This window comes from Rufibacter aurantiacus (assembly GCF_017916345.1).
GTDB classification, from domain to species: domain Bacteria; phylum Bacteroidota; class Bacteroidia; order Cytophagales; family Hymenobacteraceae; genus Nibribacter; species Nibribacter roseolus.
The window spans coordinates 173,015-230,685 of sequence record NZ_JAFMSV010000003.1; the positions used below are offsets into that span (position 1 = coordinate 173,015).

A 57,671-nucleotide genomic window follows, 5' to 3' on the forward strand; every position below is an offset into this window, starting at 1 on the left:
GGAAGCCATTCTAATTTAAATTAGGAAATATTTGAACCGTAATATAAAACTTTTTTTTATAAGAGGCTTAATACTATATAAATAAACATTTTAAAAGATATTATTTTAGAATAACGTTCAATTTATGAATATTAAAAACAGTCACTTTTTATTTATTTTTATAATTTCTATATTTTTTACTTTTTGTAAAGACAAATACGAAGATATAAAACAATATAACGCCACTTTTATAGTTCAGCAAGAATCAAATTATTTGCACAGTGATGTTGAATTTGTCGCCACTGATACAGTAAAAGGTATAAATTACAACTGGAATTTTGGAGATGGTACATCATCTGATGTCGGTTATAAGGTAACTCATAAGTATACAAAGGCAGGAAGTTATACTGTTACCCTAAAAGTAGGAAATAAGAGTAGCTCTAAAGAAGTGCAAATATTCCCAGGTACGTTAAGTTACCAAATAAAAAACGGCAGCCGGAGCGAAGTGAATCTTGAAACTTATATTGATAATCCAGAAAATTTTGGTTCAGTGAGCCTTAACCTTGCCCCTGGAACTACCTCTGATCAAATCTTTTCAAAGTCTAATTTTATTGGTGGTCTCAACGGAATAGCCTTAGCAGGTATTATCCTGACTTATAATAATATAAAATATATTAATAGACCCTCTATTTGGCTGAAATTATTCCAAAACCACGTGATAGATTTGAATAATGATTCAGAGTTCCTCAAAATGTCTGGCAATGATGTTGGGCCGGATAGAATAAAATTGGGAGAATTGTAAAAAAGTTTAGTTGGCTATTGTCCATATTAACTTATAAGAGTATTAAACAATTGCTAAAACTCCAAAGTATTTGTTTAAACAAGATGTTTGTCTCTCTGAATTAATCATCAAGTTACATTTGATTTAAAAATACCTGGTTGAAATCTTTATTTGATTAGGCGTTTTTAATAACCCAATTTTACCTAAAGCAACTCTGCCAACGGATCAACACCGTTCCAGGTGCCTTGACTGGAAAGAGGCCTAAAACGCGCGAACAGTTCCTCTGAGTACCAGCCGCGGGCGCGCGTGTTTTTAATGACCTCTCGGTGAGCAGCCATCCGGTAAGCATACTCTTTCATGCTGGCTTCATCGCGCCAGAGGCTGAAGGTGGCTTGCCGTAGAAAGGGAGCCTCGCCTAAACCGATGGAGGCCAACAAACCTTGGGCATGATCTAAACTGGCACTAGCTTGGGGTACGTGCCGCCAGAAATCAATGGCTTTGGTAATCCGGATAGAGGCGCGGGTTAATACGGCAATAGGGGCATTGGCAGGGGCCGGTATGGTTTGGGTGGTAAACGGATTTTGGCCGCTCCAAAGGCCGTGCGCCTGCAGCGGTTGTAAGGTGAGGTTGTACTGTTCAAAGGTGTGCTGCCGGTATTCCTCTAATAGGGGATGGCCCATGTAAAAGTCCTCAGCCGCAGCAGGGCTCTCCCAGGTGGCCATTAGGCCGTATCGGTACCAGTTGGGTTTCAGGCTGAAGCCCCGACCTTGTCCGCTGCCTAGCAGCTTGAAGAAATTCAACCCTTTTACTTTTTGTAACGCAGGTACCGAGGTGCCCATTTGGGCCAGGCCCCAGCGCCAGTGACCGGGCTTCACGCCGAATAAGGAGAGGGTAGTATGCGCAGGAGCAGAAGGTGAGGAAAGTGCCAAGCCGGAAATAAAGATGATGGTTTTACGCCTGTTTTCTTAAATGTAGCCCAAAAGCAGATGCGGCACAAGCCTTAGTGCGGGCATGAAAAAAGGGAGCCGAAACTCCCTTTTCCTTAATAACTAAAGATTGATCTTTTTGTTTTCGCCGGGCCTGGCAGGCTCACCCGTGATAGCGGCTTTCACCATTCCATACAGATGGACCACTGCGCTGCTCGGTGAATCCCAGTACTCGGCCTGGTCAATGGTCACTTTCAGCAATCCGATGTTCGGGTCATCTTTGCCCTCCGGGAACCAGGCTTTCATGGCAGGGTTCCAGAGCTCGTCTATTTTCTGCTGATCACGGAGTACTTGTGCCCGTCCGGATACCGACACGTATAGCTGGTCACCTGGTTTGGAGTAACTCAGATTTACGTGGCTGTCATTTCTGATCTCGTGGGTTTTAGCCGAGTGGTGGCTGTTGAAGAACCAGATCACCCCGTCTTCGGCTACCTGCATGTGGCGCATGGGCCGGGACCGGATGGTGCCATCAGGCTCCACCGTGCTCAGCATGGCCGTGTCAATGTCTTTGATCTTGTCTATAAGGGCCTTTAAATCGCCCTGGTTTTGGTTTTGTTGATTTTCCATAGTTTAGATGAGGTCGTTAAACGCTTTACAGGAATACGGGTGGTCCCCGGATAGGGTTCTTTTTGGGGCCAATCGTAGTTTCATAACCAGAATACGTACCTTTGGTTTAAACCCGATGCTTTGAATTACCTGGCCCACTTATTTCTTTCCGGTGACGATGAGGACCTGCGCCTGGGTAACTTCATTGCCGATGGTGTGCGCGGTGCCCAGATCCTGCTCTACCCGGCGCGCGTGCAGGAGGGCATCAGGCTACACCGCCTCATAGACTCCTTCACCGATTCTCACCCCGTAGTCACCCATACGAAGGAACGTCTCAGGCCCAAGTTCCGGAAGTACGCCGGCGTGGTCGCTGATGTCTTCTATGACCATTTCCTGGCCTCTGATTTCCACCTCTACAGCCAGGTTTCCTTACAGCACTTTGCCGCCGAGGCTTACGCCCAGATCCAGGCTAAACCAGACCTGCTGCCCGAGCGGGTACAACATTTCCTGCCGTACATGGTCACCCACAACTGGCTTGTGTCTTACGCGCAGATCTCCGGCATCTCCAAAGCGCTGCGCGGCCTAAGTAGCCGGGCCACCTTTGAGTCGGGCATGGAAAAAGCCGGCGAGGAACTGGAACTCAATTACCCTTTCTACCGCCAGGATTTTGAACAGTTCTTCCCTGAGTTGCAGGCGTATGTTGCCCAACAAATTGAATTAAGAATTAAAAATTAAAAATTAAATTTTCTTTGACCCTTCTCTTTGACGCGGTAGTTACATCCGTGCCTTTCCAACTTAAAAATGTCTTAAAGGAGAATTTAGATCCTGAAAGGTTTATCAGCTATAGTTAGTATGAGGCTTATGCCTCATGGAAGTTGCAAACTTACTGCAATTTAGGTCCAAGTTATAAACTTGAACCAGGGTCGTCTGAGAGGATTAATTTATAGGGTAGTGTAAAGGAAATAATTAGATTATTGGACCTTTTTCCAAAATACGCCCAAAAACAAAGGCCGTCCCACGAGAGACGGCCTTTGTTTGATATTAGAAAAGAAGAAGTCAATTCTTAATTCCTAATTCTTAATTATTAATGATGGTGTCCGCCTTCGCCGTGCACGTGGCCGTGGGCGATTTCTTCCTTGGTGGCTTCGCGTACGCTGATCACTTTGCCTTCAAAGTGCATGTCCATGCCGGCCAGGGGGTGGTTGAAGTCCATGAGTACGTGCTCTGGCTCTACGCTTACAATGCGGCCCTGCATGTGGTTTCCTTCGTTGTCAGACATGGGAATGTAGTTGCCCACCTGCACCATCTCCTCGTCAATCTTGCCGTCTATCTCAAACACATTCTTGGGTACCGGTACAATGGCAGACTCATCTAGGTCGCCATATCCTTCATCAGAGGCCACGGTGAATTTGAACGTATCGCCCGCAGATTTGCCTTCCAGTTCCTGCTCAAATTTCTCGGGCAGGCCGCTCACACCAAACAAAAAGACCATTGGATTTTCTTCGTCGGCAGTTTCCACCAGGGTGTCTTCGCCTTCTTCGTCGGTAACACGTAGCTCGTAGGTGAGCGACACCACTTTGTTCTCTTCTATTTTCATTTGGTGAACCGTTTATGGTTGATAGATGTAAAGGTAGAAATTCAGCGGAAAGTATCACGCATTTTAGCCGGAGCCAAAAGGAGAGACCAGCGTTTATCAGATAGTTTTGTAAAAAGCCTCTTTATTGCCTCTAACGTGGCAGAAGCGCCAAAGGATTTATTCAGTATCGGTAGAAATCAGCTCCCAGGCGCTGCGGTAAGCCCCAATGTTCTCGGCGTAAGCCAGGAATTCCTGGTAGAAGGGGTGTTGCCCCAGTGTGGCACTGTCGCCCACAATCACCATCTTCTTTTTAGCCCGGGTCATGGCCACGTTCATGCGCCTGATATCCGCCAGGAAACCTATCTCACCCTCGGGGTTGCTGCGCACCATGCTGATGTAGATGATGTCACGCTCCTGTCCCTGGAAAGAGTCTACGGTACCCACTGAGAGTTGCCGACGGGCTTGCATAGCCGCCAGTTTGGGCTGATGCTCTACCTGGTCATTGAGGTAGTTGATCTGGGCCCGGTACGGCGAGATGATGCCAATGCGCAGCGGTCTCTCGGGTAGTTCCTCGTCTTTGCCAACGGGTTCATACGGCATAAGCAGGTTCACCAGGTGCTTGATCAGAATATCGGCTTCCTCTGGGTTGGCGGTGGAACTGCCTTCGCCAATGGTCTGGTCGTTGAAGCCGCAGCCGGCCGTGTCAATGAACTCCACAATGAGCCCCGGCTGAAACACCGGGTGCACATCCGGCAGGGTAGCCGAGGCCACACTCTCGTGAGCCTGCAACTCGCCGCGGTAGAACTGACCGTTGGAGAAGCCCATAATGTGCTCATGCATGCGGTACTGGGTAGTGAGCATCACAGCGGTCTCCGGTTGGCGTTCTATACACTTCTCAAACAGGGTTCTGGCCAATCCGCCACGTTCTGCGGCTATGGATTTGACAGTGGGCGGCAACTGATGGTGGTCACCGGCCAGCACCACGCGGTTAGCCCGGGTAATGGGAATCCAGCAGGCAGGCTCCAGGGCTTGCGCGGCCTCGTCAATGAACACGGTGTCATACTGCAGGTGGCGGATGGCACGGTTCGCGGAGCCCACCAGGGTGCAGGTAATCACCTCCACGTGGTCCAGCAGATCCTCGGTAATGTAGTCTTCTATGTCATCGGCCTGGGACAGGATGCGCTTGCTTTCCTCTTTCATGAACTGGCGCTGCTGCCGTTCCTCGTGCCCGAAGTTGCGCTTGTATTGCCCGGCCATGGCCTTGTATTCCTGGGCCTGTTTCCGGAGTTTCTTCAGTTGTTTGTAATCGCGGTGGTGCATGATTTGGGAGTCCAGCGTATGCTCCAGCAGCACCTCAGACACCCTTGACGGATTCCCGATGCGGATGACGTTTACATCCTGCTCGGCCAGTTTTTCGGTGAGCAAATCCACAGCCGTGTTGCTGGGGGCGGTGACCAGGAGTTTGCGCTCGCCGGCGGCCAGGGTCTGCAGAATGGCCTGCACCAGGGTAGTGGTTTTGCCGGTGCCCGGAGGTCCGTGGATGATGGCCACATCTTTGGCTTGCATGATGTTCTTGACGGCCGCATTTTGCGAGTCATTGAGCGCCGGAATAGGAGAGAAGTCGCGCTCGCGGCGGAAGATGGCAGGCTCAGCACCCAGGATGATATCGCGTAGTTGGGCCAGGCGGGATTTCTCCGCTTCCATCACCTTCATAAGGGCAAACTCCATCTCGCGGTAACTCACCTCGTCAAAGGTCAGTTCCACGCCCAGGCGGGCACCACCTTCAATCCAGTCGGGGAGGTCTTCTCGGGAGGTAGCCAGGCGCAGTTTGTTGCGTTTCACTTCCAGTACCACGCCATTCAAAGAACCGCCTTCGCCATTAGTGAACAAGGCCGCCGAGGAGCCAGCCTGGAACATGTGCAGTTGGTCTCGGCCCGAGATACGCTCCAGTTCCACCACCATCTTGTTCCCGAAACCCACCTGCTGTTTGATCACGTTCACCGGATACCAGCAGATGCCGAGGCGCTTACGCTCGGTGATGCTGGTCTGGGCGTTTTTGAGTTGGTATTGCTTGCGGTCCTCGTCCTGCTCCAGTTTCAGGAGCGCCCGCACATCTAATAATTCGTTCAGAATTTTATCCATGTAAAAGGTTAGACGCTAGATGTTAGAATTTAGATGTTAGACTTGTCTCAATTTTAAGTTTTTGGTCTTCGTCTAATGTCCAGCGTCTTGTTACTTATTTTTTAGGCGAAAAACGAATGGCCACAGTCCTGGCATTTGTACACGGTGGTGCCGGCATACACCAGCTTTTTCCACCAGGCCAAATCGCGCTCAGGCCATACGTATACGGAGCCGCAGTGGGGGCAGGTTTGCGCCTCTTCGCTGATTTGGGCTTGTTTTTGGGAAAACTCCTCTAAAACGGGCTGGGCCGTTTCGAGGTCTTTTTTCTGGAGCTGAAGCTGGTAATATAACCCATCCCCGAAGGGAAGACTGGGCGGTCCACAGGTTTTAACCAGAGCCACCACGCCTACCTGGGTGAGGGCATTGTACAACCCGATGGCCTCGGTATAGGTGAGGTATTTGGCCGCGGGCACCAGGCGTTCACTCATGCTTTCACGTGCTTCTGGTCACGTATGTTTGTCAACTGGCCTCTTAGCCGCACAATATAACCTACCAACACCAGGCACAGCATCGCGAAGAAAGCGGCAATGGCGTCATGGTCAAACTTGGCATCTTTAGACGCTTGCAGTTGCTCTTCCAGGTCTTTTATCTTGCGGTCTTTGTTCCGGAGCAGGTTCTGGGCGTTGGCCAAAGAGGTTTTAAGGTCGTAGATGTTGTCGGTGATCACGCGTTTGTCGCCGCGCACCTGGCTGTTGAGTTTCTTGGATTCGGCCTCCAGTTCGGCGGCCCGTTTAGCCACGGCCCGGCGGGTCTCCAGGTTTGACTGCTCTACCGCCTGAATGATCTGCTCATCTTTCTGCAACACCTCTTTCAAGGCATCCACCACGGCCAGCAAATCCTCTTTAGAGGCTTTACCCCAGAAATTGTTGCTCTGGGTTTTGAGGTAGTCATACTTAAGCACCAACTGCTCCCGCTCAATAATAAGCCGGTCTACTTTGCTTAACCTCTGGGTTACCGCAGATGGTTTGCTGGCTGCCGCCGTGGCCTCCGCTCCAGCCGCCGCGGTAGTGGGGTTGGTCTGGCCCGCCGGGGTCTGGGTAGTAGTGGCTGCGGAAGTAGACACTGCCGTACTTGGCTTAGCCGGAGGGGTAGTAGTCTGTGGTTTCTGGTTCTTTATAATAGCATTCACTTTAGAACCCAGATTAGAGTCTTGCTTCTTAGAGGCAGGGGGCTGGCTGCTGGCCGGAGGCGTAGCAAGGGTTTGGGCCACGGCCGATCCAGCGGTTTGCAGCAAACTCAAAACGATCAAGGCAGGGAATACGATCTTCATAAATAAGAGATGCTAATATAAATGCTTGCACTTAAGGTGGTTATCCGTTTTCCAGCTTCCTGGTTATGGATTGAATTGGTAAAAATACGCCAAAAACGATAGATGACTCACATTAATCCTGCCAGATCTTACTTCAGGTGCTACAACTTACCAGTTTGGAGACCTTAACTAGGAACAACACTTCCTTGGCAGCTTATGACACACTCTTTGTAAATGAATCTAATATATGAAAATATTTCAATTAACAGCTGTGAATCATCTGCCAACTCCAGAGGCAGTTCTAACGGGTTCAACAGTACCCTACATTTTTGTTTTTCAAATAAACAGGTAATCTGCAGCAGCGTGGGGGAAGTGCCTACCTGTATTCTCTTCATACGGAAAACGCACGGCAGGCGGATAAATATGATAGGAAGTTTAAATAGCCGCAGAAACAGCCAAAAACCTTTGTTCAAACCTGGGATGAAAAAAATAAAAGCCTGCAGAGAGGTGTCTGCAGGCTTTTAGATTGATAGTTCATGAGATCAATGAACCATGATTAGTTTGACTGGATTCTGGATTTACTTTTTCTAGGATTTCGCCCAGTTGTCCATTTTCTTTTCCAGTACACTCAGCGGCATGTTTCCGTCTTTGAGTAGTTCATCATGGAAAGAGGAAAGCTTGAACTGTTCGCCTAATTCTTTCTCGTACTTGTCACGCAGTTCCCTGATCTTCAACTGCCCGATTTTGTAGGAGAGGGCCTGCCCGGGAATGGCCATGTAGCGCTCAATCTCGGCAATGGCGCCTTCCTCAGAAATGGCCTCGTTGGCCATCATGTACTGGATGGCTTCCTCGCGGGTCATGCCTTTGGTGTGCATGCCTACGTCTACCACCAGCCGGATGGCCCGGTGCATCTCGTCGCCCAGGGCGCCCATGTATTGGTACGGATCGGTGTAAAGACCCAGTTCCTTGCCCAGTGACTCAGTGTAAAGCGCCCAGCCTTCGCCGTAGGCCCCGTACCAGTTGAAGCGGCGGAACTTAGGAAGATTCTCGTTTTCCTGCTGCAATGAGATCTGGTAATGGTGGCCCGGAATGGCTTCGTGCAGGAACAGTGACTCCATGCCCGAGGTGGTGTTGAACTTGGTGGCATCTAAGATGGGCACGTAGAAGATACCAGGACGTGAGCCGTCCGGAGAGCCTTGGTTGTATTCAGCCGAGGCGGAGGCGGCCCGGAAAGCCTCGGTTTGCCGAATCTCAAACGGGGTTTTAGGCGTGCGGCCGAACATCTTCTGCAGGTTGGGCGCTATCTTGGCTTGGATAGATCGGAAGGCGTTCAGAACCTCCTCCGGATTCTTGTAAGGCGTGAATTTGGGGTCGTTGCGGAGGTAGGTGAAGAACTCCTCCATGTTGCCCTTGAAGCCCACCTGGTCTTTCACCTTCACCATTTCGCCGTGGATGCGCTTCACTTCCTGCTGACCGGTTTTGTAGATTTCGTTTGGTGTCTGGTCAGTGGTGGTCCAGTACTTCACGTAATAGGTGTACAGGTCCTTGCCTCCGGGAATATCCTTTATGCCAGTATTGGTGCGGGATTTGGGTAAATACTCCTGCTGCAGAAAAGTGGCCAGTTTCTGGTAAGTGGGCACTAACTGCGTGCTGATGGCTTGTTTGTAGGCCTGGGTCAGGCGCTGACGGTCCGCCGCCGGAACCTCCGCTGGGAAATTCTGGATAGGCCCGTAAAACAAGCTTTTGGTAGGATCAGACACCACCATGCTTTTCATCTGCGGGATCATCTTGGTCACAAGGGGTTTGGGCAGTACCACACCCGCCGCCATGCCTCTTCTGAGATTGCTGATGGCGCTATCGGCCCAGACGGTGAAGCCCTGCACACGGCCTAACCAGTTCTCGTAATCTTTGGTGTTTTTGAACGGCTGGTTTCCGGTGCCCGAGCCCAACTGGCCCATGGTAAGCGGCAACCCCCAGAACTGTTGGAACGGGATCATCCAGGTGTTAAGCTTAAGCCCTTCCAGCCGGGTCTTGGTTTCGTATTCGAAGATGTCGTAGCTGATCTGGTCGTTGGCGTTCAGGTCCTCTCGCTTGAACTGGTGCAGCTTGTCCTGGTACTGCTGGTAGAAGGTTCTGAGGCTGTCCCTAAAGGCTTGGGTATTATCATTGGGCAGGAGGTGGTTGTACCGGTTATCGCCCTGGGCGGTGGCCTCCAGGGGGAAGAACCGGGCATTCTGATCCCAGTACTGCTCAAACATTGTGGTAAGCTGCGGGTTATTGGCCACGTTGGCCGCGGTGGAATCTGCCTTTTTCTGACAGGAAGAAAGCAGCGCTCCGGCCAATACAGCCGATAGCATCAATTTTTTCATAGAATCTTTTTTGTAGTTGGGTAAGGGCTCTAAGATAAGTAACAAAAGGCTTGGCACGCTACTTCTCCCACTAAGCCGAGGGAAAATTTAGGTTCTACGTTTAAACCCTCTGTTTTTGAGGTGTTTTCCGGAAAATGCCTTTAAAACAGGTTGAAGTCAGAGGGCATTTATAGGTTCTCCTTTCACAGGACAGGAGGGAGCACTTTTAGAGTATCGGCTTTGGGAATGGTCACTTTTTGCTATCTTCAGGCTTATAATCACTATTTCCTAATTGCCATTTCTTTTTGATCATATGCAGGCTTACCTTGATTTAATGCGCCACATTCTGGACAACGGCGTGAAGAAAGAAGACCGTACCGGCACCGGTACGCTGAGTGTGTTCGGTTACCAGATGCGGTTCAACCTGCAGGAAGGCTTTCCGCTGGTGACTACCAAAAAGGTGCACCTGAAGTCTATTATCTACGAGCTGCTGTGGTTTCTGCGTGGGGAAACCAACGTTCGCTGGCTGCAGGAGCGGGGCGTGAGCATCTGGAACGAGTGGGCCGATGAGAACGGCGATTTGGGTCCGGTTTATGGGTCGCAGTGGCGCTCCTGGCCAACTCCGGACGGGGGGCACATTGACCAGATCACCCAGGTAATCAACCAGATCAAAAACAACCCCGACTCCCGCCGCCTTATTGTAAGTGCCTGGAACGTGGCCGAGGTCAACAATATGAAACTGCCGCCTTGCCATGCGTTTTTCCAATTCTACGTAGCCGATGGCAAACTTTCCTGCCAACTCTACCAACGCTCTGCCGATGTGTTCCTGGGTGTGCCTTTCAACATCGCCTCTTATGCGCTGCTCACTATGATGGTAGCCCAGGTGTGCGACCTTGAACCCGGCGAGTTCATCTGGACCGGCGGCGACACGCACCTCTACACAAACCACCTGGAGCAAACTGAGTTGCAGCTTTCCCGAGAGCCGCGGCCTTTACCTAAAATGAAATTGAACCCTGAGGTGAAAGATATCTTCGGGTTCTCTTTTGAGGACTTCACGCTGGAAGCCTATGAGCCTTGGCCGGGCATAAAAGCGCCGGTGGCGGTGTGACCGAACTGACAGAACAAAGCGTTTTGGGTTTGTACGCTTCGCCAGGGTTTTTCTCATCAGAGCCTTCGTTCATGGCACACTGAGAGGCTTGGCGCAACCAGTACTTGTGAGACCAACTGACTGTTTAAGATTATTTAAACGTTTAATAATGCTCACATGAACCCAAACCTAGCCAGAAAATTCAGGACCCTTGGCTTAATCTGCCTCTTTACGAGTTTTGCCGGGGTCCTTTACCAACTCATTGATGAGGAGCGCCTGGATTATAACAGCGTCATGGTTGGTTTCCCGTTAGGCTTGTTTTTTGGCCTTCTGGAACTGTTTATTTTTCCAAACGCCGAGACCTTGTTCAGGCGGTGGTCCTTTACCACTATTCTGGTGGTCAAAACCGTCCTTTATACCGTAGTCATTTACATGATCACCATTGCACTTCTCATTGTATATGGTTTATCTGAAGGGCGTGAATTTAGTGAGCTCCCGGGTGCTTTGGCCTCTTTGCATCAAGCAGTATTAGTCATTTATACCCTTGTCATCTACGGGCTGCTCGTGTTCTTTCTTCAGATCAACCATTTGTTGGGAGAAGGTGTACTATGGAAGTTCATCAGGGGCAAATACCACCGGCCAAGGGAGGAGGAGCGGATCTTTATGTTCCTGGATATGAAATCTTCCACTACCATAGCTGAGAAGTTAGGGCATGTGCGTTTTTACAAGCTGTTGAATGAGGTATTCCATGAGATTTCGCAACCCGTTCTTCAGACCAGGGCCGAAATCTACCAATACATAGGCGACGAGGTAGTGCTTACCTGGAAGGTGGCGCATGGCCTGGAGAACTCTAATTGCCTCAAGGCATTTTTCCTGTTCAAGGAAAGGTTGCAAAGAAACAGCGAGTACTACCTCAGGGATTTTGGCATCAATCCGGAGTTCAAGGCCGGTCTGCATTTTGGGAAAGTCATCAGCGCCCAGATTGGGGATCTGAAAAGGGAGATCGTGTATAACGGGGATGTGCTCAATACTACCTCCCGCATCCAGAATGAATGCAATAAATATCAGCGGGATTGCCTCGTTTCCGGGCTTCTCAGAAGCCAACTTGACCAAAGGAATGGTTTCCATTGGGAGAAATTGGATACTGTAATCCTGCGGGGTAAAGAATCTGAGGTTGAGCTTTTCAGTGTGATGGCAAGCTAATAATGGAAGGCCGCTTTCATCTTGCCCTAACATTTGGATGATGATCTGCGACTAAATCTTATTTCCTTTTGATAGCTGTTTTCTCTTCCTGTAAAGCCGCCAATTATATAGATGATCAAGCAGATGCCTTGGAAATCAGCCTAAATCACCAGAAAAGATTTAGATGGGAAAACTTTCGGAGAGGATTTAATACGGAGGGGATATCTCCTGGTAAACAGGCCAAAGAAATAAACGCAAGGCAATGGGCTGCCGAGTAGTTTCTGGTCAGCCCATTTTTATACATTTGGGCTGGAATCAAGTGCTAGCCATTTCAAAAGCGATGTGGTACCGCATAAATTGCTTTCCGCATTAACCCCAACAGCCATTTGAAGCATCCGTCACCAATAATTTCAAAACGCATCCTCCCTACCATCGTGCTGGCCCAGTTTGCCTGCACCTCTTTGTGGTTTGCGGGAAATGCCGTGCTACCTAATCTTATTCCGCTGTTTCATCTGGAGGCCAGTTCTCTGAGTCATTTAACATCGGCGGTGCAGTTTGGCTTTATCTTGGGAACGCTCGTTTTTGCCGTTTTTACTATTTCTGACCGCTTTTCGCCATCCAAAGTTTTCATGGTGTGCGCAGTGGCAGGAGCGGGATTCAATTTGAGCCTTCTGCTGGCCAATGGTTTTCCGGCCCTGGTGATTTCCAGATTTCTGACGGGCTTTTGCCTGGCCGGTATCTATCCGGTGGGTATGAAGATAGCGGCAGATTACCACCAGAAAGGTTTGGGAAAAGCTTTGGGATTTTTGGTAGGGGCATTGGTATTAGGCACGGCGTTCCCCCATCTGCTCAAGAGCCTTACCCAGGGACTGCCTTGGCGATATGTGATCTGGGCCACCTCAAGCTTAGCCGTGCTAGGCGGGTTCAGTTTGTTTGCACTGGTGCCGGACGGACCCTTCAGAAGCCGCAGCAGCCAGCCAGATTTCAGGGCCTTTTTCCAGATCTTCAGGCAAAAGGAATTTCGGGCGGCCGCCTTTGGGTATTTTGGGCACATGTGGGAGTTGTACACGTTCTGGGCGTTGGTGCCGGTCATCCTGACCCTCTACGCCGAGGCACACCCAGGAACGCCCCTCAACAATCCTTTACTCTCCTTTACCATTATTGCGGTGGGCGCCCTTGCATGCGTGGCCGGTGGTTATCTGGCCGGGACCATCGGGAGCGCCAAAACGGCTTTCGGGGCATTGGCGGTTTCCATGGGGTGCTGCCTGTTATCACCCTGGCTGTTCCAGATGTCCTTGCCGTTATTCCTGGGCTTGTTGTTGGTGTGGGGGCTGGCCGTGGTCATGGATTCTCCGCAGTTCTCCACGCTGGTGGCCCAATTCGCCCCGGCGCAAGTTAAAGGCACGGCGCTGACCATCGTGAACTCCCTGGGGTTTGCCATTACCATCGTGAGTATCCAATTCCTGCGCAGTCTGCAAGCCGAGGTTTCTCCCCGGTACTGGTTTCTGTTCCTGGCCCTAGGCCCGCTATTGGGTTTGGTGGCCATGCGCCATCTGTTAAGGAGAAAGTAAGCTAAGTGAGAAAAGACAATGTCAACTCAATGCATGCTTCTGCGATTCTGTTTTAAAGCTGTTTTTGTAAAAAGAGGCTGAAAAGGAAAGCATTACCTGTATGGAAGAACCTACTTTGAGCTCAGGTCAGTGACCGTAATGGTTTATAAGGATTCATTTTTTAATCTGAAACTCTCCTGAACTTAGCTTCAAATTCCCTCTACCTTTCCTTGGGCTGTCCCTTGTCAGCCCAAAGCAGCACACAACTCTTTTTGGAAAGGTTTCGGTATGTCAGGGTACACACCGATGTAGAGGAATTGCCGTTTAAATCTGATAATGAAAAATTGGACCCTAGCCGGAGGCATCTACATCCGTGCCAGCTTACGGATCTTCCAACTTATATAGCCCTTGTTTGCAGGGTGTCTTCTAGCCCATTAGCCTTTTCTCATAAACCTTTCAAGTTAAAGGTGGTTTAGAAAAGAGGTCTGTCAGGAAGGCAGGCGTTTCCTGTTTCATTTAAACTAGATAGTATGTTTCCCCTAGACAGACTGTTGAAACTGGTACCAGATGAATTCACCCAACCGGTAAGCCGGAAAAGTTTCCTGCAGATGGCCGGCAAAGGCATGGCTGCCGGCGTGGTAGGAGGGCTCATGGCTTCATGCCAAACCACCAAAACGGCTCCCTCGGGGCAAGCCACCGGTTCAGGAGGTAATGCCACACCCACCGACCAGAACGTACCCAAACTCCCCGCGGTCTCACCCCCGGCGCAGGTACCTTCCAAGCCAGACGAGCCCATCAAATTGGAAGCCTGGAAATCAGACGCCGACCGGCAGTCCGGACCCACGCCTACGCCTATGCCACCTGATCAGCGGGTGGGCTATGCCCTGGTAGGACTGGGCCATTTAACTTTGGAAGAGTTGCTGCCCGCCTTTGGGCAGTGCAAGAAATCAAAACCGGTGGCGCTGGTGAGCGGCAGTCCCGAGAAAATGGGCAAGGTAGCCCAGCAGTACGGCATCAAACCAGAGAACTGTTACAGCTACGAGACCTACGACCAGCTCAAAGACAACCCCGAGGTGCAGGTCATTTACATTGTGCTGCCCAACGCTCTCCACGCCGAGTACACCATCAGGGGCGCCAAAGCGGGCAAACACATCCTCTGCGAGAAACCCATGGCCAACTCCTCGGCAGAATGCCAGGCTATGATTGACGCTTGCCGTAAAGCCAACCGCAAACTTATGGTGGCTTACCGTATCCAGTACGAGCCATACAACCGGCACGTTCGGCAGTTGGTGCAGGACAAGAAGTTTGGCGAAGTAAAGTTCATCGAAGCCTTCAACTGCCAGAGTTCGGCCAACCCAGAACATTGGCGGCACAAGAAAGCCTTGGCCGGGGGCGGGGCCCTGCCCGATATCGGTTTGTACTGTCTCAACACGTTGCGTTTTTTGCTAGGCACAGAACCCACTGAGGTCTCAGCCTACCAATACAGCACGCCGGGTAACCCGTTGTTCAAGGAAGTGGAAGAGCTGATGTCCTGGCAGATGAAGTTCCCCAATGGCATCTACGCCTCTTGTGCCACCCACTACAACACCCACGAGAGCCGCCGTTACCGGGTGCTCTGCGAGCGCGGCTGGATTAACATGGACCCGGCTTTCTCTTATACCGGCCAGCAAATGAAAACCTCCCGCGCCGACGGAATGCTGGTCCGGAAAGAAGACATTGACATAGCCCACAAAAACCAATTTGCCACCGAGATGGATCATTTCTCTGAGTGCGTGCTGAAAGACCTAACACCCTACACCCCCGGCGAAGAAGGTCTGCAAGATCACCGCATCATGGAAGCTATCTATCAATCCGCTAAAGAAGGCCGCCCGGTAAAACTTCCTGCCGTAGCCAAAAAAGACGCATTCAGAGGACCAGAACCGAAGTTGGAGTAAATTGCAGGAACTTTGGCCTTGATATAAAACCTGTTTTCGTAATCCACCCCGAAACTATGCTGAGCACGCATTCCGTCCCCCTTTGAAGGGGGTAGGGTGATGAATATTCCTGCTGATAACAGAAATTGAAATGAAGGGGCAAATCCTTGTGGTTTCCCTTAAGCTTTATAACACCAACTCCGGCAGATCTATTTTGGTAACAAGCTTCATGTTTTCTGATCAGCAAAGCCGGTTTGAGCCTTTCGCCTCACGGAAGTTGCAAACTTGCGGCCATGGTAGGTCCAAGTTGAAAACTTGAATCAGGTTTTTTGGAGGAATGAATCACCTTAGGCCTGTAAAGAGGAAGGTATGAGAAGGCATTCCCGTTTTAAGCCCGATTTATTTAAAGAACAGGAAAAACGAGGTGCCTTTGCCTTCTTCAGACTGTACCTGGATGGTGCCTTTGTGCAGCATGATGATCTGTTTGCAGAGGCTAAGGCCAATGCCGCTGCCGTTTTTCTTGCTGCTGAAGAACGGAATAAAGATTTTCTCCTGCACTTGCTTTGACATGCCGCTGCCGTTGTCGGAGATTTTGAGCACTACTTTTCCCTCTGAGGAAGCATAGGCAGACAGGGTGATTTCGGGGGCGGGTTGTTCTTTTACGGCATCAACGGCGTTGACCAGCAGGTTGATCAGTACCTGGTCCAGCAGGTTTGGATCTGCTTCTAAGGTTAGGTTTTCGTCCTGGAGAAGTAGGTTAAGCTGGATGTTCTTCTGGGCCAGGGAAGGCAGCATAAGGCGGCGCAGGTTCTGGAAAATGTCCTGTATTAAAAGGCGCTCTTTGTTCAGGTGCGTGATCTTGCTCAGGTTGCGGTAGGTCTGCGCGAACTTCAACAATCCCTGACTGCGGTATTTGATCGTACTGATGCCTTCTTCCAGATCCTCCAGATCAGTGGCCGAGACGCCGTTGGATACCGTGATTTGCAGCCTATCTTTCAGGGTATCAGCTAGGGAAGAGATGGGCGCGATGGAGTTCATGATCTCGTGGGTCATCACGTTCAAAAGCTTCTGCCAGGCTGCCGATTCGGTTTCTTCCAGGGCATCGTTCACGTTCTGGAAAGCCACCAGCTTGTACCTTCTGCCTTCATTCTGGAAAACCGTGGCCGAGAGCATGAACTTGTAGGTGCTTCGTTCCAGGCTGGGCGTTTGGATAAGGGCAATCTTGGGGTGACCCGGCGGCAGGCTCTGCACCTCGGCGTACATGCTGGGGTCCCGTCTCTCCAGCGCATGCACCGATTTCAGGAAAGGCATCTGCAGGAGCTTTTTCAGGGATTCGTTCATCAACACCACTTCGCCGCTGTCAAGGTCATAAGACATGATGCCCGTGTCTACCAGCTCCAGAATACGTTGTAGGTGCTGGTGTTGGGTTTCTTTTTCCTGGTTAATGGTCTTGAAGGTGGTGTTGATCTGGTTGAAGCCTTTTCTCAGGTGCAACAACTGCGGCGAGGTAGGCTTCTCACTGAAGTAGCGGTTAAAGTCGCGGTAGTGGATGGCCTCAATGAACAGGTTCAGCTCTTCCTGGGCTTTTTTCAGGAAATGGTACAACTCGTACACCTGGTAGAGTAGCAGCGGCACCAAAAACACCAGCAACTCGGACCAACCTTTGACAATGACAATGGAAGGCGTGCTCAACGTCAGGAGCAGCAGGAAAACCCGCAGCAGCAGCTTGGCCTCAAAATTCTTAAAGCTCATACTTGCCTAGTCTTCTATACAGCGCGGTGCGGGTGATACCCAGTTCCTTAGCGGCTTTGGTCATGACCCCGTTGTGTTTCTCCAGTACCCGGATGATGGTGGCTTTCTCCAGTTCCTCCAGGTTGGTAGCAGTAGTTTGAGTGCTAATCTCAGGGGCCGATTCAATAGGGGAGAAGATGATGTCCTTTGCGTCTAAGGCGTGGTCATCGGCCATGATCACGGCGCGCTCAATGGCGTATTGCAACTCACGCACGTTGCCGGGGAAAGGATAACTTTTTAGTTTCTCTATGGCCCGACTAGTGAGGTCCAGCTGTGGTTTCAGGTACTTTTCTGAGTAGACTTTGATGTAGTGGCGGGCCAGCAAGATCACATCATTGCCCCGTTTGCGCAGGGGCGGCACCACAATCTCCACGGTATTGATGCGGTAGATCAAGTCTTTCCGGAAACGGGCATCGCTGGCCAGGTCGGCTAGAGAAACGTTGGTGGCGCACAAAAGCCGCACATCCACGTTGATGGGCTCGTTGGAGCCTACGCGTATCACCTGCCGGTTTTGCAGCACGCTCAAAAGTTTGGCCTGCTGCTGCAAGGAGATGTTTCCTATCTCGTCCAGGAAAATGGTGCCTTTGTTCGCCGCCTCAAACCTGCCTGCGCGTTCTTCCCGGGCATCGGTAAAGGCGCCTTTCTTGTGCCCGAACAACTCACTTTCAAACAATGACTCGGTGAGCGCGCCTACGTCTACTTTGATGAACGGCTGGCTAGCCCTGAGAGAATGTTGGTGCAGTGCCTTGGCGATGAGTTCTTTGCCCGTACCATTTTCACCCAGAATGAGGATGTTGGCATCGGTGGGTGCTACTTTCTTTATCTTGTAGAAAATGTCCTGCATGGCCTCCGACTCGCCCAGCAGTTCCATTCCAAAGCCAGCGTTTTTGTCTGGATCCGATGATTTGGACGCGCCTTTCACTTGTCCGCTTACCGCTTCCTGCAGGGTGTTCAGGAGTTTTTCATTGTGCCAGGGCTTTACTACAAAATCATAGGCGCCTTCCTTGAGCGACCTGATGGCCAGGTCAATATCGCCGTAGGCGGTGATCATGATCACGGCGGCGCTGGATTTGAGGCGTTTTATCTCTTTTAGCCAGAAAATGCCCTCGTTGCCCGTGTTGATGGAAGAGGCGAAATTCATGTCCAGCAAGATCACGTCAAAGCTGTGCTGCTTTAAAAGGGAGGAAATGTTCTCGGGGTTTTTATCAACCACAATCTCTTTTACCTGAGGCCGCAGCAGGAGCCGGACCGCGGTCAGCACATCGGGGTCATCATCTATCACCAGAACGGAGGCCTTCTTCAATTGCATAGGTAAAAGGTATAAAGGGTAGGTAGGTTTGTCATCATCAGATCGCAGTGGTTATACTGCCCAGGCATTTGCTGGAAGAAGTTTGTTTACAGGCTCATTTCAGGAAAACAGGCCTAAAACAGGAATCCGGATGGCGCATGTTTTAGAAAGGAAATCCAACCTATCTTCTGCCAGACGAAAAAACGATAATTATGCCACTCTTACAACTGCCTGAAAGTGAATGTTTTTAGGTAGAGGCCTGGCTACAGCACGTGCGAAATCGCACACATTGGGAGCGAATTTGCACGCGCGGTTAGTGCGTTTAATGTGTAAGTAGTTGAAAATGTGCGAGAAGCGATTCTGGCATTTGTTCTGTATATTCTGAGGTAGGAATCTCAAACCAGACCTACACCTATGATACAGACCCAGAACTTAGAGAAAGTGTACCGCACCGATGAAATCCATACAACCGCCCTGAACAAGGTGAACCTGGAGGTAAAAGCCGGAGAGTTTGTAGCTGTCATGGGCCCCTCGGGCTGCGGAAAATCCACCCTGCTGAATTTGCTGGGCTTGCTGGACGATCCCGATGCGGGGAGCTTGGTATTCAACGGCACCGAGGTAGCCCGATTCTCAGAGCGCCAGCGCGCCGATCTACGCAAACGCAGCATCGGGTTTGTGTTCCAGAGCTTCAACCTCATTGACGAACTCACCGTGTTTGAGAACGTGGAGCTGCCTTTGATCTACCTGGGCATGAAGAACCCAGAGCGCCGCCGCCGGGTAGAGGAGGTGCTGGAGAAAGTGCAGATCACACACCGCATGAACCATTACCCGCAACAGCTCTCGGGTGGGCAGCAGCAACGGGTGGCCGTGGCCCGGGCCGTGGTGAACCAGCCGCCGCTCATCCTCGCCGATGAACCTACCGGAAACCTGGATTCCAGCAACGGCAACGAGGTCATGGACCTGCTCTCTGAACTCAATCGTCAGGGCACCACCATCATTATGGTCACCCACTCAGAGCACGACGCCCGTTATAGCCACCGCATCATCAGAATGCTGGACGGCCAGACCATCATGACCGAAGCCACGGTTAGCCAAGCCCAGGCATCCATGGTTCTGTAGAATGCTTCAGCCCGATGGAAGGTAACAGAACTACCTCTACCTTTACTAATCCCTACTTATTTTCTTTACAAGACCCTTTGAAAGACCAGTTATATGTTCCAGAACTACTTTAAGATAGCCTATAGAAACCTGCTGCGGCACAAGGGTTTCAGCTTCATCAATATTGCCGGGTTGGCTTTAGGCCTTACGGCCTGCCTGCTGCTGGGTTTGTTTGTGTACGATGAACTGCAGTATGACAAATTCCTGCCCCAGGGCGACCGGGTGTACCGGGTCTACAACAATGTGACCTCTGAGGAATCTACCGACCAGATCACCTGTGTGCCGCCTATGTTTGGTACCACCATTCAAGAGAACTTCCCAGAGGCCGAGACGGTCCTGCGCATCATTATGCAGCCGTGGGAAGGAAAGAGCCTGGTGGAGTTTGGTGACAAGCGGATGTATGAAAAAGGCGGTTTGATTTCTGACCCTACTTTCTTCCAGGTGTTTCCGCTTAAGTTTATTTACGGCTCCCCGGAGAAAGCCCTGGATGATCCAACCTCAGTAGTGATCTCAGACAAGTTCGCCGGTCGGGTGTTCGGGAACGTGGACCCAGTGGGCAAGAAAATCTCCATTGACAAATCCTCCTTTCTGGTGAAGGGGGTATTTGAAAGCAATCCCAAGTTTCATATACCGGTTAACTTTGTGGTGAACCTGGCCATTATGCAGCTTGAACCGGAACGCATGAAAAGCTGGGGTTGGCAACAGTTCTATACTTATGTTAAACTGAAGAAAGGTGCCGATGCCAATTTGCTGCAAACCAAGTTCAGGGCGGAGGTTAAAAAGCAGATTGACCCCGAGACCCATAAGCCGCACAACTATGAGCCGGTTTTCCAGCCTCTGCGGGATGTGCACCTGTACTCGGCCAGTTTCAAATTTGACCAGTCTATACGCGGGAACATTACCTATGTGAAGGCATTGAGCGTGATTGCCGTTTTCATCCTGGTCATTGCTTGCTTTAACTTCGTGAACCTTGCCACCGCCAAATCTTTGCAGCGGGCCAAGGAGGTGGGGGTACGCAAAACCATCGGCGCCAGCCGCGGACAGCTCATGCTTCAGTTCCTGGGCGAGACCCTGCTGCTCACCTTCATCAGTGTAGTGTTCGCGGCGGCACTTACCTCTCTGCTGTTGCCTTCACTAAATGCCTTCACCGAGAAGGAAATGAGCTTCAATGTTTTCACCAGTCCGGGGCTGTTGCTGTTGTTGCTGGGTCTTTTACTGATTGTAGGCATCCTTGCCGGCCTATACCCGGCCCTGGTGCTGGCGAACTTTAAACCGGTGAGCGTGCTCAAGGGCGGCCTGGCGAGTACGAATGGTCCGGGTAAAACGCCCTGGTTACGCCATAGCCTCATTGTGCTGCAGTTCTCCTTGTCTGTGTTCCTCATTATCTGCGCCGTAGTGGTGTACCAGCAGGTGAGTTTCCTGCACAACAAAGACCTGGGGTTCAACAAAGACCAGATCATGTTCTTTGAGATGCGGGGCAATAACATGTACCAGAACTATGAGACTTTTAAAACCGAGTTGCTGAAAAGCCCGGATATAGCGAGTGTCTCTATCGGGTACGGGTTTCCGGGCGATGCCACTGCCGGCGATGGCATCTACATCACCAAGGATGGCCAACGGGTGAACCATTCCATTACGCACCTGATGGTAGACTATGATTACATCAAAACCCTGGGGCTGGAAATGCAGGCAGGCCGCTGGCTATCAAAAGACCACCCAACCGACAAAGACGCGGCTTTCGTGATCAATGAAACCGCGGTGAAGGAACTGGGATTCGGGACCCCGGAGAAAGCCCTGGGCCAGAAAATGGAATGGCCTATCTGGGGAGCCACCCGGAAGGACTCCACCAAAAAAGGCGAGGTGATTGGCGTGGTGAAAGACTTCCATTTCAAGAGTCTTTTTGACAAAGTAGACCCCGCCATCCTGCAGATTTTCCCGGGCGCCAACTGGAAAGTGGCCGTGAAGATGAAAGGCGGCAACGTGGCCGGGGCCATCAACCACGTGAAAGCAGTTTGGGACAATTTCTCACCCGACTACCCGGTGGAGTACAAGTTCATGGACGATAACTTTGAGGTGATGTACAAGGCTGAGGACAAGCTGAGAACGCTGCTCTGGATCTTTACCGGCATGGCCATTTTCGTAGGTTGCCTGGGACTGTTCGGGTTAGCGGCTTACGCGGCTGAGCGCCGGAAAAAGGAAATCGGCATCCGGAAAATCCTTGGAGCGGAGACTTCTTCCATTGTCACCCTGCTGTCCAAGGAGTTCCTGAAACTGGTACTGATTGCTGCGGTGATTGCCATGCCTTTGGCCTGGTATGCCATGAGCAAGTGGCTCCAGGATTTCGCTTACCGCATTGATATTCCGCTATGGGTATTTGGGGCCGCGGTGATATTGGCCGGGGTGGTTGCTTTCCTTACCGTCAGTTACCAGGCCCTCAGAGCCGCCACCCTCAACCCAGTGAAAAACCTGAGGATGGATTGATTTCTTTATTCCGTTTCTCTGATTCGCTCCAAATTCAAGGCTCCTGTGTTTTGGGTCTGTTTTCCAAAAAACAGGCTTAAAACGCGGGAGCCTTTTTGACGTGGCTTTCTCCTTGTTTGCATTGAACCACTGTGGCGGGTAGTACTTCCTTTAGCCTTTTCCGTACATCCTCAGAACAGCCGATGCTCTTTCATCACCTCGGCTTATAACGTAAGACAAGGTTCAACAAAAAGATAAACGATGGCAAAGGAAAGCAGAATTCTGAAAGCAATGTATGCCCTGGTGAAAGACCAGGAAAGTAAAACGGGCTGGCCAATAAATGCCGCAGCTGTTTCACAGCAAACCCCGGGCTTGTCACTAGGGGAGATTGAGCAGGAAATGCGGGATTTGCAGATTAAAAAACTGGTGCAGATTGACCACGCCCCAGACATGAGCCTGTTCTGCCGCCTCACCGAAGCTGGTTTAGAAGAAGCCGAGAAAGCAGCCCGGCACTAAGGAAAAGCTTTTAGGGAGCTGCCTTTATTCTGTTTCTAGGCAGATGTAGACAAAACGGCCCTGAAACGAAGTACGTGTTTTGGGGCCGTTTTTTATTGGAACGATTCCAGCGGAAGGGGCAATTCCTCGCCGGTCATCACGAAGAAGAAATTCTGGAGTTGGTGCACGTATTCTACCGGGGCGCTGGTGGCAATGTAGCCGCCGTTGAAGACAATCTCTTTATACTCGGGGTCAAGGGCCCACTGGCTTAGCTGCGGGAAGGTGAACTCGTGCTCCAGGGGGTTATAGGAGGCACCAGACAGCCATTCCTCCGTGAGGGGCATAGGTTCAAAAGCCGACCCGTCGCCGCTCAGGATAGAAATCAATCTGGGAGCATCCAGGGCAACTGGTTTGCCCGCTTCCAGAATTATGTTGCCCAGCCGTAGTTCATTCGCAAACATGCTGCAATATAAGATTAAAACCTCTTTGGCCCTCTGACATTTGCAAGGCCGTGCTTGGAGGAACAGTTTTGCCTCAGCCGCTGGCCGGTTTTAATTAAGTTGAAGAATACGATTAGGAAAACGGAAATAAGGGGATAAAGGTATTAGGGCTTGAAGAGATTGTTCTTGCTAAAGATGTAAGTCATTGTCGGTTTGAGAAATATGAGTGGTTATTTATCTCTAAATAATTTTTGAGGTTCTCCTTAATACAATAAAAAACGCCTGCTTCTAAAAGAAAGTAGCAGGCGTTTTATTGGGTGTTTTTAGACTACTACCCCTAAGTGCGGTTTACTTCATCAATACTGTTTTGGCGTTTAGGATCAAATTTGGCGCCTCGGCTGAAATTATACCGCAGGTTGATGCCCACGCTTCGGGCCCGGAAATACTGGTCAAATTCATTGATGTTGCGGCCAATGGTTCCCACCTTGATGCGCTGACCTTTGAAGATGTCATTGGCATTCACGCTCAGGTCCAGCTTGTCATCCAGGAAGCTTTTCTTGAAGCCCACGTTTACCCACCACTGACTATAGACCTCGTACAAACCATAGGCGGCCGGACCACGATAACCCGCATTGATCTCCATTTTCAGTTTGGCCGGCAGCAGCAGGTTGTGGTTTGTTTGAAAGGAGTAGAACACCTGGTCATTGGTGGCTTTTTGTTCGCCAACCATGGTCATGTATTTGCTATAGGTTACTAGTGCGGTATTCTGGGTATCCCAGTTCTTCATAATTTTCACGGGGATGTTGGCGGTGAGGCTGAGGTTATGGCCATCATCTACGTTGCCGATGGTATAGATGGTGAGCGCCCGTTCTACATCTAGGATTGGGATCTCGGCCATCACGTCTCTGATCAGCTGGTAATTGGCCACCAGCGAGTAATCTTTCTTGAACGTCTGGGTTACCCCGAAAGCGTGGGTGTACTGGGGCCGCAGACCGGGATTTCCCTGCCAGTAGGTGTAAGGGTCACGATAGGCGATGAACGGATTCAGGTTCCCGTAGTTGGGGCGCTGCAACCGGCGGCTGTAGCTATAGTTGATCTGGTAGTTCTCACTCACCTTCTGCTGCAGGAACAAGCTGGGGAAGAAATCCAGGTAGTCGCGTTTGTTCACCTGGTCATAGGTGAGGGACTCGCCCCGGGAAACGGTCTGCTCGGCTCGTAAACCCGCCTGAATGCTGTACCGCTCGCCTAACTTGCTGCTCCAATTAGCATACAGCGCATAGATGTCTTCGTCGTAAATGAAATGGTTTGTGCGTCTTGGGTCCAGAACCAGAGCCTCTGAGTTGTTGAAGTAGAAGCGCGAGTCATTGTCTGAGGCTACCCGGCTGGCTTTGGCCCCGAACTCCACTTTGCGACCCCTGGAGAACGGGTGGCTGTAATCTACCTTCGCAGAGTAAATGTTGTAACCGTTGGGCGTATCGGTGTAGAGGAAGTCTATGCTGTCGCGCTTGGTGCCGGTGAGGTCAAAATAGTAGTTGTAGAAGTTGGCATCGCCGCGGTTCGTGATCCGCACAAAGTCCAGGTTCGCCGATAGGGTAGTGCCGGCGGTATCCAGTTTGCCTAGGTAGTGCAGGTTGGTGGTAAAGTTGGTGAACCGGTTGGTATTGTAATTATTGGCATCGATGTACTGCGTGGCTGCATTAGGAGCCCCGCCAATGTACGTATCAGTAAGGAAGTCTCCATGCAGCTTGTTCGTGTTGAAGTAGGTCATGAAGCCGATGCTGTGCTTATCGGTGAGGTTATAATCGGTGCCCAGCCGCACGGCCGGCGGACCCTGCACCTCGAAGTTTCCGGTGGCCACCTGGTCAAAATACGTGGTGTTCTGCTCGCCGTAAAAAACACGGGTAAAAGTGGCTTCGCGGCCACCCACACGCCGGGCCACGTCCAGGTTCAGGAACGAATTCCAGGGGCCGGTTTTATAGTTGAAGGTACTGCCTAGCGTGAAGCCCACCTGCTTGAAGTTATACGTAGAGCCGCCGTAAATACTGCCGTTCATGCCCTGCACCTCGTTCTTCCTCAGGTTAATGTTCAGAATACCAGAGGAGCCTTCCGCGTCAAACTTCGCCGAAGGGTTGGTGATGATTTCTATGTTCTTGAGGTTCTCGGCGGGCATGCCCTCCAGTAAAGACCGCAAATCCCGCGCAGATAGGTACGTGAGTTTGCCGTCCAACATAACCGTCACGCCAGACCGGCCGTTGAGTTGGATGTTTCCTTCCTGGTCAATGAAAACGCCGGGTGCCCGCGTGAGCACATCATAGGCGGTTCTACCGGCCGCCAAGGCCGTGCCCTGCACGCTCACTACCATTTTGTCAGCTTCCTGGGTAATGGTAGGCCGTAAACCCTGCACTGTGACCTCCTTCAACTTGGTAGCCGCTACCTTCAGCTTTATCGTGCCCACATGAACCTCGGGTTTCTGATCTGTAAGAACGATGTTGTGCCTGGAAACCGCCTCATACCCAATAAAGCTGAACGCCAAACTGTACTCCCCGGCAGCTATCCCGGCAAAAGTGAAACGGCCTTGGGCATCGGTAAGGGTACCGTCCAGCGAGGTGGTGGAACCTTTCCGCAGGAGAGAAACCGTAGTGTACTGCACTGGTTTTCCGGTTATGGAATCAGTCACCACCCCGGAGATTTTTCCAGGGCTCTGAGCAGTAGTGGCAGGTGTTATACCAGGGTTTGTCTGTGCTTTCACCTCCACCAAAAAGTTTAGGCATAGGCATAGCAGCCCCATAAAAAAGAGGTATCTTTTTTTCATAAGCTAGAGTTGTAGTTTATTTAGATTTTGATGAGACCGGCTATTTGTATTCTAAAGACACCGGTTTATTTCATCAGTTGCATGGGCGCTAATATTTTTTTTAGACAATTAGGGTAAGAGAGTTCTTTTTGGTGATTTAATGCTGGTTATATTTTCTAAAGGAATAAGTGCAAATAACTTGTCTTCTTGTTTTCGGGTTGTTTTATGAAAAAGAGGTATAAAGCTTAAAAACTGTATTGTGTTAAGGTACGGTGATCCGTTTTCTTCTCTTTCCTGGTTCAAGTTTGTGACATGGACCTACCATGGTCTGCAGTTTGCAACTGCAGTGAGGCGTTAGCCTCAAACGACTATGGCAAGGGTTTACTTCCGTGACACTCTTTCTTCTGCCTATACTTCCTACTTCTTTTCTTACCAAGGCTCTTAGCTGCAGCCGCGGTCTGCGGGCGTTTGTCACTTTTCTCCTTGATGAGAAAAGTAACCAAAAGAATCAAGAAGAAAAGAAACTCGCTGACGCTCAACCAGTCTTTTCTTCAGTAAGGGTACCACCCCGCTGCCGTCCTCTGTTCCATAGCTAATGCAGGCCATTACTGGTTGAACAGTTCATCCGTGCGGCAGGCCGGGCCTCGGCCTCACTGTAGGCCTTCGCCCAGGCCTGTCGCAGGAAACAGGTGATTGTGGTGTCTTCTCGGAGTACCTGATCATGTAGAGACAAGGCATGCCTTGTCCCCGGCGGGTCCTCCGCAATAACCCGCAGCTACCCGAAAAGACGTCCACATGCAAAACCTCTACTTTCTTTAGTTATACCTTTAAGAAACGCCAACCCCTGTTGGTGTTATCACCATGGCACACTTAGTGCAGGTGGCCTATTGCCAGCCTTTTGAGGCTGATCTTTAAGCCTGCTTCTTCAAAATCAGCCTCAAAACACCTGCCTGCATTTACTGCCATTAAATTTATTGTACTTAGTCGCGTTTTGATCTGCGGGCCATGCCCATAATCTTCACGTTGATGTATTCGTCAAGGGTTTTGAGGTTGTAGCCTTCTTGGCTGGCTTTTTTGATGAAGTCGCTGTTGACCCCGTGGATTTTGGCCTCAATGGCTTTGTCCGCTGGCAGGTTTTTGAAACCGGCATTGGCTAGATCATCCAAATAGACTTTGTTGACGCCATGGATTCTCAGTTCCATGTACTTGTCTAAAGACAGGTCTTTGAAGCCGTATGCTCTCAGCTCTTCCACGGCCTTGGCGTTCACCCCATGGATTTTGGCATCCACCACTTTGTCCAGGCTCAGGTTGTTGAACCCCGCTGATTTCAGGTCCTTCACGTAGGCGGCATTGATGCCGTGGATTTTCAGTTGGATGTATTTGTCCAGGGTAAAGTCCCCGAAGCCCATGGATTTTACTTCGGTCAGGTAGGAAGGAGTGATGCCGTGGATCTTTGCCTCAATGAGTTTATCAATGGAAAGATCATTGAACCCAGCTTTCCGGAGCCCGTCTGCGTAGGCCGGGGTTACGCCGTGGATTTTGGCCTCCATCATCTTGTCCATGGAAAGGTTTTTGAAGCCCATTTCCTGCAGTTGCTGCACATATTCCTGGGTGATGCCGTGGATTCTGGCGGAGATCACGTCTTCCATGGAAGGTTTCTTGTCGCTGTGTTTCTTGAACATAGCCAGGTAATTCTGGTAAGCGTCCATGGTGATGCCGTGAATGGCAATTTCCTGCAGGCGGTCACCGTCTACATCGTTATAGGTGGACTTCAGGAAATCGACGTACTTTTTGTTCACATCCCCCAGGAAAAGGTGGAAAAGGAAGTTATCCTCAGGGTTGGCAATGCCTTTCTTAAACAGGTAATCTCTAAAACTATCATCCTGGGTGAAGACGTATTTGCCCTGGCTTACCTCCTCAGATAGGTTGCCGGTTAGTTTCAGCGTTCCCGCATCGCGGGTGATCTGGTACACGTTGTCGCCTTGTTTGGAGAAGGCGTTTTTAGGGTAGCACCGGGAGATGTTCCAGTTAGAGGTATTGGTTTTGCCTCTCAGGTCCAGGCAGTACTCGTTTTGGTTGGCGTGGCCGTACCAGAAACCTTCAGTCATATCGGCGCTGCCGATGATGTTCATTCGGTTCCTGAGTTTGGGAGGCGCGGGGAGGTTGTTGCCCGGATTACCTGCTTCCAGGACAGATTCAGCGGCCTGCGGATTGCCAGGATGCGGCGGCAGGTTTTCATCTGTCAGGATGGATTTTTGTCCCCCGGGGAGCGGCGAAGGTTCTGCCTCAGGGCTGCTTAGAGGTGCTGGGTCAGATGACAGCAAGGGAACCTGTGGCATTCTGCTGGTCACGGCAGTGTAGGCGTCTGAAACTTCATCCAGAATGGTTTGGCTTGTGGCAGGCTTGTTCAACAACAGCAGCGTCCCGAAGAACAGCGGCGCCAGGAAGGAGTATTTCCAGAAGGCATGCGGGGTAGATTTCTTGGCGTTCATCATGAATATGCGTTGTTTGAGAAGTGACTGGTTATAGTTGGTGGTGATGGAAAGTGGCTTGTTGGGGCAGGCAATCTGCAGCAGGTTGAACTGGTACTGGGTTTTGCTTACCTGTTCTTTCTCCAGCAGCAGGGCATCTGTCTGGTACTCCAGGTTTTTTTCAACCTCTTTTTTGAAATACCACATGAAAGGGTTGAACCACAGCAGGGTAACGGCCACCTCTGCTAAAAGCAAGTCAAGGGTGTGGTTCTGCCGCACGTGAATTTTTTCGTGCGCGATGATCTGCTCATAGGTCTCAAAGTCATAGTCGTCTGGGTGAATGAAGATGTACTTGAAGAAGGAGCAGGGAGCTTGTTTGCTTTCTACATTCACAATCACGTAGTCGCCGTCTTCAATGCGGTCTTGGCTACGAATGGCTTTCCATAGGGTGCCCGCGACCTGGAACAGCAGGTTGAGTCCACAGACCGCCACCCCGAACAGGTACAGCAACACAAGCCAGAAAACCCAGGTGGTGGGTGCTTCAACCTCGACGGTAGGAGTGGTAGCCGTTACAACCGGTTGTCTTGGGCTGAGTACCTCCTCGGGTGCAGTTTCCCGGTTGGGAGCCACGTTTTCTTTCCCGGTGCTTAACCTGTTTTGAGCCTGATTTTCAGATTTCGGGCGCAAAACAGACGCGGCTTCAGCCTCGGCCGTCTGGGTCACTTTAAGCGCCTCCGAGATAAACCCTTGGTTGTCTACCAGTTTAGGCAGCGTGACAAAAGGTAGGGCAAATGCCAGCGTGATGCCGCACAGCAGGTACATCCGATTGGTAGAGAAAAAGCTTTCCTGCTGCAGCACTGTCTTGTAGAACAGGAAAACCACGCCAATCACGAAAGAAACTTTGAGGAGGTATTCTATCATGGCTTTCAGAATTTAGGATGATTTCTTGGATTTGATGATCTGGATAAGCTCGTCTAACTCAGCATCAGAGAGGTTTTCTTCCTTCGCAAAATGGGTGATCATCTTTGAGAAGGAATTCCCGAAGTATTTCTGCTTGATGCTGGCCACATCCTGGGTACGGTACTCGGCCAGGGGCACCAGCGGCGTGTACTGCAGGGTGTTGCCTACTTTCTCTGAGCGCAGGAAGCCTTTTTCGTCCAGGATCTTCACCATGGTGGCCACGGTGTTGTAGTGCGGTTTTGGTTCTGGCAGCGCGTCAATGATATCCTTGATGAAGGCTTTCTCTAACCGCCAGATGATCTGCATGATCTGCTCTTCCCTTTTCCCTAGTTTCTGCATAATGGTAATTGTTTAATCAATACTACTAATAAGTTAGGAGAACTCCTAATGAATTAGTAGAAAAACTATTGCAATAGGAGAGCAGATGTGCTGAATGCCCTTGGAGGCACTTTTATCCTGGAAAAAAGATGTTTCCATATTCAGTGAAAGGCCTTTGGCGTAGAAGAGGGCAAGATTGCAGAAGACAATGACCTACTTCTTGTTGCGGTTGAGAATAAAGGCAACTGTACTCTTTGGTGAATTGCTTAAAAATGCCCTTAAAACAGCTTTTTTAAAGCAATAGCAGAGGTGATAGATAGTAGGCATGCAAACAATATTCTATAAGTTTGCATCCAGAATAAAACCGGGTTTGGGCTTGGCAGGCGCGGGTTAAATCTAGGAGAGCAGAGATGATTAGAGGCTTCTATATAAAAGGGGGAGAGATACATTGGGAGAAAAACCCAGAGAGCTTCCATGACCCGGAGAAAGGACGCATTATCTGGATAGACCTGCAGTCGCCCACTGACCATGAGCAGCGCCTGGTGGAGGAGGAGTTTGGCATTGAGTTCTTCACCCAGCAGGAGGCCGCCGAGATTGAGAGTTCCTCGCGTTACTTTGAGGATGATAACATCTTTGAGGCCAACAGTGCCTTTGTCATGCACCAGGAGGGTTCCTACATCACCCGCCAGGTTTCCTTTATCCTGAAGAACGAGATCCTGTTCACCCTGCGCCGCACCGAGATGAAGTCCTTCGGGGAGACGGTGCGCAAGATGAAGACCTTCCGGAGCACCACCACCAAGGCCATTCAGATCTGGCTTCTGCTTCTGGAAACCCAGATTGACTATGACGCCGACTTTATTGAGTTGCTCACCCGCACCACCAACGTGGTGAGTAAACGCCTGGTGAAAGAGCAGTCCATTGAGGAGGAAATCCTGATCAGGATCACCGAGCTCCAGGAAAATACCATCCTTATCAGGGAGAGCATCGTGGATAAGCAGCGTCTGGTATCCTCCCTTTTGCGTAGCTACGCCGTGGAAGAACCCGAGAAAGAACGTCTGCGCACCATCATCAAAGACATTAACTCGCTTTTGCAGCATACCCAGTTCAGCTTTGAGCGTCTGGAGTACCTGCAGAACACGTTCCTGGGTTTGGTGAACATTGAGCAAAACCAGGTCATCAAGATCTTCACGGTAATGACCGTGGTGTTCATGCCACCCACCTTAATTGCCAGCATCTACGGCATGAACTTCAAAGTAATGCCAGAGTTGGAATGGGTAGGAGGGTACCCGTTTGCATTAATTATGATGGTAATCTCCTCACTGGCGTTCCTATGGTACTTTAAGCGAAAGAAGTGGCTGTAAAACGTCTTGGGTGAACGGCTTGAGGAGAAAGTAACAAAGGGTTATCCGTACTCCTCAAAGTCATCTTCTCCATAAAAGTCATCGTCTTCATAATCCTCCTCAGGTAAGTCGTCCTCCAGTTCTTCCTGGCCATAACCTTCCGGAAGCAGTTGCTGGATGAGATCCTGGTTACTGGGCTCGAAAATCAGTTCGCCTCTAAGCAAAAACCTGTTGGCGTTCATCATCACCTCGTAAATGGGCGTGTGGATGTGCTTCGGGATTTTGAAGATACGTTCATCGCGTTTCCCAAACGGGGTGGGCACTTTGGCGTCGTACAGAAAGGGTAGCAGCGTTTTGGAGCAGCTCAGCGCGATGCGGTGAATTTCAAGGTCGTCAAAGTAGTCCTGCAATCGTCCGTTGATGTTCTCGAAGAACTCTGCCGTTTCGCCCAGCCGCACCCGGGAGCCCGCCCGTGATTTGCCCTTCGTCTTCAGGTATTTGATCTGGCTCTTACCCTGCTTCTTCCGGACCATGTAAGACCGGAACACCTTGTGGTTCAGGTTCACGCCGTTTCTAAATAATCCCATCGCGCAGTTACCCGCCTGGATGAGCAGTATCACGTACTGTAGCGGCTTGTCTGTACTAGGGGTGAGATCCTGCTTTAGGGGCGGCAGGGTGATGGGCAGCCTGAAAAACACCTGCTCGTCTCCTTTATCGTCTAAAAGTATCACCCGGTGCTTTTCATAGTCATAGGTGGCTCGCAAGGCCAAGTCCTTTATATTCTGCAGCACCTGGGCAGCGGCATCTCGGGAGACAAATTGGTTCATAGAAACGTTAAACGGAATTCCTGAACCACGAAGATGCACAATGTTTGGCTAAGCCTGGAGTGCTAATGGTTTTTTGGGCTTTCTTCTCGCCTCTGTTCTGTTTAAAGCCTGATTTTATAAAAAGAGCCCTTAAACAAAATGCATTGACCGGCAGGGAGATAGGTGCTTGTAAGGTCTGCTTCTTTGCCAATGCACCCGCAAAAGCGTATATTTCCTTATCTGTTGAGCCTTAAACCCAAAGCTTATGTGTGGCCGATACTCAGTGAGCAAGAAGAAAGTACCCCAGGAACACCGGTTTTCATCCAAATTGGAAGGACTGGTGTTTGAGCCGAATTTTGATGCCCGGCCTTCCCAGAAACTGCCGGTCATCATCCCCGATGCCGAAAAAGCGATCATGGCTACCTGGGCCTCGCCGGAGAAAGAACCAGATGGCAAGCCTACCTTTCCCTTCAATGTAAGGCAAGAAAATCTGCTGCGCATTCCGCGGTTCCGGGCGCTGTTGCCCAACCACCGGTGCATCATCCCCATTGACGGATTCTTCGAATGGAAAGAACTGGAGGAAGAACCAGAAGAACCCACGCCTTCTCCGCTGCCAGACCTTGGCTTAGACTTGTTTGGTAACCCCATCAGAAGCAAAGAGGAGAAAAGCCGGGCCAAAAAAGCCAAGCCCCAAAAACAGAAATACCGGTTCACGCTTAAAAACGAAGAACCCTTTGGGTTGGCCGGTCTCTGGCGCGAAAGCCTGCTCCCCGATACCGGAGAACTGGTGCCTTACTTCAGTATCATCACCACTCAGGCCAACAGCGCCGTTATGCCTTACCACGACCGTATGCCCGTTATCCTCTCGCCCCAAAGCGAGGACATCTGGCTCAATAACCGCTTGCAGGAACGCCAGTGGTATGAAGTGCTGCAACCTTATGATCCCCAACAGATGCGAGTCATGGCCATTGATGAGCGGGAGAGTGTTTTAGGGAATTATGTAGCGCCAGCGCTGAATTCAAGATAAGCTCCAGAGTTAGTGTTTTAATGGTGCTTTGTGGATTTAAGGCTCTAAACGGAAATCTACTTTTGGAGAGAGTCTTCCTTTTAATGGGTTAGGGGGATGATTACACAAGCAGATCTCTTCTGCTGATTTCTCCTTTTGTTCTTGGATTGTTTTGTCGTGCGTGCGTAGTCCGCTTTCGCTGGCGTGGCGCTGCTGTTTGGGTGGGTTTATAAGCTGGTTGTTGCATCTGGGCTCCGTGCGCTCACGGCCGCGGGGCCCCGCCTTCCAGCCTCGCGCTGCGCCAGCTTCCTTTGCTCCCTTAAGGTCGCAATGCCTCACGGCACCGGAACCTGACAAGGCGCTCCACCGAAAGGCTGGATAAAGGAATGCACCGGCAGGAACGCCTCAGACCTCGCAGCGTCCGGAGGTCCTGCGAGCGTCTTCTAAATACTATGACATGGTTCAAGTCTGCGACTTGGACCTAAAATGACCGGCAGTTTGCAACTGCCGTGAGGCAATAGCCTTAAAAGCATACTTTTCCGTAGCTGCAACTTAAGCATAAGACCAAAGTTGTTTAATCTGGCATTGCCCCTGTAATAGGAGTGATTATCCAAGCAGATCCTTCCATTCCTTTTCAAAGCCAGCAAACTAATCCCATTTTTCTGCCCAATTTTCAGTAAAAAGCCATAATATATGATATCAATAAAATAGGCCTTCAACTTTTTGCGTTATATTGGCCGGTTTCTTTTATATATTAGGACGTGACTATTTTTTTGCGTACCTTTGCACCACAATACACGCCGAGACTCCGTTTGGTCTCATTTTTGGCAATAAGGCACTTCTCAAGCAATCCTCTGTGCGGATTCCCGCAACGAAATCTTGATAAATGACGAATACCCTAGGGCAGGTGTATTGCATTTATATATCATACATAATAATTGATGGAAAGAATTAAATTCCAGGAGCTTCCTCTATCGGAAGAAATCCAGCGTGCGATCGTGGATTTAGGTTACGAAGAAGCTTCCCCCATCCAGACCGCCGCTATTCCGGTGTTGCTGGAAGGTCGTGACGTTATTGGTCAGGCCCAGACAGGTACCGGTAAAACGGCTGCCTTCGCTATCCCTACCATTGAGGCCATTGACCCAAACAACCGTGACGTGCAGGCTCTGATCCTGTGCCCCACCCGCGAGTTGGCCATTCAGGTATCGGAAGAGATCCAAAAACTGGTTAAATACAAAAAAGGCATCAGCGTAGTGCCTATCTATGGAGGTCAGCCCTATGAGCGCCAGTTACGCGCCCTCAAACAAGGGGTACAGATCGTGATCGGGACGCCCGGTCGCGTGATGGACCATATTGAGCGGGGAACCCTGCAGTTGGAGAACACCAAGAAGATCATTCTTGATGAGGCCGACGAAATGCTGGACATGGGTTTCAGAGAGGACATTGAGTTCGTGCTGAGCCACATGCCGGAAGATCGTCAGACCATCTTCTTCTCTGCTACTATGAGTAAGCCCATCATGGAGCTGACGCGCAAGTACCAGACCAACCCAGAGGTGGTGAAGGTGACCCAGCAGCAGCTGACCGTAACCAACATTGAGCAGATCTACTTTGAAGTACGCAGCGGCGGCAAGATGGAAGTAACCACTCGCCTCATTGACATGTACAATTTCAAAGTGGTGATCATCTTCTGTAATACCAAACGCATGGTAGACGAGCTGGTGAGCAACCTGCAGGCCCGTGGCTACTTCGCCGATGGTTTGCATGGTGACCTGAACCAGAACCAGCGGAACAACGTGATGACTAAGTTCAAAGCGGGTACCCTGGAAATCCTGGTGGCCACTGACGTAGCTGCCCGCGGTATTGACGTGGACAACGTGGAGGCCGTGATCAACTATGACCTGCCACAGGACGAAGAAAACTACGTACACCGCATCGGGCGTACTGGCCGTGCCGGTAAATCAGGAAAAGCGTTCTCGTTTGTAGCGGGTCGTGACCTGTACAAACTGCGCGACATTGAGCGCTTCACCAAAGCCAAGATCGTTCGTCAGAACGTTCCTACCTACGAGGACGTGGCCGAAGTGCGCACCACCTTGGTGTTGGATCAGGTGAAAGAGGTTATTCAGAAAGGTGGCTTATCTAAGCACATCCTTAAAATTGAACGCCTTGTGGATCAGGATTTCACCACCATTGACATTGCCGCAGCTTTGTTGAAACTGGTGATGAAAGACACCAAGAACAAAGAAAAGAGCGCCGAGGCCGCTGAAGGCAAAGGTGGTCCTAAACCAGGTTTCGACCGTTTGTTCGTGACCTTGGGCAAGAAAGACCGTCTGCACCCCAAAGACCTGGTAGATATCCTCACAGATAACACCAGCATCCCGGGCGGCAAAGTAGGTGACATAGATTTGTATGACCGTTTCAGCTTTATTGAGGTACCAACCGAGTACACTTCTGAGATTCTGGAGCGCTTAGCGGTTACTGAAATCAACGGCATGACCGTGAAGTTCCAGAAAGCCGAGAAGAAAAACATGGATCCAGCCGAAGGTGGCCGTGAGCTGCAGGAACTGGAAGACCGTCCTAGAAAGAAATTCTACGATGGACCTTTCAACCGCGGCGGTGGTGGAGACCGTGACCGCGGCGGCGACCGCGGAGGAAGCAGAGGCGGCTACGGCGGAGACCGTGGTGGCGATCGTGGCGGCCGTTCTTACGGTGGCGACAGAGACCGCGGTGGCGACCGTGGCGGAAGAAGCTACGGTGGCGGTGACCGCGGTGGCAGAAGCTTCGGCGGAGGAGACCGTGACCGCGGAAACAGCGGCGGCGGCTTCCGGGAAAGAAAAAGAAGAGATTTCTAAAAAAAAATTCCCAATACTGTAACCCTGGCTACAGACCCTCCGTTTAAATGAGGGACAGAGCTTAAAAGTTAATAAAGGGTTTAGTATCTGTTTTAAAAAAATCGCGGTCCAGAAGAGACCGCGATTTTTTTTGCCCCTACCTCAACGTTTTAGATCAGGTTTTAGGAAAATAGCCGCTATATAGGACTAGATTGGAATAAGCAAAAGGTTGAGGCTAAATTAAGAGTAAACTTTGTGGTTGTTTTTGAAAACACCAACAACAGCAGGCAGGATATTAAGATTGGCGAACAACGATAATATAAAGCACCTCTCATGGGTGCCCTTTTTGTTGTTTCAGTTAGTAGCGTGATGAACTTTGGGAGACAAGGCGGTGCCTAGTCTCTACAATTTCTGGTAATGTTAGAAGGCGTGAACCAGTTGGTGAAAACATGTTTCTTTGCCGTACCAAGGGAAAAGACGCTGGAAAAACGTGAGTGCCGGGAAAAGCTATGGAACTGAAAAAGAGCAGGCTAGATGTGTTTATGAGAGTAGTACCTCACGGCAGTTGCAAACTGCCGGTCATTGCAGGTCCAAGTCACAGACTTGAACCATGTCAAAAATAGAAGACGCTCGCAGGACCTCCGGACGCTGCGAGGTCTGAGACGTTCCCGCTAGCGAATTCCCAATTCCAGCCTTTCGGTGGAGCGCCTTGTCAGGTTCCGGTGCCGTGAGGCATTGCGACCGTAAGGGAGCAAAGGAAGCTGGCGCAGCGCGAGGCCGGAAGGCGGGGCCTCGCGGCCGTGAGCGCACGGAGACCACCGATGAAACATATAAGGCTTATGAGCTAACGCAAACTGCGGTCCTTCGCCAGCACAAGCGGACTACTAGTCCAGAAATGCCATTAGTGAAAAGACTTCGAAAGAAGTAAAGCTATAAAAGTAGAAAGCTCCGCCTAACAAAAGCCAAAAAGGTAACCTAAGCTGCTTGCGCCATAGCCTTTCCGGCTAGAAATCCTCCCGTCCAAGCCGCCTGAAAGTTAAACCCACCGGTAATACCATCAATATCCACGACTTCGCCCGCGAAGAAAAGTCCAGGAACCAGGCGGCTTTCCATCCGCTCCAAATGAAGGTCCTCCAGCTTAATTCCTCCACAGGTCACAAACTCCTCTTTAAAAGTAGTCTTTCCCTTCACCTCAAAAGGCGTGCGGAGCAAAAGCTCAATCAACTTGTTTTGCGCTTTGCCCGCCAGTTCAGACCATTTCACCGTCTCGGGGACCTCGGCCAATTCGCAGAGCCGTTGCCAAAGCCGATTGGGAAGGTTGAAGAGCGCGTTGGTGAACACGGTTTTTCTAGGGGAGTTCTGACGTTGCTGTAGGATCTGCTGGCGCACTTGATCCTCGGTGAAATCCGGTACCCAGTTCACCAGGGCAGTGCCGGTGTAAGCCAGGCCATGCATGACCTTAGCGCCCCAAGCCGAGAAACGCAATACCGCCGGACCGCTCAGGCCCCAGTGGGTGATGAGCAAAGGTCCTTCGGTCTCCAATTTTTGGCCGGTTAGTTTCACTTTCGCCTTGGGCACGGACACTCCCTGCAAGTCTTTGAAAGGAGAGGAAGGAACGTTCAGGGTAAAAAGCGAAGGAACCGGTGACTCAATGGTATGGCCCAGTTTCAGGAGCCACCCGTAATTCTCTGGTTTGGGATTACCGCCGGTGGCTACTAATATCCTGGAGGCTGTAATGCTTTCGCCATTGCTCAGTTGCAGAGCAAACTTTTTTTGCGGAGGGCTTTCTTCTTGTACCTGGATTTCGTTCACCCCCAGACCAGTCCTTATTTCCACCCCCGCTTTTCTGGCCGATTGCACCAGGCAGTCCACGATGGTTTCTGAAGAGTTTGACTGCGGAAACATGCGGCCATCGGCTTCGGTTTTGAGTTTCACCCCGCGGTTTTCAAACCAGGTCACGGTATCCTGCGCCCCAAAGGAAGGCAGTAGTTTTTTCAGGGCTTTCTGGCCCCTGGGGTAGTGCAGTGAAAAAGCAGAGGACTGGAAGCAGGCATGGGTTACGTTGCAGCGTCCGCCACCGGAAACCCGCACCTTTGAAAGCAGCTTAGTTGTCTTTTCCAGTAAAATAACCCGCAGGTGGGGGTTGGCCTCGGCACAGGTAATGGCCCCGAAGAAACCTGCCGCGCCTCCTCCAATAATGACAACTGTCTCTTGCATCTGTTTTTCGCTTACTTCTACAAAATTAGACAAAAAACGGCACCCATTAGTTTAGGTCAGACAGCCTGAATGCTAAAAGTTAGGAGCTGAAAGGCAATCCAGTGGATCTGGGAACAAGAAAGTATAATTTAATACCTGCCGGATAAAATCACTGTTGATGATTTTGAATTTTTCCTCACCCTGGGAGGCAAAAGAAGGAGGAGTTAGGCCCAGTTGCCGAGCGGCTTGGGTGTAGAATTCTTTTCGGGTGGGATGTTCCGGAGCGCAGGCATTGAAGGTAAATCCCCATTTCTCTTGTTGGATGATCCCCAGGAGCAAGCCCACGCAATCTGCCAGGTGGATCATGTTAACCGGGCCATTTGGCTGCGGAACCTCGGTTTTACCAGCCAGGAACCGGCCGGGGTGCCGGGAACTGCCCATCAACCCCCCAAAACGTACGATCGTGGAATCAGCGAAGGATTGCTGCACCAGGAACTCACACCTAAGCATCAGGGAAGATGCGTCCGGCGAGGCTACAGCATCCGCTTCCTGTACCTCCCGGTTCAGGTCTGGGTACACCGAGGTGGAAGAGACAAAAATCACCTCTAAGGAAGCCGGCGCCGCGACTAAGACCTTTTGCAGGAGGTCTTCATAAGAACTTTGTTCACTGGCAGATCGGGAAGGGGGTAGGTTGAAGACCAACACATCGGCAGTTAAGAAATCCTGCAGATCCGTTTTAGAGCTGTTTTCGGGAAAAGAGAGCAAAAACGGCTCAATTCCGGCGGACCGGAGCACCTCTACTTTGGCTGGCGTGGTGGTGGAGCCTTTCACCTGGGTGCCTTGTTTTACCAGTTCCTGGGCCAAAGGGAGACCCAGCCAGCCGCAGCCCATCACACTGATTCTTTTCTTTTCCATGCCGCAAAGAACGCTTGAAATGACCAGCACCGCAACAAAACTAACTTGATTTGGTTCATGCTGTACATGGAGGCAAAACACGTTCAGGTAGCGGTAATCGGCTCGGGTTTCGGGGGGCTCACAGCGGCGGCATTGCTGGCGAAGGCAGGTCTGCAGGTAGTGGTCTTGGAGCAGAACAATTATCCGGGCGGCTGTGCCTCTTCTTACAAACGAAAAGGTTACTGGTTTGAGACCGGCGCTACCACCTTGGTGGGGCTTGATGAACACATGCCGGTGCGGTATCTGGCAGACCAGCTTAATCTTTCGTTGCCACTCATCCCGCTGGAGGTTCCCATGCAGGTGCGCCTCACAGACGGCACACTAATCACCCGGTTTCAAAATATGGAGGATTGGATAAAAGAGGCGGAGCGAGTTTTTGGGGAAAAAGGACAGCGGGGTTTTTGGAAAACCTGTTACGGCATCAGCCAGAAGGTGTGGCGCACCTCTTTGCGGCAGTTAAGCTTTCCGTTCAGTTCCTTTTCAGACTTGTGGCAGGCTGTTAAATCTGTTCGGTGGGAACAATTTGGTTTGGTGCCGATGGCTTTCCAGAACATGCGGGACCTCCTAGATAAGTACGGACTCCTAGAGAATCACCGGTTCGTAGAATTTGTAGACCAGCAGTTGCTCATCACGGCCCAGAACTACCACCAAGAGGTAAATGTTCTCTTCGGGGCCACCGCGCTATGTTACACCCAATATGGCAATTACTACCTGCCTGGTGGGTTGCGCCAGCTGAATGAACACGTGGTGCAATACCTGGAGCAGCAAAATGGCCAGATGCTTTACCGCCGCCTGGTCAAAAAAATCACCCCTCAACCTGGAAAGGGATACCTCATTGACACCGACAAAGGACCTTTATTTGCCGAGTTCCTGGTTTGTGGAGTTCCTCTGAACAACGTGAGCGCCCTTTTCCAAAGTGAAATGGTAAAGCAGAAGCTAAACAGATATTTACTGCCGGCAGAGCAAATCAATGGGGCTGTTACATGGGGTATTGTCTTTGACAGGTCCGGTCAAATGCCAAGTGTGTTGCACCACCAGTTACACGTACCAGGAGGGGTCCCTTACCTCCAAAGCAAAAGCATCTTCGTCAGCCTCAGTCACCCCGATGACTTACAACGGGCTTCCGAAGGCATGTGTGTGGCTTCCGTCAGTACGCATGTGCCTAACCCGCCGGAAAATTGGGTGAACCAGAAAAAGGAACTAGAGCATTGGGTTGTTCAATTCCTCGCCAACCAGGGATTTTTTACGCAGGATCAGGTGAGATTTGTGCAGGCTGCAACGCCCGGTGCCTGGATTGAGTGGACCGGAAGAGAGTGGGGCCAGGTAGGAGGGTATCCGCAGTACCAGCGCATCAAGCCCTGGCAAATGAAGGACGCGCGGTTAGATGGCCAGAAAGCCTACGTCTGCGGGGATACGGTTTATCCGGGGCAGGGCATCCCCGGGGTTTGCCTAAGCGGAATCGTTGCGGCCCATAAGCTTCTACGGGACCATTTTGGTAGTGCAGTCAAGAAACTACACCAGTGATTCCTCTTCTTCCGGCGAAGGAGAGAAGGCATTGGCGTGTTCCAGTACCTGGTAGGCAGGCACGGTGAAATGGAACTGGGAACCCACGCCTTCTTCGCTTTCCACCCAGATCTCTCCGCCATTCTTCTCAATAAATTCCTTACAGAGCATAAGGCCCAGGCCGTTGCCTTTTTCGTTGGCGGTGCCTTTCTCCTTGAAGTTATTCGCCCCGAAGAGTTTCAACTGGTTTTGCGGGCTTATACCCACGCCGCAGTCTTTCACCGTCACCACCAGTTGATCTTCGTCAAGGTGTTCTGCGAAAACCTCTACCACAGCGCCGGAATGGCAGAATTTTATGGAGTTGGAGATGAGATTTCTGAACACCAGCTTCAGGGTTTCCTCATCTACCAGAGCCCAAAGATCCTGGGAAACATTGTTCTGGAGGATAATGCCTTTTTTATCCGCCTGTGGGCGCAATAGTTTGATGTTCTGCTCTACCAGTTCGTGCAACTGCAGGGGTTCTGGCTCCAGGTTCACGCCTTTCATCTGGGTTTTGGCCCAAACCAGTAAGTTGTCCAGAAGGCTCAAAGTGTTTTGCTGCTGGGTGTCAAGTTCCTTCACAAAGCGGTCCAGCTTCTCTGGGGGCAGTTTACCCATGGCCAGCAGTTGCAAAAGCGATTGCAAAGAAATGAGGGGGCTTCTTAAATCATGCGCAATGATGGAAAAGAGGATGTCTTTCTGGTGGTTTATTTTTTCCAGTTCCTCTTTTTGCTGCTGGATGTCCTGGTTTTTCTCCAGGATTACCAGGTTGAAGTCTGATAACTGCTCATTGGTGATTTTGGCCCTGCGGCGGCCTTTGAAGAAGACGTAAGCCAAGGTTAGCGCCATCAACAGTAAAATACCCGTGGCGTATTGGATGAGCCCTTTCTGCACCAGCTTTTCTTTTTGTAATTCCTGCTCCACCCGCAGACGGTGATTCTCGGCCTCTTTTTTCTCCAGCTCGTATTTGGCGTGCATCTCTGCCTGGGCCTCGTTTTGTTGACGGTTATAAAGGCTGTCTTTGTAGGCTGTATGGAGCGTAAGGTAGCGATGCGCCAACGGGAAATTCTTCTGCGCCAGGTATACTTCGTTCAAAAGCAATGACGCTTCCTGTACACCTTCCGGGGAAGGCACCTGCTGCGATATTTTCAGGCTTTTCAGGCCCAGGTTGGCGGCTTGGGCATAATCCTTACTTTGCAGGTAAATACGGGCCAGGCACCGGTAGATGTAGATTTTGTTTATCTCATTGCGGGTTTGCTCGCTTATCTCCAATGAATTATACAGATGGTCCAGGGCTTTCTTTTTCTGCCCTAAAAGGAAATAAATGTTCCCCAGGTTCAGGTCGCTGAGTGCCTGGTCATATTTGTCACCCTCTGCTTTGTTGATCTCCTTTACCTGCAGGTAATAGTCCAGCGCCTTCTCAGGTTGCTCCATGAGTTCATAGGTGGCGCCAATGTTGTTCAGCGAGGTACTGATGGTGCGCCGCCGGTTAATGCGCCGCCCTATGTTGAGGGCCTTCTGGAAAAACGCCAGGGACTCCTTATAGTTCTGCTGCCCCCGGTGGATGTTGCCCAGCGCATTATAGCTGGAGGCCATGCCGATGGAATCATGCAGGTCTTCCCGGATTTTAAGGGCTTTGTAGGTGAACTCAGAGGCCTTAATGAGGTTGTTGAGCCAGTAATGGCCAATACTGATATTGTTGTAAGCTGCACCCAGCTGTTTCTGGTCATTGATTTGCTGGGCCAGATCGGCGGCCTTCTGCCCGTAGAGAATGGCTTGTTGGGGATCTACCTCGCGGTAATACTCACTTATCTTGTTATAGAGCTCTAATTTTTTCTGTGGCGTAGTGGCCCTGTTGAGCTCCTGCATGAGAACCACCGGAGACCTACCCAGGAGGGGGAATGCTGCCAGAATGAACCACAAAAAAAGGAAGTATAATTTTTTCATTACATTCACGGCTTGGCCAAAAACTCTCAAGCGATTGTCCGGACAGTTTAGGTAAACTGAGAAACTTTTGAAATACTTAGTTTTAAGTATTCTGGCGCAGCGCAGCGCACCTTTTTAGGTGCAATTTTATCTTTTGATAAATATATTATTTTTCAAACTAATTCTAAAGCAGGACAGAAATATTATCTTTCCAACTTAGATATTCAAGTATGGGTACATATTCAGAACCAATGCTCCGGGATGGGGCGCTAAACGGCAAAACTATCATTATTACCGGGGGCGGAACCGGCCTGGGTAAGTCTATGGGAATCTACTTTCTGCAACTGGGGGCCAACCTGGTCATCACCAGCCGTAAAATGGAGGTTTTGGAGAAAACTGCCAGGGAAATGGAGGAGCAGACCGGCGGCCAGGTGTTGCCTGTTGCCTGCGATGTGCGCAAGCCGCTGGAAGTGGAAGCCATGCTAAAAGCCACCCTGGATAGGTTCGGGGCGGTGGACGGTTTGCTGAATAACGCCGCCGGTAATTTCATCAGCCCCACAGAGAGATTGTCACCCAAAGCCTTTGACGTGATCGTGGATATCGTCCTGAAAGGCAGCTACAACTGTACGCTCACCTTAGGTAAACATTGGATTGATAAACAGCAGCCCGGTACCATCCTTAACATTGTAACCACTTACGCCTGGACCGGCTCAGGGTACGTGGTGCCCTCTGCAACGGCCAAGGCTGGCGTGCTGGCCATGACGCGCTCCTTGGCGGCAGAGTGGGCCAAGTACGGCATCAGGTCCAACGCCATCGCGCCGGGACCGTTCCCCACGGAGGGTGCCTGGAGCCGCCTTTTTCCCGAGGCCCTGGCCAAAAAACTGGACCCTCTGAACCGTATCCCGGTGAAGCGCTATGGCGAGCACCAGGAACTGGCGAACCTGGCGGCTTACCTTATCTCAGATTACTCGGCGTATGTGAACGGTGAGGTGGTCACCATTGACGGCGGCGAGTGGCTTTACGGCGGCGGTGAGTTCAACTACCTGGATCAGGTGCCGCATGAGATGTGGGATACCATTGAGCAGATGGTGCGCGGCAAAAAAACAGACGCCAGACAAGACAGCAAAGAGTAGCCTATGCCCACCCTGGAAGGTTCTGTTTTAGTGAAAGGCGCACTTGAGGAATTGTTCTGGTTCTCGCAGGATTATGACCAGCGGCTGCTTTGGGACAAATATTTGGGTGTGGCCCGGCTGGAACATGGCGCCACCCAGGCAGCCAAAGGAGTGGAGGCCTATTGTGAGAGCCGGAAAGGAATTGGCATGACGGTACGCTACATCAGTTTCCATCCACCCAAACAGGTGGCCATGGAAATGACTAAAGGTCCCTGGCTGTTTAGAAAGTTTTCCGGGAGCTGGCGATTTAAGCCTGAAAGTAAAGAACTTACCAGGGTGTACTTTAGGTACAACTTCCAGGTGAAGTTCGGGGCTTTTATACTGAACCCGTGCATTAATTGGCTCCTTCGGGCGGATATTAAGAACCGCTTGAACTACTTCAAGCACGCTGTAGAATCAGGTGTTTTGCAGGCATAAAAAAAGCCCGGAGCGTTTCCGGGCTTTTTTGTTAAAAACAGGGTGAAAGCAGCATCAGTCAGCTTTTACCTTCAGCTTCTTTTTATTCTTTTCCTGTTTTACTTTGATTTTGGTGTTCGCTCTTCCTTCCAAGGGAGCAGCAGCCTGTGGACCGTTGTTCACTAGGGTCATTTCCTTTACCAGGTGACCCGCTCCGGCGAATTTGTCTACGATGAACAGGAAGTAGCGTGCGTCCATGCTGATGTTTCTTACCCGATCAGGGTCATACATGATGTCAGACATGGTGCCTTCCCAGTTGCGATCAAAGTTGGTGCCAATGAGCTCGCCGCGGGCGTTGATCACCGGTGAGCCGGAGTTACCGCCCGTGGTGTGGTTAGAGGCGATGAAAGCCACCGGCATCTGGCCATTCATGCCGTACTGTCCGTAGTCTTTCTTCTGGTAAAGCTCCTTTAATTTGGCAGGCACCTTGTAGTCAGGGATGGTGGGGTCTTCTTTTTCAATGATGCCATCCAGGGTGGTGTAGTAGTCATAGGTCACGCCATCGGCGGGTTTATAGGTGTCTACCTGGCCGTAGGAGACGCGCAGGGTAAGGTTGGCGTCTGGGTAGAACTTCCGGTCTTTCTGCATCTCGCGCAGCCCTTGCAGGTAAGTGCGGTTAAGCAGGGTATTCTGGTCATTGAGAGCGGTGTAGGTAGGCAGTACTTTGGTCCTGTAAATGGTAGCGAAGCCATTGAGCAACTGCACTGCCGGGTCAGCCAGCAGTTTGGCCTGGAGTTGGGCTGGGGAGAGCTTCAACAGACTTTGCACCTTTTCCTCCGAGGCCAGGTTGGTGTTGGCGTACACGTAATCGGCGTAAGCCGCCCAGTTGCCTTTGTACTGTTTGGTCAGGGTCTGCAGCACCTCGGGTTGGAACTGGGCCTCCAGGTCGTTGGCGTACAGTTGCAGCAGGGCCGTGAACACTTTCTTATCGGTGGGCAGGTTGTAGTTCTTGAAGAAGCCCGCGGCTCCTTTGCTAAGTTTGTCTATCTGCTCCTGGGCATCAGATTTGGTTTCCGGGGTCCCCTGCAGGGTGGCAGCCAGGTTCAGGTAGCTTTGGGCGTAGTTTAGCAATTCCACCCCTAAAATAGCCTCGTTGAAATAGTCGCGCGCAAGGGTAATGCCTTTGGCCAGCGTGGCGTAGTTCTGCTCAAATTGTGGCATTACCTGGCTGTAAGTGGCTTTGCGGCCGGTTTCCTGCGCTACCCAGTTGGCGAACTGTCTTTCCAGCTCCTGCTTTTTAGCGATGGCGTTCAGCTTGCGTAAACCGCGCATCTCCCCAATCCATTTCTTGTGGGCATTGCTCACGCTGGCGTATTTGGCCGCGTACTGGATGCGGACCCTCGGATCGGCTTTCATGTCCTGGTCCAGGATACCCAGCTTCACGGTCCGGATTTTCACCTTGGCCGGATCAGAAATCTCCGAGATCTCGCGCACGGCCTGGGAGGGAAGATATTCGGTGGTACGGCCCGGAAACCCGAAAACCATAGTAAAATCGCCCTCCTGGATACCCGCCAGGGAGATAGGCAGGTGGTGCTTGGGAACGTAGGGCTTGTTGTTGGGCGAGTAAGCGGCTGGTTTGTTATCAGGTCCGGCGTAGATGCGGAACAAGGAGAAGTCGCCGGTGTGGCGGGGCCACATCCAGTTGTCGGTATCGCCCCCGAACTTTCCGATGCTTTCGGGCGGAGCGCCTACCAACCGGATGTCTTTGAAGGTCTCGGTCACATACATGTAGTACTCGTTGCCGTAGAAGAACGGGCGGATGATGGCATCAAAGTGCGTGCCCGCGGTGGTCTGGGCCTGCACCTTCTTTATGTTGGCCTGCACCCGCTTCTCGCGCTCAGCCTCCGGCAGCCCGGCCGGTATATCGCCCAGAATCTGTTTGGTCACGTCCTCCATGCGCACGATGAAAGTGGCGGTAAGCCCCGGATTGGGTTTCTCCTGGTCTTTGGTCATGGCCCAGAAACCGTTGGTGAGCAAATCGTTCTCCACGGAACTGTGCGACTGAATCTGGCCGTAGCCGCAGTGATGATTTGTGAGCAGCAGTCCCTGATTGGAAATGATCTCCCCGGTACAGCCGGCGCCAAACTGCACAATGGCGTCTTTCAGGCTGGATTTGTTTACGCTGTAGATGTCCTCGGCAGAAAGGCGCATGCCCTTTTTCTGCATATCAGCTTCGTTGAGCTGCTTGAGCAACATAGGCAGCCACATGCCCTCATCGGCGTAAGCCGAGAGCGAGCTAAGGGCCAGCATTACCCAAAGACAGAGTTGTTTGCGATTAAACATACGTTAGTTTTAATTTGAGAAAGTCAAAAGTACGAAGAAGTATCAAGTAGTAAATATCATGTATTATGATGTTTGTATTGTTGAAAATGGGGCTGGGGGAAGGAAATAGGGAAGGAGCTTTGAGAAAACTCGGTGCAGAAAAAACAACGCCTCCGTTTCGGTCCTGTTTATAGAAAAACAGGACCGAAACGGAGGCGTTGTTCTGTAGAATCGTTCTACCCGATAGGCGCTACATGATATTCCTTAAGAATGTCCCACGCCTACGGTGCCTTCTTCCCACACCTGGAACTTCTCCAACTCCTCCTGGAAAGCGGAGATAAACCAGGCCATCAGGCTGAGGTCATCGGCAAAACCGATGATGGGAATAAAATCGGGTACCAGGTCTAGTGGAGTCACCAGGTACAGGAGCACGGCCACGCCTAACAGCAGCGTTTTGGAGCTGACTTCGCGGTAAGAGCCGTTGTAATAGGCTTTCACCAGGCGCACCAGCCGCTGCCCGATGGCCTTGATCTGGTCAATACCGCTTTCTGAACTGTTGGCATCGGTGAGTTTCTCGTAGGCGGTGGTGAGCAGCATGCCAATCTTTACCGGTTTTCTCATGATACCCGATGCTTTGGAGATCATGTATTTGAAAAAGGGGTTGTTGAATATCTTCAAGCCTTTGTCTGCAAGTGAATTCATTTTTCTAGGTGGTTTTGGTTCATAGTTTTGGCGGTTATACGTTCCCACCCCGAGGATAGATACCCGAGGATAGATATAGGAGTGCTATTTAAGCCTGTGTTTAAGGAAAATAGCTCTGAAACAAGGTTGATTTGTTCAGTTGAATAGAAATGTTATATATTTGGTTTTAAGAATTATAGATAAGTCAAGAAAAGGTGCTTTTCCGATAAGAATTATTGTCCGGCTTTTGCCACGCTTTTGTGGTATAAGCCGGATATCTCTTTGCTGATTTACCACTTTGAACAAATCTGATTACACATAACCGATCTTCCACTGGCCTGAATAGGTCCTTTACCATGAAAAAACGTTTGCTCCTGGCCGTTTTCAGCCTTTTTGTTCTGCAGGTTAATGCCCAAAAGTTATTAGTTACCCCGTATGTCTTAGGACTGGTGGACGATTATAACGGAAGGAACTGGATTAAAGAGGACCCAGAGGAAAGTACGGTTGTGGACAAATTCCATAATACGGAGATCAAGCTGGTAACTTTCCTTGATTCCCTCATTACCGCCGAAAACAAGAAGACCTATGACAAAATCCTGTTCACCAATGTGAAATGGGAAAAGCCGGATTGCTATTATTGCCAGGATTTCAGGAGAATATACGCTAAACGGCTGGTGGAGCAGATGAATGAGGCCTATTCCTTTAAGTGGAAAGACCAGGTAGATGCAAAGCAGCAGAAGATCTACCAGGGGGTGCTGAAACCCAAAGCCTTTGAGACAAACCAGGAAAAATGCTCTTTTCTGGCCGGGGCCTTTGTACGGTACGGTGTCTTTGAGGAAGACCAGTACACCTTTTTACTTGCAAACACCAACAGTAAGTATGACGCCATTATCAGAGAACTCAAGGCACTTAAGTGCAACATCAAGGATTTTAGCCAAAAAGGCGAGGAACCCGTGATCCAGAAAGTATCATTTGTTCCCACCCGCGAACTCAAAGCCTATTTAGACAAGCAGGAAAGGATACGGGTAGATATTCTGAGAAGGAAAAACAAATTAGCCACCGACCGCAAAAAGGAGCAGCCAGGTTCTGATTTGTTTTCAACCCAGGAAAACAACCAGAATTAGCAAGTAGGTTTGAAAAGGCTTTAGAGCATGGCCGTATTGCTTGTTAATTAGCCATGGTCTTACTTACTTAGTTCTCCATACCAAATACTGCAGACTATGATTCCAAGACCCAAACCCGGCGAGTATAACGAGTATTTCTCTAAATACATCCAGCACATTCCTGACCAGGCCAATATCCTGGAGGTGCTGCAAAAGCAGCGGCAGGAGGTGGAGCAGTTGTTTGGACGCGTGAGTGAGGGCGAAGCTAGTTTCGCTTATGAGCCCGGAAAATGGTCGGTGAAGGAGTTGCTGGGCCACATGGTTGACACGGAGCGCATCATGGCCTACCGCGCACTGTGTATTGCCCGGGGCGACCAGAAACCATTGCCAGGTTTTGAAGAAAATGATTACGTAGCCAACGCATTTTTCAGTGAGCGGTCGCTCAATAATATTCTGGACGAGTACAATACCGTGCGGGAGGCCACCCTCTCCCTGTTAAGGTCTTTGCCAGCAGCTAGCTTTTCCAGGTTAGGTAACGCCAATGGGAGCCCTATCACTCCCTCGGCCCTGGCCTTCATCATTGCCGGTCATGAGCGCCACCACATGAACATCCTCAAAGAGCGGTACCTGGTTAAGTTGTAATATTGTTAATTGTTAATTGCTGATTGTTACCTAAGCGGTAGGTCACTGAAATAAGAGAAATCCCTTTTGAAGCTGTTTTAAAGAAAACGGCTCCAAAAGGGATTTACTTTATATGATCCATCAACAATCAGCAATCAACAATTCTAAAGAAGCTGATTAGCCAGGTTGGCCAGTTCAGAGCGCTCACCGCGTTGCAGGGTCACGTGCGCGTATAGGGGGTGGTTCTTCACTTTGTCTATTAAATAGGAGAGACCGTTGCTCTGGCTGTCCAGGTAGGGCGTGTCTATCTGGTAGATATCGCCAGTGAAGATGATCTTGGTGTTTTCGCCGGCCCGGGAGATAATGGTTTTGATCTCATGCGGAGTCAGGTTCTGGGCCTCGTCTACAATAAAGATGATGTTAGACAAACTCCGGCCCCTGATATAAGCCAGCGGCGTGATCACCAGGCGGTCATCCTCCACCATTTCCTTGATGCGGTTGCTTTCCTTGCTGTGCTCAGGGAACTGGTTCTGGATAAACTTGAGGTTGTCCCAAAGCGGCTCCATGTAGGGCCCAATTTTGGAGTTCACATCGCCGGGCAGGAAACCAAGGTCACGGTTGCTAAGCGGGATGATGGGGCGGGCCAGGTAAATCTGCCGGTACACTTCCCGCTGCTCCAGGGCGCCGGCCAGGGCCAGCAAAGTTTTGCCTGTTCCGGCCACCCCCTGGATAGACACCAGTTTAATCTCGGGGTGCAGGATGGCGTGCAGAGCGAACGTCTGCTCGGCGTTGCGGGGTTTAATGCCCACGGCATGGGGCTTATCTACGCGTTCCAGAATACGGTCTTCTGGGTTGTAGTATGCTAAAGCAGAAGATTTTGCGCTGCGCAAAATAAAGTAATGGTTGTCTTTGGGCGGATTGGGCAGTGCTTCCTCTACCGGGCATTCACCCTCCTCGTACAGCTTGGTAATAACGGAGTGCGGAATATCTTCCACCAGGTCATTACCCCGGTATAAATTGGTCACGTTCTGGATCTTACCCGTCTCATAATCCTCGGCCGATAGGTTAAGGGCCCGAGCCTTGAGCCGGAGGTTGATGTCCTTCGTGACCAGGGTAACCCGATGGTCGGGCATCTCGTGTTGCAAGGCCAGGGTGGCGTTCAGGATCTTGTGGTCGGCTTTGTCTTCGTTAAAGATCTTCTCTGCGTCAATGGGTGACCCGTTGCCCATAAGCACCTTGAACCGGCCCTTGTTGGTGCCCTCCAGCGGAATCCATGACTGAAGCATGTGCTGCGAGGAGAGGGTGTCAATGTAGCGGATGAACTCCCGCGCCTCAAAGTTCTTGATGTCGTTCCCTTTTTTGAAGTTGTCCAGTTCCTCCAGCACCGTGATGGGGATGGCCACATCATGCTCCCCAAAATGCTCCACGGCACTGTGGTCATACAGGATGACCGATGTGTCCAAAACAAAGGCTTTTTTCTGTTTCGTTGCCTCACCAGCCGACTTGGCGGCTCGCTTACGGGGTTTACTAACTGTCTGCACACGAACGGATTTAGAAGTGGAAGAATAACCATGCAAAGGCGCACGTCCTTGATACCTAAGATGGCGATTATTTCGTTTTAAAATATATAATTTGAAGATTAAATTTTAAGCCTAAATTTTCTTTTGTAAAGCTTCTTCTAACCCCAACTGATGATGGAAAAAGCGACAGGACACCAATATCTTTATCCCAGAACCTGGTTGCCATTTGCTCTGGTGCTGGTAATTATGTTTCTCAGCCAACCGGCCCAAGCCTGGCCCTGGACCTGGAACCGCTATGATGCCAAACAACTGAAAAACGGCCGCTGGCGTGCTTTCCATGATTATGAAGAGAAAATCCTGCATTACAAAGGCAGGTACCGGCACGGAAAAGAAGTAGGCGTCTGGAAGACGTACACCGCTGATGGCAAGCTTTACTTCACTGAGAAGATCAAGCGGCAGAACAAGAGTTATAAAACGGTATATTACCACCCCAACGGCAAGGTCTCACACCGGGGCATGGCTTACCTGCGGGATGCCGAAAGCGGCGGGGTTCATTTCTATTGGGAAGGTGACTGGGAGTACTTTGATCTGGATGGACGGCCGCTGGGGGTGAAAACCTTTGTGAAAGGCAATCCCACCACAGATTCACCGGTGCTGGGCAGCGTGAGAAAACCAAAGTAGTTTACTTAATACCCCAAGAATTAAATCGTTTAAAGGTTAAAACTTCTGATCTGTGCAAATTCTACGACCAAGAATCAAAGTACTAGTGATCTGTGTCTTTTTGCTGGTTCCTTTGGTAAGCAACGGTTTTACATGGCCCTGGAAATGGAACCAAGTAAATAAAGAGGGAATACGGAAGGGGAAATGGCGCGCCTATTATGACCATAAACCCGATCAGCTCATGTACACCGGGCGGTTCAAAAACGGGCAGGAGAAAGGTACCTGGAAAACCTATTCACAAGACGGCAAACTGGAGCGCCTGGAGAAGTACGAGCCCAAACTCAAGCGGATCAAAACCACCTTTTACCACCCCAACGGCAAGGTCTCACACCAAGGGCTGGCCTTTCTCTTTGAGGAAAACAACCTGCTCATGTACAAATGGCACGGCAACTGGGAGTATTATGACTCCACTGGCGCTTTCCGGGGCTGGATTGCCTATCAACGGGGAAAGGCAATGTCTCCGCAACCCATCTCAGGCAAAAGGATAGTTCCAGGAGGAGTAGAATAAGACTTTCCTGGCCAGCTTAGCGAAGAGGACCGTTATAGCCTACCCTCAGAAAAATAGCCCCTAAACGGCATACAGGACATTTTCATTACCAGACTATTTCCTTAACAGACCTTCTCTTCTTTGTCATCCTGAAAGGATCTTCTGGGCGAACTGTATTTATCGTCTGCAAAAGGATTCGCCTTTATTTCACTTAGGAAAATTCCATTCCTCGGAGGGACAGGGGTGGGTTCCGTCTTTAGCCATTGGCACATTCGCCTTTTTTGGCGAAAACCATTTAAGAGCCTTTTTCACGAAAACTACCCCAAAACGGAAACCCTGCCAATTAGCAATGTCTTTGCTGTTCTTGTTCTTCGTGCCTGCTTGATTTGTTAAGTAAGAGTGCCTTATCTTGAGGCTGCCGCCTCACTGAAGTTGCAAACTTCAGCCCGTGGTAGGTCCAAGTTGGAAACTTGAACCAGAGATTTATTTAAGATAAAAGGAAACTCCCATAAAAGGAGAAGGTCAGGCAAATTGCCTGACCTTCTCCTTTTAAGTTTATTAAATGACTAGCGCTCATTAACCGGGGTGTAGTCACGGGCCGGGGCACCGGTATACACCTGACGTGGACGACCGATGGGCTCTTTGGCTTCACGCATCTCTTTCCACTGGGCGATCCAGCCTGGTAGACGACCCAGGGCGAACATCACGGTGAACATCTCGGTTGGGATACCAATGGCACGGTAGATGATTCCAGAGTAGAAGTCTACGTTAGGGTACAGTTTACGCTCCACAAAGTAAGGATCAGTCAGAGCGGCTTGCTCCAGTTCCATGGCAATGCTCAGGATAGGGTCATTGATGCCCAGGGCAGTCAATACCTCATCGGCGGTTTTCTTGATGATGGTCGCGCGCGGATCAAAGTTCTTGTACACGCGGTGCCCGAAGCCCATCAACCGGAACGGATCGTTTTTGTCTTTGGCTTTCTCAATGTACTTCTTGGAATCACCACCATCGGCTTTGATGGCCTCCAGCATTTCAATCACGGCCTGGTTTGCACCGCCATGAAGTGGTCCCCAAAGGGCGCTGATACCGGCAGATACTGATGAGTAAAGGCTGGCGTGGGCAGAGCCTACAAGGCGCACGGTAGAGGTAGAGCAGTTCTGCTCGTGGTCGGCGTGCAGGATCAACAGCTTGTTCAGGGCATCCACTACCACTGGGTTGATCTCGTACTCCTCAGTAGGGTACGCGAACATCATGTGCAGGAAGTTAGAACAGTAGTCCAGCTTGTTTTTAGGGTAGTTCACCGGGTGACCCACTGAGTTCTTGTAAGACCAGGCCGCAATAGTAGAAAGTTTGGCCATTAAACGGATAATGGTCAGGTCAATCTCTTCTTTGCTCTGGTTTGATTTTACAGACTCTGGGTAAAACGCGGTAAGGGAGCTTACCAGGGCAGACAGGATACCCATAGGGTGCGCCGTGGAAGGGAAACCGTCCAGGATCTTCCGCATGTCCTCGTTTACCAGCGTGTGAACTTTGATCTGATTTGCGAACGTGTCTAATTCTACCTGAGAAGGCAGTTTGCCGTAGATCAGCAGGTAGGCCACTTCAATAAAAGAAGATTTCTCTGCCAGTTGCTCTATAGGGTACCCTCTGTACCGAAGTATGCCTTCCTCACCGTCCAGAAATGTGATGGCACTCTCTGTGGCACCGGTGTTTTTGTAACCAGAGTCAAGGGTGATGTAACCAGTTTGCGCGCGTAAAGCATTAATATCAATGGCCTTCTCGTTCTCAGTGCCCGTTACTACCGGGAACTGGTACGATTTGCCCTCAAGCGTTAGTTCAGCAAAATCAGACATATTACTTCTTTAAGTGTGTGTTTAGTTAGGTTGTTGCGCCTCGCGGCGAAGTTAGCCAAAAGAGCCATAAAATGAAAAGTGTTATGCAGTACCTACTTCTTTTCAAAAATCGCCTGTTGCACACCTTTTACCCGGTTTTTCACTACCTGTTGCCTTACTTTGAGATAGTGTAATTAACCTGGTATACAGTGCCCTTGCAGCAATAATGGACCCTTTGGTAGTATTAATTAAGACTTGAAATTAAACGGCGTCAATATAGAGACAGCTACTGTTTTACTCCAATAAATTTTACAGTTTTTTTACCTGCGGCACCCCTTTTCCGTTACGTCTCTTCCAAGTAGAATTTCGTTGTAAAATTGTCAAACAAACAACTGTTAGGGTTTTTTGCGTTTGAAATAATTTATTTAAAATCTGTTTTAATTAAAAAATGTAAAAAAATGGTTCATGTAATTAAAAAATGGCAAATTTTAAATTTATGTTTTGAGCCTATTTCTATAATGCATAAGATTGGAAAATCAGCTTGATGTTAAACGAGTCTCTAGACCCAATCTTAATGGAAGTAAAAGACAAAATCCAACCGTTTACCGCAGACCTTCTCAGGTCCATTTTCGTGGAGGAAACAGAGGTACCAGGAGAATTCGCCTTACCCGGTGAGGTCCACCAGAAAGAGTATCTTTCTAATGGTTTCATGAAGGCCTGGGACGGTCCGGCACATGAGGTGTATTCACCCGTGGCCCTAGCCCAGCCAGACAACACTTACGCCCGCAAACTCATTGGCACTTACCCCGTGTGTACTGAGAAGGAAGCCCTGGAGGCGCTTGACGCAGCCGTAGCGGCCTATGACAACGGGCGCGGGGCCTGGCCCACCATGGGGGTGGACGGCCGCATTAAATGCGTGGAGCGTTTTACCCAAAAGATGATTGCCCAGAAAGACATTGTGGTCAAGCTGATCATGTGGGAGATAGGCAAATCCTTCGCCGACTCGGTGAAGGAGTTTGACCGCACGGTGGAGTACATTTACGCCACCATTGACGCCCTCAAGAACCTGGACCGCCAGAGTTCCCGCTTCGAGATTGAGCAGGGTATTGTAGCGCAGGTACGCCGCTCGCCATTGGGTGTGGTTTTGTGCATGGGCCCTTTCAACTACCCGTTAAACGAGACCTTCACCACGTTGATCCCGGCGCTCATCATGGGTAACACCATTCTTTTCAAACCACCTAAGCATGGTACGTTGTTGTTCTACCCGCTGCTGGAGGCCTTCCGTGATAGCTTCCCCGAAGGTGTGGTGAACACCATCTACGGCCGGGGGCACGCCATTGTGCCGGCCTTGATGCAATCGGGGAAAGTGAACGTGCTCACGCTCATCGGGAGCAGCAAGGTAGCCGATGAACTCAAGAAGCTACACCCCAAGGTGAACCGTTTACGCGCGATTCTGGGATTAGACGCCAAAAACGCAGCTATCATTACCCAGCACGCTGACATAAAGCTGGCGGTGGAGGAGACGGTGCTGGGAGCTTTGTCTTTCAACGGGCAGCGCTGCACGGCTCTGAAGATCGCGTTCGTGCACCGGTCTAAGGTAGACGCTTTCCTGGAACTGCTTACCCAGGCCGTGGGCAATTTGAAATACGGTATGCCCTGGGAGAAGGGCGTTTCCTTAACCCCGCTGCCCGAGCCGCACAAACCCGCTTACCTGAAAGAATGCATTGACGATGCCGTGGCCCACGGCGCCAAAGTAGTGAACCCGGGCGGCGGCACGGCCTTTGAGTCTTTTGTGTACCCGGCTATTCTGTACCCGGTGAACGAGAAGATGAAACTCTACCGCGAGGAGCAGTTCGGGCCCATCATTCCGGTGGTGGCTTTTGACGACCTGGAGGAGCCTATCCAATACTTAATAGAGTCTACCCATGGCCAGCAGGTGAGCGTCTTCAGCCAGGATGCCTCAGAGATCGCCTCGCTCATTGATCCGTTGGTGAACCAGGTGAGCCGCGTGAACATCAATTGCCAATGCCAGCGCGGACCGGACACCTTCCCGTTCACCGGCCGCAAAGACTCTGCCGAGGGTACCCTCTCAGTGGTGGATGCACTCAGGTCCTTCTCCATCAGGTCATTGGTGGCCACCAAGTTCAACGATAATAACAAGCAGTTGTTAAACCAGATCGTAAGTGAGGAGCAGTCCAACTTCCTAAGCACCAAGTTTATCTTTTAGCCTATTTTAGGCCCATTTTGCTGAAAACAGCCTCAATGCCACTCTGGATTATCCGGGGTGGCTTCTTTTTTTGCCCTTTTCCAAGGGAGAAGCTATACCTTTTTTAAGGTTCAATTTTTCTCTATTCTGCGTTGGGTAAACTGTTGTGAATGAGGGTTAAAAGTATGGGCAAGAGTATCCGTATAAATATCTGAACTTATACATAATTGAATATTTCCATGCTTTGGGTATAGACCTGGCCTTGGTTTATGCGTAGACGGTACGCGAGTAAAACAAACCCATTGTTCTGCCAATCCATTTACTTGACCCAAAATCTATGAACATCATTACCTATCCGGGAAAGCCTTTCCCATTAGGAGCCACCTATGACGGAGAAGGTGTCAACTTTGCTTTGTATGCCCATAACGCCATCGGGGTAGAATTATGCCTCTTTGATTCCCCAGACGCTCCAAAGGAATCTGCCCGACTGAAAATGGAAGAGCGTTCTTACGAGGTGTGGCATACCTACGTGCCGGAACTGAAACCGGGCCAACTGTACGGGTACCGCGTTTACGGAGCCTATGAGCCTGAAGAGGGCCACCGGTTCAACCCCAACAAGCTATTGATTGACCCTTACGCCAAAGCCATCTCCGGTACCATTAACTGGCACGAGTCTCTGTTCGGGTATAAGTTCGGGCACGAGGACGAAGACCTCAGCTACGGTGACCTGGACAGTGCGCCCTACATTCCTAAATCGGTGGTGATTGACCCTTACTTTGATTGGGAAGATGACACCCCGCCCAAAATAGCTTACCACAAATCCATCATCTACGAAGCGCACGTTAAGGGCTTCACCCAAACCCACCCAGACATCCCGGAGGAGATCAGGGGAACCTACGCGGGTATTGCCCACCCGGTGACCATTCAGTACCTGCTGGATCTGGGCGTAACGGCTATTGAGTTGCTGCCCGTGCACCACTTTGTGACCGACTGGTACCTGCAAGACAAAGGCCTTACCAATTACTGGGGCTACAACACCATTGGGTTCTTCGCGCCCGATGTGCGGTACTCCAGCAGTGGGGTTCTGGGCCAGCAGGTTATTGAATTCAAGAACATGGTCAAAGCCCTCCACAAAGCGGGTATCGAGGTGATCCTGGATGTGGTGTACAACCACACGGGTGAAGGTAACGAGCGTGGGCCAACCTTGTCTTTCAAGGGTATTGACAATGCTTCTTATTACCGCCTGGTAGATGACAACCAACGGTATTACATGGATTACACCGGTACAGGCAACACCCTTAACGCCAACTTGCCCAGTGTGCTGCGCCTGATCATGGACAGTCTCCGCTACTGGATCCTGGACATGCACGTAGACGGCTTCCGTTTTGACCTGGCCTCGGCGCTGGCCCGCGAGCTTCACGCCGTGGACCGGTTGAGCTCCTTCTTTGACATCATCCACCAGGACCCGGTGATCTCCCAGGTGAAACTCATTGCCGAGCCCTGGGATGTGGGTGAAGGCGGATACCAGGTAGGTAACTTCCCGCCCGGCTGGACCGAATGGAACGGAAAGTACCGCGACTGCATGCGCGATTTCTGGCGCGGTGAGGAAAGTATGCTGGCTGAGTTCGCTAACCGGTTCACCGGCTCCTCAGACCTGTACTATGATGACTACCGCCGCCCCACCGCCAGTATCAACTTCATCACTGCCCATGACGGCTTTACGCTGCATGACCTGGTTTCCTATAATGAGAAGCACAACGAGGCCAACGGCGAAGACAACAAAGACGGCGATGACCATAACCGTTCCTGGAACTGCGGGGTAGAAGGCCCCACCGATGACCAGTGGATTATTGACCTGAGAAACCGCCAGAAGCGGAATTTCCTGGCTACCATGTTCCTTTCGCAGGGTGTGCCCATGATGGTAGCCGGCGATGAACTAGGCCGCACTCAGGGCGGGAACAACAATGCCTACTGCCAGGATAACGAAATTTCTTGGTTGAACTGGGCGGGGGCAGATAAACAGCTTCTGGAGTTCTCCAAAAAGCTCATCCATTTCCGCAAGAACCACCCGGTGTTCAGACGCCGCCGCTGGTTCCAGGGGCGGGCTATTAAAGGGCAGGGGGTAGAGGACATTGCCTGGTTCCTGCCTACCGGCGATGAAATGTCTTATGAGCATTGGGAGCAGGACCACGCCAAATCGTTGGCGGTTTACCTCAACGGCCGGGGCGTGCATTCCCGCGGACCCAAAGGCGAGGTGGTGTTAGATGACTCCTTCTTCGTGATCTTCAATGCCTACCATGACTCCATTGTGTTTCACGCCCCTAGTGAAAAGTACGGCGAGAAATGGACCGTAGTGCTGGATACTTTCCGCGACCAGGTGGAACCCGAAGAACCCATTACGTATAAGGCCGGTGAGTCTTTCTACGTAGAAGGTCGCTCTGTTTTAGTTTTGAAGAACCCTAT

Annotated in this window: 42 protein-coding genes (1 of these 42 cut by a window edge); 21 read left to right on the forward strand and 21 right to left on the reverse strand. The window is 50.6% G+C overall.

The genetic code is table 11. The annotated features are described in order from the left end of the window. The first annotated feature begins 124 nt into the window (after nt 1-124). On the forward strand, nt 125-781 hold the full coding sequence (locus tag J3P34_RS11290) for a PKD domain-containing protein (RefSeq protein ID WP_210488771.1): 657 nt from the start codon (nt 125-127) through the stop codon (nt 779-781). Nucleotides 782-963: 182 nt separating this feature from the next. Here J3P34_RS11290 and J3P34_RS11295 read toward each other — a convergent pair whose 3' ends face one another. Continuing rightward, nucleotides 964-1,689, reverse strand: a complete 726-nt coding sequence (locus tag J3P34_RS11295) for a spheroidene monooxygenase (protein WP_210488773.1) — start codon at nt 1,687-1,689, stop codon at nt 964-966. 120 nt (nt 1,690-1,809) lie between these two features. Then, complete coding sequence (locus tag J3P34_RS11300; protein WP_210488775.1) at nt 1,810-2,313, reverse strand: pyridoxamine 5'-phosphate oxidase family protein; 504 nt, start codon at nt 2,311-2,313, stop codon at nt 1,810-1,812. A gap of 120 nt (nt 2,314-2,433) precedes the next feature. Here J3P34_RS11300 and J3P34_RS11305 point away from each other — a divergent pair, with 120 nt between their 5' ends. Next, entirely contained in the window at nt 2,434-3,027 is a 594-nt protein-coding gene (locus J3P34_RS11305) for an acyl carrier protein phosphodiesterase (protein ID WP_210488777.1), read from the forward strand. A 349-nt stretch (nt 3,028-3,376) separates the two neighbouring features. On the opposite strand, the gene J3P34_RS11310 is transcribed toward J3P34_RS11305, so the two are convergent. From J3P34_RS11310 to J3P34_RS11330, 5 genes are all read right to left on the reverse strand, one after another. Beyond that, nucleotides 3,377-3,889 (reverse strand): FKBP-type peptidyl-prolyl cis-trans isomerase, encoded by a 513-nt coding sequence (locus J3P34_RS11310; protein ID WP_210464779.1) that lies wholly within the window; start codon nt 3,887-3,889, stop codon nt 3,377-3,379. Between the two features lie 156 nt (nt 3,890-4,045). After that, a complete protein-coding gene (locus J3P34_RS11315; protein ID WP_210488780.1) occupies nt 4,046-6,010 on the reverse strand; it encodes an AAA domain-containing protein in 1,965 nt (654 codons plus the stop codon). A 101-nt stretch (nt 6,011-6,111) separates the two neighbouring features. Further along, nucleotides 6,112-6,477, reverse strand: coding sequence for a cupin domain-containing protein (locus J3P34_RS11320; RefSeq protein WP_210488782.1), 366 nt, complete (start codon nt 6,475-6,477; stop codon nt 6,112-6,114). Beyond that, complete coding sequence (locus J3P34_RS11325; protein ID WP_210488784.1) at nt 6,474-7,319, reverse strand: hypothetical protein; 846 nt, start codon at nt 7,317-7,319, stop codon at nt 6,474-6,476. The genes J3P34_RS11320 and J3P34_RS11325 overlap by 4 nt, the downstream gene beginning before the upstream one ends. Nucleotides 7,320-7,885: 566 nt before the next feature. Continuing rightward, entirely contained in the window at nt 7,886-9,667 is a 1,782-nt protein-coding gene (locus J3P34_RS11330) for a DUF885 domain-containing protein (protein ID WP_210488786.1), read from the reverse strand. Nucleotides 9,668-9,959: 292 nt separating this feature from the next. On the opposite strand from J3P34_RS11330, the gene J3P34_RS11335 reads away from it, so the two are divergent. The 4 genes from J3P34_RS11335 (at nt 9,960) to J3P34_RS11350 (ending at nt 15,399) form a co-directional block, all read left to right on the forward strand. Beyond that, nucleotides 9,960-10,754: a thymidylate synthase gene (locus tag J3P34_RS11335; RefSeq protein WP_210488788.1), complete on the forward strand. Its 795-nt coding sequence runs from the start codon at nt 9,960-9,962 to the stop codon at nt 10,752-10,754. 156 nt (nt 10,755-10,910) lie between these two features. Beyond that, on the forward strand, nt 10,911-11,936 hold the full coding sequence (locus tag J3P34_RS11340; RefSeq protein ID WP_210488790.1) for an adenylate/guanylate cyclase domain-containing protein: 1,026 nt from the start codon (nt 10,911-10,913) through the stop codon (nt 11,934-11,936). A 365-nt stretch (nt 11,937-12,301) separates the two neighbouring features. Next, a complete protein-coding gene (locus J3P34_RS11345) occupies nt 12,302-13,486 on the forward strand; it encodes an MFS transporter (protein WP_246853684.1) in 1,185 nt (394 codons plus the stop codon). A 509-nt stretch (nt 13,487-13,995) separates the two neighbouring features. Continuing rightward, entirely contained in the window at nt 13,996-15,399 is a 1,404-nt protein-coding gene (locus J3P34_RS11350; RefSeq protein ID WP_210488792.1) for a Gfo/Idh/MocA family protein, read from the forward strand. Between the two features lie 378 nt (nt 15,400-15,777). Here the strand turns inward: J3P34_RS11350 and J3P34_RS11355 are convergent, their stop codons facing one another. Together J3P34_RS11355 and J3P34_RS11360 are read right to left on the reverse strand one after the other, a co-directional pair. Further along, a complete protein-coding gene (locus J3P34_RS11355; protein WP_210488794.1) occupies nt 15,778-17,130 on the reverse strand; it encodes a sensor histidine kinase in 1,353 nt (450 codons plus the stop codon). Continuing rightward, the gene (locus J3P34_RS11360) at nt 17,120-18,478 is read right to left on the reverse strand and encodes a sigma-54-dependent transcriptional regulator (protein WP_210488796.1); all 1,359 of its coding nucleotides are present in this window, start codon (nt 18,476-18,478) and stop codon (nt 17,120-17,122) included. Before J3P34_RS11360 ends, J3P34_RS11355 begins: the two co-directional genes overlap by 11 nt. A gap of 393 nt (nt 18,479-18,871) precedes the next feature. Here J3P34_RS11360 and J3P34_RS11365 point away from each other — a divergent pair, with 393 nt between their 5' ends. The 3 genes from J3P34_RS11365 (at nt 18,872) to J3P34_RS11375 (ending at nt 22,591) form a co-directional block, all read left to right on the forward strand. Then, nucleotides 18,872-19,576 carry an ABC transporter ATP-binding protein gene (locus tag J3P34_RS11365; RefSeq protein ID WP_210488798.1) on the forward strand — a complete coding sequence of 235 codons (705 nt, stop codon included), beginning with the start codon at nt 18,872-18,874 and terminating at the stop codon, nt 19,574-19,576. Nucleotides 19,577-19,669: 93 nt separating this feature from the next. Then, entirely contained in the window at nt 19,670-22,096 is a 2,427-nt protein-coding gene (locus tag J3P34_RS11370) for an ABC transporter permease (protein ID WP_210488800.1), read from the forward strand. Nucleotides 22,097-22,336: 240 nt separating this feature from the next. After that, nucleotides 22,337-22,591, forward strand: a complete 255-nt coding sequence (locus J3P34_RS11375; RefSeq protein WP_210488802.1) for a hypothetical protein — start codon at nt 22,337-22,339, stop codon at nt 22,589-22,591. Nucleotides 22,592-22,683: 92 nt separating this feature from the next. Here J3P34_RS11375 and J3P34_RS11380 read toward each other — a convergent pair whose 3' ends face one another. From J3P34_RS11380 to J3P34_RS11395, 4 genes are all read right to left on the reverse strand, one after another. Further along, on the reverse strand, nt 22,684-23,031 hold the full coding sequence (locus J3P34_RS11380; RefSeq protein ID WP_210464792.1) for a hypothetical protein: 348 nt from the start codon (nt 23,029-23,031) through the stop codon (nt 22,684-22,686). A gap of 316 nt (nt 23,032-23,347) precedes the next feature. Then, complete coding sequence (locus J3P34_RS11385; RefSeq protein ID WP_345890355.1) at nt 23,348-25,687, reverse strand: TonB-dependent receptor domain-containing protein; 2,340 nt, start codon at nt 25,685-25,687, stop codon at nt 23,348-23,350. A gap of 1,094 nt (nt 25,688-26,781) precedes the next feature. Then, nucleotides 26,782-29,193 carry a M56 family metallopeptidase gene (locus tag J3P34_RS11390; protein ID WP_210488807.1) on the reverse strand — a complete coding sequence of 804 codons (2,412 nt, stop codon included), beginning with the start codon at nt 29,191-29,193 and terminating at the stop codon, nt 26,782-26,784. Nucleotides 29,194-29,205: 12 nt separating this feature from the next. Beyond that, nucleotides 29,206-29,571, reverse strand: a complete 366-nt coding sequence (locus tag J3P34_RS11395; protein WP_210464795.1) for a BlaI/MecI/CopY family transcriptional regulator — start codon at nt 29,569-29,571, stop codon at nt 29,206-29,208. Between the two features lie 389 nt (nt 29,572-29,960). Here J3P34_RS11395 and corA point away from each other — a divergent pair, with 389 nt between their 5' ends. Beyond that, nucleotides 29,961-30,911 (forward strand): magnesium/cobalt transporter CorA, encoded by a 951-nt coding sequence (corA, locus tag J3P34_RS11400; RefSeq protein WP_210488809.1) that lies wholly within the window; start codon nt 29,961-29,963, stop codon nt 30,909-30,911. A 41-nt stretch (nt 30,912-30,952) separates the two neighbouring features. Here corA and J3P34_RS11405 read toward each other — a convergent pair whose 3' ends face one another. Beyond that, entirely contained in the window at nt 30,953-31,717 is a 765-nt protein-coding gene (locus J3P34_RS11405; protein WP_210488811.1) for a hypothetical protein, read from the reverse strand. Between the two features lie 244 nt (nt 31,718-31,961). Between J3P34_RS11405 and J3P34_RS11410 the strand changes: the two genes are divergently transcribed. Both J3P34_RS11410 and J3P34_RS11415 read left to right on the forward strand, forming a co-directional pair. Then, on the forward strand, nt 31,962-32,723 hold the full coding sequence (locus J3P34_RS11410; protein ID WP_210488813.1) for an SOS response-associated peptidase: 762 nt from the start codon (nt 31,962-31,964) through the stop codon (nt 32,721-32,723). A gap of 920 nt (nt 32,724-33,643) precedes the next feature. Further along, nucleotides 33,644-35,551: a DEAD/DEAH box helicase gene (locus tag J3P34_RS11415; protein WP_210488815.1), complete on the forward strand. Its 1,908-nt coding sequence runs from the start codon at nt 33,644-33,646 to the stop codon at nt 35,549-35,551. A 954-nt stretch (nt 35,552-36,505) separates the two neighbouring features. Here the strand turns inward: J3P34_RS11415 and J3P34_RS11420 are convergent. Next, the gene (locus J3P34_RS11420; RefSeq protein WP_210488817.1) at nt 36,506-37,747 is read right to left on the reverse strand and encodes a BaiN/RdsA family NAD(P)/FAD-dependent oxidoreductase; all 1,242 of its coding nucleotides are present in this window, start codon (nt 37,745-37,747) and stop codon (nt 36,506-36,508) included. A gap of 72 nt (nt 37,748-37,819) precedes the next feature. Beyond that, nucleotides 37,820-38,641 (reverse strand): SDR family oxidoreductase, encoded by an 822-nt coding sequence (locus J3P34_RS11425; RefSeq protein ID WP_210488819.1) that lies wholly within the window; start codon nt 38,639-38,641, stop codon nt 37,820-37,822. 45 nt (nt 38,642-38,686) lie between these two features. Between J3P34_RS11425 and J3P34_RS11430 the strand changes: the two genes are divergently transcribed. Beyond that, nucleotides 38,687-40,204 (forward strand): phytoene desaturase family protein, encoded by a 1,518-nt coding sequence (locus J3P34_RS11430; RefSeq protein ID WP_246853685.1) that lies wholly within the window; start codon nt 38,687-38,689, stop codon nt 40,202-40,204. On the opposite strand, the gene J3P34_RS11435 is transcribed toward J3P34_RS11430, so the two are convergent. Continuing rightward, on the reverse strand, nt 40,193-42,169 hold the full coding sequence (locus J3P34_RS11435) for a tetratricopeptide repeat-containing sensor histidine kinase (RefSeq protein ID WP_210488821.1): 1,977 nt from the start codon (nt 42,167-42,169) through the stop codon (nt 40,193-40,195). The two genes, J3P34_RS11430 and J3P34_RS11435, sit on opposite strands and share 12 nt — an antisense overlap. A gap of 209 nt (nt 42,170-42,378) precedes the next feature. Here J3P34_RS11435 and J3P34_RS11440 point away from each other — a divergent pair, with 209 nt between their 5' ends. Both J3P34_RS11440 and J3P34_RS11445 read left to right on the forward strand, forming a co-directional pair. Continuing rightward, the gene (locus tag J3P34_RS11440) at nt 42,379-43,281 is read left to right on the forward strand and encodes an SDR family oxidoreductase (RefSeq protein WP_246853686.1); all 903 of its coding nucleotides are present in this window, start codon (nt 42,379-42,381) and stop codon (nt 43,279-43,281) included. Between the two features lie 3 nt (nt 43,282-43,284). Beyond that, nucleotides 43,285-43,737, forward strand: coding sequence for a type II toxin-antitoxin system RatA family toxin (locus J3P34_RS11445; RefSeq protein ID WP_210488823.1), 453 nt, complete (start codon nt 43,285-43,287; stop codon nt 43,735-43,737). Between the two features lie 54 nt (nt 43,738-43,791). Here the strand turns inward: J3P34_RS11445 and J3P34_RS11450 are convergent, their stop codons facing one another. Beyond that, on the reverse strand, nt 43,792-46,059 hold the full coding sequence (locus J3P34_RS11450) for a S46 family peptidase (protein ID WP_210488825.1): 2,268 nt from the start codon (nt 46,057-46,059) through the stop codon (nt 43,792-43,794). Between the two features lie 243 nt (nt 46,060-46,302). After that, nucleotides 46,303-46,740: a YkvA family protein gene (locus J3P34_RS11455; RefSeq protein WP_210464805.1), complete on the reverse strand. Its 438-nt coding sequence runs from the start codon at nt 46,738-46,740 to the stop codon at nt 46,303-46,305. Nucleotides 46,741-47,075: 335 nt separating this feature from the next. Here J3P34_RS11455 and J3P34_RS11460 point away from each other — a divergent pair, with 335 nt between their 5' ends. Continuing rightward, a complete protein-coding gene (locus tag J3P34_RS11460) occupies nt 47,076-47,843 on the forward strand; it encodes a hypothetical protein (protein ID WP_210488827.1) in 768 nt (255 codons plus the stop codon). A 96-nt stretch (nt 47,844-47,939) separates the two neighbouring features. Beyond that, nucleotides 47,940-48,464 carry a DinB family protein gene (locus J3P34_RS11465; RefSeq protein ID WP_210488828.1) on the forward strand — a complete coding sequence of 175 codons (525 nt, stop codon included), beginning with the start codon at nt 47,940-47,942 and terminating at the stop codon, nt 48,462-48,464. A 143-nt stretch (nt 48,465-48,607) separates the two neighbouring features. Here the strand turns inward: J3P34_RS11465 and J3P34_RS11470 are convergent, their stop codons facing one another. Further along, nucleotides 48,608-49,906 (reverse strand): PhoH family protein, encoded by a 1,299-nt coding sequence (locus J3P34_RS11470; RefSeq protein WP_246850190.1) that lies wholly within the window; start codon nt 49,904-49,906, stop codon nt 48,608-48,610. Between the two features lie 303 nt (nt 49,907-50,209). On the opposite strand from J3P34_RS11470, the gene J3P34_RS11475 reads away from it, so the two are divergent. Beyond that, entirely contained in the window at nt 50,210-50,644 is a 435-nt protein-coding gene (locus J3P34_RS11475) for a toxin-antitoxin system YwqK family antitoxin (RefSeq protein ID WP_210488830.1), read from the forward strand. A gap of 52 nt (nt 50,645-50,696) precedes the next feature. After that, nucleotides 50,697-51,191: a toxin-antitoxin system YwqK family antitoxin gene (locus J3P34_RS11480; RefSeq protein WP_210488833.1), complete on the forward strand. Its 495-nt coding sequence runs from the start codon at nt 50,697-50,699 to the stop codon at nt 51,189-51,191. A gap of 545 nt (nt 51,192-51,736) precedes the next feature. On the opposite strand, the gene J3P34_RS11485 is transcribed toward J3P34_RS11480, so the two are convergent. Then, entirely contained in the window at nt 51,737-53,023 is a 1,287-nt protein-coding gene (locus J3P34_RS11485) for a citrate synthase (RefSeq protein WP_210464811.1), read from the reverse strand. 553 nt (nt 53,024-53,576) lie between these two features. Between J3P34_RS11485 and J3P34_RS11490 the strand changes: the two genes are divergently transcribed. After that, nucleotides 53,577-55,229: an NADP-dependent glyceraldehyde-3-phosphate dehydrogenase gene (locus tag J3P34_RS11490; RefSeq protein WP_210488835.1), complete on the forward strand. Its 1,653-nt coding sequence runs from the start codon at nt 53,577-53,579 to the stop codon at nt 55,227-55,229. A gap of 316 nt (nt 55,230-55,545) precedes the next feature. Beyond that, nucleotides 55,546-57,671, forward strand: the 5' portion of a protein-coding gene (glgX, locus tag J3P34_RS11495) for a glycogen debranching protein GlgX (RefSeq protein ID WP_210488837.1). It continues 19 nt past the right edge of the window; 2,126 of the gene's 2,145 nt are visible here — the first part of the coding sequence; its start codon is at nt 55,546-55,548; its stop codon lies beyond the right edge, outside the window.

Coding starts and splice junctions, on each gene's coding strand:
- J3P34_RS11335 (WP_210488788.1), top strand. CDS start 9,960: ATGCAGGCTTACCTTGATTTAATGCGCCACATTCTGGACAACGGCGTG.
- corA (WP_210488809.1), top strand. CDS start 29,961: ATGATTAGAGGCTTCTATATAAAAGGGGGAGAGATACATTGGGAGAAA.
- J3P34_RS11415 (WP_210488815.1), top strand. CDS start 33,644: ATGGAAAGAATTAAATTCCAGGAGCTTCCTCTATCGGAAGAAATCCAG.
- J3P34_RS11420 (WP_210488817.1), bottom strand. CDS start 37,747: ATGCAAGAGACAGTTGTCATTATTGGAGGAGGCGCGGCAGGTTTCTTC.
- J3P34_RS11475 (WP_210488830.1), top strand. CDS start 50,210: ATGTTTCTCAGCCAACCGGCCCAAGCCTGGCCCTGGACCTGGAACCGC.
- J3P34_RS11390 (WP_210488807.1), bottom strand. CDS start 29,193: ATGATAGAATACCTCCTCAAAGTTTCTTTCGTGATTGGCGTGGTTTTC.
- J3P34_RS11365 (WP_210488798.1), top strand. CDS start 18,872: ATGATACAGACCCAGAACTTAGAGAAAGTGTACCGCACCGATGAAATC.
- J3P34_RS11440 (WP_246853686.1), top strand. CDS start 42,379: ATGGGTACATATTCAGAACCAATGCTCCGGGATGGGGCGCTAAACGGC.
- J3P34_RS11380 (WP_210464792.1), bottom strand. CDS start 23,031: ATGTTTGCGAATGAACTACGGCTGGGCAACATAATTCTGGAAGCGGGC.
- J3P34_RS11445 (WP_210488823.1), top strand. CDS start 43,285: ATGCCCACCCTGGAAGGTTCTGTTTTAGTGAAAGGCGCACTTGAGGAA.
- J3P34_RS11325 (WP_210488784.1), bottom strand. CDS start 7,319: ATGAAGATCGTATTCCCTGCCTTGATCGTTTTGAGTTTGCTGCAAACC.
- J3P34_RS11395 (WP_210464795.1), bottom strand. CDS start 29,571: ATGCAGAAACTAGGGAAAAGGGAAGAGCAGATCATGCAGATCATCTGG.
- J3P34_RS11330 (WP_210488786.1), bottom strand. CDS start 9,667: ATGAAAAAATTGATGCTATCGGCTGTATTGGCCGGAGCGCTGCTTTCT.
- J3P34_RS11290 (WP_210488771.1), top strand. CDS start 125: ATGAATATTAAAAACAGTCACTTTTTATTTATTTTTATAATTTCTATA.
- J3P34_RS11455 (WP_210464805.1), bottom strand. CDS start 46,740: ATGAATTCACTTGCAGACAAAGGCTTGAAGATATTCAACAACCCCTTT.
- J3P34_RS11410 (WP_210488813.1), top strand. CDS start 31,962: ATGTGTGGCCGATACTCAGTGAGCAAGAAGAAAGTACCCCAGGAACAC.
- J3P34_RS11320 (WP_210488782.1), bottom strand. CDS start 6,477: ATGAGTGAACGCCTGGTGCCCGCGGCCAAATACCTCACCTATACCGAG.
- J3P34_RS11435 (WP_210488821.1), bottom strand. CDS start 42,169: ATGAAAAAATTATACTTCCTTTTTTTGTGGTTCATTCTGGCAGCATTC.
- J3P34_RS11465 (WP_210488828.1), top strand. CDS start 47,940: ATGATTCCAAGACCCAAACCCGGCGAGTATAACGAGTATTTCTCTAAA.
- J3P34_RS11350 (WP_210488792.1), top strand. CDS start 13,996: ATGTTTCCCCTAGACAGACTGTTGAAACTGGTACCAGATGAATTCACC.
- J3P34_RS11375 (WP_210488802.1), top strand. CDS start 22,337: ATGGCAAAGGAAAGCAGAATTCTGAAAGCAATGTATGCCCTGGTGAAA.
- J3P34_RS11340 (WP_210488790.1), top strand. CDS start 10,911: ATGAACCCAAACCTAGCCAGAAAATTCAGGACCCTTGGCTTAATCTGC.
- J3P34_RS11370 (WP_210488800.1), top strand. CDS start 19,670: ATGTTCCAGAACTACTTTAAGATAGCCTATAGAAACCTGCTGCGGCAC.
- J3P34_RS11360 (WP_210488796.1), bottom strand. CDS start 18,478: ATGCAATTGAAGAAGGCCTCCGTTCTGGTGATAGATGATGACCCCGAT.
- J3P34_RS11315 (WP_210488780.1), bottom strand. CDS start 6,010: ATGGATAAAATTCTGAACGAATTATTAGATGTGCGGGCGCTCCTGAAA.
- J3P34_RS11300 (WP_210488775.1), bottom strand. CDS start 2,313: ATGGAAAATCAACAAAACCAAAACCAGGGCGATTTAAAGGCCCTTATA.
- J3P34_RS11450 (WP_210488825.1), bottom strand. CDS start 46,059: ATGTTTAATCGCAAACAACTCTGTCTTTGGGTAATGCTGGCCCTTAGC.
- J3P34_RS11425 (WP_210488819.1), bottom strand. CDS start 38,641: ATGGAAAAGAAAAGAATCAGTGTGATGGGCTGCGGCTGGCTGGGTCTC.
- J3P34_RS11405 (WP_210488811.1), bottom strand. CDS start 31,717: ATGAACCAATTTGTCTCCCGAGATGCCGCTGCCCAGGTGCTGCAGAAT.
- J3P34_RS11355 (WP_210488794.1), bottom strand. CDS start 17,130: ATGAGCTTTAAGAATTTTGAGGCCAAGCTGCTGCTGCGGGTTTTCCTG.
- J3P34_RS11490 (WP_210488835.1), top strand. CDS start 53,577: ATGGAAGTAAAAGACAAAATCCAACCGTTTACCGCAGACCTTCTCAGG.
- J3P34_RS11485 (WP_210464811.1), bottom strand. CDS start 53,023: ATGTCTGATTTTGCTGAACTAACGCTTGAGGGCAAATCGTACCAGTTC.
- J3P34_RS11460 (WP_210488827.1), top strand. CDS start 47,076: ATGAAAAAACGTTTGCTCCTGGCCGTTTTCAGCCTTTTTGTTCTGCAG.
- J3P34_RS11310 (WP_210464779.1), bottom strand. CDS start 3,889: ATGAAAATAGAAGAGAACAAAGTGGTGTCGCTCACCTACGAGCTACGT.